We start from the raw sequence: 47,510 nt of genomic DNA on the forward strand, positions 1-47,510 counted from the left end.
CAAAAAACAATGCCAAAATCAAGGAAACGAACATTCAAGACCAAACGAGGTGTTTTAAAACGAATATATCGCAGAGATTTAATTTGAAACCAAAATCGAAAAAACGATTTTGAAAATCAACAAAGTTTTTGAAAGAGTCTAGTATTATTGAACTTGTTCGATGCAAGGCGAACATTATATATACTACAAAAATCAATGTATTAATAGAAGTTCGTAGCAATACGAACGTATTATTATACATGACAAAACATACATTATTGTATGTGAGAGCACTCGCTCTCGAATTTATGATTACATTTAATTAACAGAAAATGGTGTGTTTTAAATGGAAAGAACTTCAGAATTAGGAAAAAGTTTAAAAGAATCTGCAAAAATAAATGTAGAAAAAAATAATGGAATTAAAGAAAGATTCAGCTATGAAAAATTAGTAAAATCATTAGTAATGGTTGAAACTCCATTTTTTGAATCTGACAAAATTGTAGCAACTGTAGTATCCCAATTACACGACGGAATCAAAACCAAAGAAATTAAAAAAATTGTACACGAATGTTTAGAAGACATTGATTCCGAAATTGCAAACAAATACTTAGCAAGTACCAGATTAAAAGTACGTACTTCAAGAGATACTATTGAAGCATTCGATTTATCTAGAATCGCAAACACTTTAATTGAAGAAACTGGAGCAAGCCAAGAAACTGCATTCAAAATTGCAACCGAAACTTGGAAAGAACTCAAAAAATTAAACGTAGAATACTTGACTGCTCCAATGATCAGGGAAATCGTTAACACTAAATTAGTGGAATACGGATTAGAAGATTTAAGAAGCCGTTACACCCGTTTAGGTATTCCTGTATACAACATTACCAACTTAATTGAAAACGGTAACAGAGATAACGCAAACATGATTCACAACCCTGAAAGTATTCACAAACATGTAGCAGACGAAGCATTAAAACAATATGCACTCTTAAAAATGCTCCCTGCAAACTTAGCAGATGCACACATGTCCGGTGACATTCACATTCACGATTTAGAATTCTTCGCTGGAAGACCTTTAAACTGTATGCAACACGATATCAGAACATTCATCAAATACGGACTTAAAGTAGACGGTACCGGTGACCACACCTCCATTGCAGGTGCACCAAACCATATGGAAACTTTAATGAACCACACTGGTGAAATCATGCTTGCAGCACAACAAAACATGTCTGGAGGACAAGGAATGTCCCTCTGGAACGTATTTGTAGCACCATTCGCAAGAGGCAGAACCTACGACGAAATCAAACAATCAGTTCAAATGCTCGTTTACAACTTAAACATGGCATATGCAGCAAGAGGATCCCAAGTTCCATTTACCAGTATGGCATTAGAATTTGGTGTTCCAGACTTCTTGAAAGAAGAAACCGCATACGGACCAAAAGGACAAGTAGTTGGAACCTATGCTGACTTCGAAGAAGAAACCAGATTAATCCAAAGAGCATTCACTGAAACTTTACTCGAAGGAGATAACGAAGGAAAACCTCATTTATTCCCTAACACTATCTACACCCTCCGTAAAGAAACAATGACCAGTGAATACGAAGAAGATATCAGATTAGTTCACGAATTATCTGCAAAATACGGTTCATCCTACTTCGTAAACATGTTCCCTAAATACAGAGGAAAAATGGCAAACTACATGGGATGCAGAACCTGTTTACAAGATACTTGGACTGGTGACTGGGACCAAGACTGTTTAAGAACTGGTAACCTCGCTTACGTTACCTTAAACTTACCAAGAATCGGATACCAATCCAGAGATGAAAGCCAAGTATTCGAATACTTAGATGCTTACATGGATCTTGCAGTTGAAACATTAATGCTCAGAAGAGAACAAGGATTAAAATGTTTAAACGATTTCCACATTTTACCATTCTTAAAACAACAAGTAGCAGAAGATTCATACTACAGAATCCAAAACTCAACTTTATCCTTCGGTTTCGTTGGACTTAACGAAATGTTATCCTCATTATTCGGCGAAGGTATCGAAAATGCTGATGCAAACAAATTTGGTGTAAAATGTATTGAATACATCAATGATAGAGCAAACCAATTAAAAGATGAAACTGGACTCAGATGGTCTGTTATTCAAACCCCTGCTGAATCTACTGCTTACAGATTTGCAACTCTCGATAAAAAACAATTCGGAGACCAAGCTATTGTACAAGGTGAAGGAAATGCTAATTACTACACAAACTCTTCCCACGTACCAGTAGATACCGGTCTTTCACTTATCGAAAAAATCAAAATTGAAGAACAATACCACAGTATTACTCCTGGTGGACACATTTTCCATGCATTCATGGGAGAATCCTACTCCGATCCAGATTCATTAATGAGTTTAACTAATAAAATTGCTAGAAAATCCGATATTGGATTCTGGGCTTACAGTTCAGCATTAAGTTTCTGTCTTAAATGTAAAACTTTAATGAAAGGATTAAACAATGTTTGTCCTACCTGTGGTGAAAAAGAAGATGTAGAATGGTATGATAGAATTACCGGTTACGTACAACAAGTTGGACGTGCTAAATCTGCATCCGGAGGATGGAACCCAGGTAAACGTCAAGAATTAATTGACAGAAGAAGATTCGAAGATAACTAAATTGTTATCTTCACACACCATTTTTTTAACACCCTTAAAACCACACAATAATTCTTATTTTTCAAATTACATTAGCAAATCAATATTCCTATAAATTAAATTTTTATTAAAGTTAAATTGATAAATTTAAATATATTATTTAATAAAAATAATAATGAAAATTAATAAAATTTACTTGAATTATTAATTTTCGTAACTAACTATCAAATTTTGGAGATTTAGTTTATATGAGAATAAAGAATTTTTTAATTTTAATTACACTAGTTATGGTATTGATGTGCTGCGTAAGTGCAATAAGTGCAGCATCAAATGATACTGTAACCGATGAATTATCTGAAATAGATTCAGGAGATGAATCTCTTTCAGTAAGCAATGATAAACAAGCAGGTGGTGTGGATAAAAATTCTGCATTGACTGCTGATGAGAATAATGAAGAACCTACAATAACATCTGGGAAATACAACACACATGTTTATGTAAAAGGAACAAACGTAACAGAAGGAGAAAATGCGACAATACAGATCAAAACTACACAAGAATCAGGATTACTCGTTTCACTCCCAGTAACCATAAACATAAACGGTGAAAACATAACCAGAACCACCAACAACCAAGGTTGGACTGATATAATAATAACTTCCAGTAGTTTAACCATAGGTGAAAACAAAGTAACCGTATACTACAATGGAGACGATACACACAACGCAAATAATGCAACTGGAATAATAAATGTAAAAGAAAAAGAATTAGCAAATGTTTCTTTTGTCGCAAATCCAGTTTGGATTGGAAACAATGCAACAGTAAGCATCAATGTTCCTAACGCAACAGGAAACATAACTATTGAAATCAACGGAAAAACCTACACTGTTAACTTAACCAACAACACTGCAAACATAACCATTTCCAATGCAGACTTAATTGATGGTGAAAACACAATCACCGCCACATACAACGGTCCAGAATTCATATCTAACACCAATTCTACTGTATTATATGTATTAAACGGAATTGTAAACCAAGATAATTACATATACTACTTCGACCAAACCAACGGCGGTAAATTAGTTGAGACTATTCCAGAAGGAGCAACACTAGACTTCCAAGGATCAATAATAAACAACAATCAAAGCGTAAATATATATTTTGATGTAAGTAAACCAGTTAATATTATATCCAGTACTCATGATGCATACATTGACTTAAACACAACCGCAGGCAGTTTACTTGGTGAAAACCCTGGAAACAGATTCACCATCAGCCGTGGAGGATCATACACAAATATGACTGGAATTAGATTCCATAACACCCAACTTTGGGTTTTCAATACCACCCATGTTATTTTAGATAATATTAGTAATATAATCGAAGATCAAAGAGTAGGATCCGGTGTCGGAGCAACCTCAATCAGAGCAAACTCAACTTATGTAACCGTTAAAAACAGTTATTTCTACACAAGAAATAATGGAGGATCAAGTTCCCTTGTAATCGCTTGGGCAGACTATTGTACTTTTGACAACAACACCGTTGAAGTAGAAGGAAATGTTGGAAACATGATTTACTTAACTACATTCAATGTTGATGTCCCTGAAGGCGTTTTAGCAAATGTTCACAACAACATTACAAATAATAGAATATTCAGCCCTAATAAAAGTGCAGCCATATGTTGGGCACTTGTATTATCTGGTGCATACAATTTAGTTGAAAACAACACCATCAATTATGTAGGTACAGGCATTACAACCCAATGGGGAAATACAGAGTCTCCAAACAACATTATCCGTAACAACAATTTATACAATGGGTCATCAATGAGTCTTCTTCCTGATTCAATTGCTTATAACAACTATGTTTCAGGTACATTCTCAACTGGTGCTAGATCTGTTGTTTATAACAACACAGTTCTTAAAACCATGACTATTGGTACTGGTGCAACCGCATACAACAATACTGCTGCTTCAATGACTATCAACGATGCTGCTACTGTATACGGTAACACAATTAATGGATTAACTGTTAATAAAGCAAATAATATCATTTATGATAACACAATAAATGGTGTTGTATCCATTGCTAAAAATGGAAAAAACACTACATTTACTAACAATGTAATTAACGGAACCATAACTGTAAACTCAAATGATAATAACATTAAAGATAACACAATTACCACTACCGGAGATTATGCTATCGATTTAAAAACATCTACAGGAAACAATGTTACTGGCAACACATTGATTGCAAATACAAAATATGGTAATGTTGCAGTTAAAGTATCAAATGAAAATAACATAACAAATAATGTACCAACCGCTGACATCAATATTATTACTAACCCTGTGTGGACTGGAAATGATGCAACAGTAAGCATCAATGTCCCTAACGCAACAGGAAACATAACTATTGAAATCAACGGAAAAACCTACACTGTTAACTTAACCAACAACACTGCAAACATAACCATTTCCAATGCAGACTTAATTGATGGTGAAAACACAATCACCACTACTTACAACGGTCCAGAATTCGCACAAAACACCAAAAATGCAGAATTATATGTATTAAACGGAATTGTAAACCAAGACAATTACTTATACTACTTCGACCAAACAAACGGCGGTAAATTAGTTGATGCTGTTCCAGAAGGAGCAACACTAGACTTCCAAGGATCAATCATCAATCCAAATCAAAAAAATACTGTTCAAATGAACATCAATAAACCAGTCAACATAATATCAACAACTGGTGATGCATACATTGATTTAAATACAACAGCAGGCAGTTTACTCGGAGAAAGTCCAGGTAACAGTTTCGCTGTAACCCATGGAGGATCAAACTCAAACATTACTGGAATCAACTTCCACAACACCCAACTCTGGATTTCAAATACCACAAATGTAGTATTTGACAACATCAGTAACATTGTAGAAGACCAAAGAGTAGGATCCGGTGTCGGAGCAACATCAATTAGAGACAACTCTTCATACGTAACAATCAAAAATAGTTACTTCTACACAAGAAACAATGGAGGATCAACAACATTCACATTCGCATGGGCAAACTACTGTACATTCGACAACAACACAGTAAAAGCTGAAGGAAATGTTGGAAACCTCATCTACTTAAATATATACAATATTGCAGGAATTGAAACACCAAAAGCTCCTGTAAATAACCATAACACTGTTTCAAATAACAAAATTTATGGTAAAGAAGGTTCCTCAATATCTGTAGGATTAATGGTAGAAGGTTCATATAACTTAATTGTAAACAACACTTTATACAAATCATCAATCAGTACCTCATTCGGTGGAGTAAACCCATACAACAACACCTACATCGGAAACACAATGACCGAAGGATCAAGTATGACCACCCAACCAGGTTCAATCGTATACAATAACAACGTAACAGGAGCATTAACTTTAGGTAAAGAAAACACTGCTTACAACAACACTGTTGGTAAAGCAATGACCGTAAAAGATAATTCCCTTGCATACGAAAATACTGTTGGTGAATTAAAAGTCACAGCTAAAAATAGTATTGTGAAAAACAACCAAATCAACGGTGCAGTAAACATTGCAAAAGCAGCAACCAATACTACCTTTGCAAACAACACCGCAAAAGGAACCGTAACCGTATTATCAAATAACAACGTAATCACTGGAAACATGATTGAAACTACTGGTGACTATGCAATTGACTTAAAAACAACTGAAAATAACACAATTAAAAACAATATTTTAATTGCAAATAATAAAACCGGAAACGATGCAGTAAACGGAAATATGAGCAAAAACAATGCTGAAGGAAATGCGGATAAAAAAGCAATCATTACTTTAATCACTCCTGAAACTGTTGCTGCTGGCGAAGCATTCACAATCAAAGTGAGTGTTACAGATGACTTTGGAAACCCATTAAACGGTACAATCATTATCGAATTGAATGATGGAAACGGAATACTCTGTAAAGTTAGAAACGGTCAAGGAACAATCAACTGTGCACCAAGCGCTGCTGGTGCAACTATGACATTTACAAATACCGAACTCACCCAAATTGAAGGATTTGACAAAATTGAATTCATCTCAAATCCAGTAAATGTTGACAAATACAATACCAACATCGTTGCAGAAGGTACAACAGTAACTATTGGTGAAAATGCAACAATCAGCATTTTAACCACCAAAGAAGGACTTAAAACTTCATTACCAGTAGTTATTAGTATCAATGGCATGAATATGACCGTAACTACAAACGGATTAACCAAAGTTGTAATTAACGCAGCTAACTTAATTGTTGGAGAAAACAACGTAACCATATACTACAATGGAAACAATACACAAAAAGCAAGTAAAACTACCACAACAATCCTTGTAAACAAAGTCAAAACAACTTTAACCGCTAAAGATCTTGTTATGACCTACAATACAAACCCATCATGGATTGTAACCTTAAAAGATGCAAACGGAAATGCTCTTAAAAACACTGCAGTAAGTGTTTTAATCAATGGTAAAACCAAAATCTTAACTACAAATGACCAAGGACAAATTAAAATCGCAACAAGCGGTTTAGCACCTAAATCATACTCAGTTAAAATCAGTTTCACAGAAAACGGTACTCATTACGCTGTTGCAAAATCTGTAAAACTCACCATTAAAAAAGCAACCGTAAAAGTAACTGCAAAAGCAAAAACCTTCAAAGTTAAAGTAAAAACCAAAAAATACACCATAACTTTAAAAAATAATGTAAACAAAGTTATGAAAAACACCAAAGTTACCTTAAAAGTTAACGGCAAAACCTACACTGCTAAAACCAACAGCAAAGGTCAAGCAACCTTTAAGATAACCAAATTAACCAAAAAAGGTAAATACAACGCAGTTATCAAATATGCCGGTAGTTCATACTACAACAAATTAAGTAAAACTGTAAAAATTACTGCAAAATAGTAGATGAAAACCCATCTACTACTTTTTTTCTTTTTTTAACAAAATACGACTTGAAAACAGCAGATTCTTAAAAAAAATTATTTTTAAAAAAATTTCAAAAAACATGAAATTTTCCAAAAAATACTAAAAAAGTAAAAGTATATTAATAGCATTAAACTAAAATTATAATATTATCATGTTACTGAGTGATAATTATATTATTTTCACATTCTATGTTACTAGTATTTATGGGCTTTTAATACTAGGTAGCTGATAACATAGATTACTCAAAAATATACCCAGACAGCTGATAATGAGGTTATATTATGCAAAGATCAAGAGGATTAAAAAGTAGATCAAGAAAAAAGATGACTAAAACCCAAAGACCAGGTAGAACCAACCCTATTACCAACAGAATGCAAAGGTTCGAAGAAGGCGACTTAGTTCACATTACTATCAACCCAAGTATTCAAAAAGGACAACCTGCTCCTAGATTCCACGGTAAAACTGGAAAAGTGACTGGTCAAAAAGGTAAAGCTTACATTGTATCCTTAAAAGAAGGAAACAAAGCTAAAGAGTTAATCGTAAGACCTGACCACTTAAAATTACAAAAATGATTTCTATGATTGGAAAAGAAATTATTGAAAGTGAACCAATATCAAGTGCAGAAGTAAAAAAAGTTCTTGAAGATTTTTCAGAAGACAATGAATTGACCTACGAGCAAAACATTACTTTAAATCATCTTGCAAGATTTAAAAGATTTTCCGTTGAAGATTCAGAGGAAATCATCGAAAAACTCCAAGGCGAAATTGGCCTAAGAGATAAAGTTGCAGTACGTATCGCTGATTTAGTTCCAGAAGATTTAGCTGATTTAAGATTAATTCTCGCTAAAGAACCTAGTAAAATCGAAAAAGAAGATATGGAAAAAATTCTTGAACTCTTAGAACAATACGAAATCGAAGAATAGTTTTTAACTATTCACTTTTTTTTATTATTTTTTTATAATTTTTATTTTATATAGCTACTTTTTTTAGATATCTTTATTATAGTTAACAAATAAACTTATTAAATAGTTTATTTATAGCTAATTTTAGTTTATAAAAACAATAGTGAGTGATAAAGATGGTTGATAATAAAAAAAGAAATGGAAAAAAACCAACTAGAAAAAAAGAACAGCAAGCCGTTGTTCTTGATTATTTAAGCCGAGGCTATGTTAAGTCAGATATGTCCAAATTTGGCGGAAAACCTATTGCTCAAGCTATTGGTACAGAACAATTCACTTTACTCGAGTTAGTTCCACAACATGGCGTTGATTTAGAAATTGGCGACAATGTATACATTGGTGGAAACAGACAAGAAAGAACAAAAATTCACAGAGTTCTTGGAATATTGCCATTTGAAAGACTAACCGCAACAAGTAGAATCGAGTTAGATTATACAATCAGAGATATCGTTGAATCTAATGAAGAAAAATATGTTGAATTCTTCAACACAACAGGTGCAGTTAGTACAAGACTCCACACACTCGAACTAATTCCAGGTATCGGTAAAAAATACATGTGGGACATTATTAATGCAAGAGAAGAAAAACCATTTGAAAGTTTCAAAGACATAACTGAAAGGCTCCCAACATTGACTGATCCTGCTGGAATGATTGTAAACAGGGTTAAACAAGAATTGGACAAAAATGCAATTAAAAGAGGAAAAAGTAAATATTACATATTTACCCAAGTCCCAAGAAAACCTAGAAATCAACAATAAGTGATAAATTGAATAGTGAAAATTCCCCCTCCCTTTCCAAGATAACTAAAGACATCTTAAACGAAAACGGGATTAAGTTAAATAAGAATCTTGGTCAGAATTATTTGATTGACAAAAATAAAAGAGACCAAATCATTAACTTTGGAAACATCAATAAAGAAGATGTAATCTTAGAAATCGGAACCGGAATTGGCACATTAACAATTGAACTTGCCAAAAAAGCTAAAAAAGTAATAGCTATCGAACAGGATGAGAACATCTGCAAGATTTTAGCTAAAAGACTTAAAGACGAAAAAATAGATAACGTAGAGTTACTTAATGAAGATGCATTGAATGTTGAATTTCCAAAATTCAATAAAATCATCTCCAATCTACCTTATCAAATCTCATCACCAATTACCTTTAAATTCCTAGATTATGATTTTGATCTAGCTGTTTTAATGTACCAAAAGGAATTTGCCAATCGTATGAACGGTAAAGTCGGAACAAAAAATTATTCCAGACTTTCTGCTATGCTATATTTTAAATGTGATGTTGAAAAGTTAACTGATGTAAGCTCTGAAAGTTTTATTCCAAAACCAAAAATAGACTCAACTGTTGTAAAACTAACACCTAAAGAAAATAAGATTTCAGAGGAAGACTTTAAAATTTATTCTAAATTCACAAAAGCATTATTCCAACACAGAAACAAGAAGATTAGAAATGCTTTAATCGATTCCAGACATGTGATTACCAAACTCGATAAAAAAGAGATTAGAAAATGCATGAATGAAATTGAAGATGAAAAATTAAATCAATATCTCAAAGAGAGAGTTGTTGTAATTACCCCTGAAGAGATTCTATTTTTATCAAAAGAACTAAACTCAATTTTAAATGGATAGATTGCCATGCAGGATTTTATAATTAATATTGATGACAATGTTTATATTCCCGCGGAAGATAGTTATCTTCTTGCAGATAATTTACAAATCAGTGAAGGTCAAAGTGTTTTGGAAATTGGAACAGGATCAGGCATTGTTGCAATGTATGCTTCAAGACTTACAGATAATGTTACAGTAACAGACATCAATTTTGATGCATGTGAACTTGCACGAAAAAACTTTGAAGCAAACGGTATTGAAAATATTGAAATTTTGTTTGGAAACCTATTTGAACCCGTGAAAAATAGAAAGTTTGATGTAATTTTATTTAATACTCCATATCTACCGACCGAAGAAGGGGAAGTTTTAGATGACACCATAAATTATGCATTTGATGGTGGATTAGATGGTAGGAAAGTTATTGATATCTTTTTAAATGAAGTGAGAAATCATTTAAATGATGGTGGAATTGTGCAGATGATACAGTCTTCACTGTCAGGCAATGAAGAAACACTAGAAAAATTAGATAAATTAGGTTTTATTTCAGAAATAGCTGAAAAAGAGCATTTCTTTTTCGAAGATATAACATTAATTAATGCTTATAAAATTTAAAAAAGGAGAATTAGAATTCTCCATCATAAACAAGCTCTGCAGGACCTTCCATGAAAGCTCCAAGAGCATCATCTTTTTCATATACATTGAATTTCAAGTCACCACCAGGTAAATGAAGCAATACGTTGCTGTCAAATAATCCTAATTTGAAACCGGAAATTGCAGTTGAAGTTGCACCAGTACCACATGCGAGTGTTACACCAGCACCTCTTTCCCAAGTTCTCATTTTACCTTCGTTTTTAGAGATTACTTCAACAAAGTGTACATTGATCTTTTCAGGAAAAACTTCATGTGCTTCAATAGCTGGACCATATTTGTCAATGTCAATTGCATCAACATCATCAACAAAGATAATAGCATGAGGATTTCCAACACTGATTGCTGTAACATTGAATGTAGTGTCCAATACTTTCAATTCCCCATCAAGGAACTCTTCTTCATCAGCAGTCATTGGGACTTCAGAAGTTTTGAATGTTGATAATCCCATATCCACTTTAAATAATACAGGTTCATCGTTATCCAATGTAATTTCAATTGTTTTGATTCCTGCCCTTGTCTCAACAGTCATTTTTTCCTGTTTTAAAATACCTTTTCTGTAGACAAAATCTCCAAAGCATCTAATACCATTTCCACACATTTCAGCTTCGCTTCCATCAGGATTGAACATTCTGTAACCAATATCAGCAACTTCAGATGGTTCTACGAATAAAACACCGTCCCCACCTACTCCAAAGTTTCTGTGACATAACATTCTGCATGCTTCAGGTTTGTCTTCTTCAGAAATGACTTTTCCTTTTGATTCATCAATTATTGGAAAATCATTACCTATTCCGTGCATTTTTGAAAATTTTAATCCTTTCAAGTCTACCATATTATCAGCCTATTTTAAGTGTGCTGGAATGCTTTGTTTTGCGTATAAGTCTTCAAAGGTTTCTCTTTCACGTACAACAGAACATTTTCCATCAGTTACTAAGATTTCTGATGTTAATGGTCTTGAGTTGTAGTTGGATGACATGGTAAATCCGTATGCTCCTGCATTTAAGATACCTAAAACATCCCCTTCTTCAACTTCAGGCATTAATCTGTCACGTGCAAATAAGTCTCCGGATTCACATACGTTTCCTGCAATATCGACAGTTTGAGTGTTTTCCGCATCCATTCTGCTTGCATCAACAATGTGGTGGTATGAATCATACATTGCTGGTCTTAAGAGTGTGTGGAAACCTCCATCTACACCAATGAATTTTCTGTAGCTTTGTTTGATACTGTTTACAGTTACTAAAAGTACGCTTGCATCTCCAACTAAGTATCTTCCAGGTTCGAGATACATTGTAGGATTGCCCATATCGTATTGTTCTAATTTTTCTTTGAATAAGCCTACATTTACTTCTGCAAATTTGTCTAAGTCCACAATGTTTTCTTCAGGAGTGTAAGGAATACCTACACCTCCACCAAAGTCAACAAATTCAAAGTCAATACCTGCATCTTCGTGAACTTTTCCAGCAATATCCATGGTTGATTCAATTGCTAATTTGAATGGTTCTGGGTCTAAGATACCTGAACCGATGTGAGAGTGCATACCAACTGGATTGAATCCTAATTCTCTTGCTTTTTCATATACTTCAACAGCTTCGGATTCCATAATACCAAATTTACTCATTACCCCACCAGTAATACAGTGGTCATGATGTCCTGCACCTACCATTGGATTTACTCTAAAGGAGATTTTTACTCCTTCAGGATCAATCATTTTAGATAATCTGTTAAGTGCGGATACTGAGTCGATATTTAAAGTAACTCCTTCATCATGCACATATTTTAATTCATCATTAGTAATGTTGTTACCAGTGAATAAGATTCTGTCTCCTGAAAATCCAATCATTTTTGAGATGTGAACTTCTCCAGGGGAAACTGCATCAATACAACAACCTTCGCTTTCTAAAATTTTCATTACAGCAAGGTTAGTGTTAGCTTTACATGCATAGAATACTTTAAAATCAGAGTAATATTTTGAAAAAGCAGAATAAAATCTATTATAGTTATCTCTTATCCTATTTTCATCAATTACATATGTTGGAGTTCCGAATTCTTCTGCAATATCTACTGCATCTGCTCCACCAATATCAAGGTGGTTTTTTTCGTTAACTTTAATATTTAAATCCATAATTAAAACTCCTAAAAAAGTTACATTATGTATTTAGTTATTTCCTTTAATATATTTAAAATTAGCGAAGGAAAAACGTTTTCCGTTCAAATTAAGTAGTAAAAAATAAAAATAAATGAATAGGTGAAAAATATGAAAAGGTTTTACGGACTTACAGTTAGAGGAGTTATTAAAAACAATAATGAGGAAATCTTAATTGTCAAAAGACATCCAAAATCAAAAACCGACCCTGAAATGTGGGAACTTCCAGGCGGAAAAGTAGAGGACGGCGAATACTTTACCAAAGCATTAGTACGTGAAATTAAAGAGGAAGTTAATCTTGACTGTGAAGTAGGAGACCTTTGCGAAGCAGTACAGAACGATTACTCAAACAAACGAACAGTGCAGCTATACATGCATTTGGATAATGTAAATGGAGATGTTAAAATAAGTGAAGAGCACACAGAATTCATGTGGGCTTCAATTGATATGTTAAAATCATTGGAAATATCTACTTCATTGAAAAAAATGTTAGAAAAAAGAATTGGATTATCTGAGAGATAACCTATAAAATTTCATCTAAAGCTTTTACAAACTCATCGATATCTTCTTTGGTAATTATCAATGGTGGAACAAATCTTAAAACGTTTCCAGCAGTACAGTTAATTAAAAATCCTGCTTCTCTGAGTTTATCAACATATTCAGCACCAGGTTTGGTTAATTCCAAACCGACAATTAAACCTTTACCACGTACATCAGCAATAACATCTTTATCTAATTTTTTCAATTCATCAATGAAATATTGACCAACTTCATTAACATTATCTAAGATGTTTTTGTCATCAAATTCATCCAATACCGCATTAGCTGCTGCACATACTAATGGTCCACCACCAAATGTAGTACCGTGATCACCAGGTACAAATGCACTAGCCACTTCTTCGGTTGCTAAGATTCCACCCATTGGAACTCCTCCACCAATTCCTTTAGCCATGGTCATAATATCCGGTTTTACATCAAATAATTCATGTGCAAATAATGTTCCGCATCTACCGAAACCGGTTTGTACTTCATCCACAATAAATACAATACCGTTTTCTTTACAGATTGCTTCAATACCTTTTAAGTATTCAACATCAGGAACGTGAACTCCACCTTCACCTTGAATCGGTTCAACAATAATAGCTGCAGTGTTTTCATTTATTGCTTCTTTTATAGCTTCTAAATCATTATATGGAACATTAATGAATCCTTGTGGCATTACAGCTTTGAATGGTTCATGATACTCTTCATGACCGGTTGCTGCAAGTGTCATTATGGTTCTTCCGTGGAATGAATCTACAGTAGATATTATTTCACTTTTTCCAGTGTATTTTACCGCTAATTTGATAGCTCCTTCATTTGCTTCAGCACCACTGTTTGCATAGAAAATTCTGTCAAAACTAGTTCTGTCAACTAATTTTTTAGCATATACTAAAGCAGGTTCATTATAGTAAATACTTGAAATGTGAATGAGTTTTGCTGCTTGGTCTTGGATAGCTTTTACAAGTCTAGGATGATTGTGTCCTAAAGCATTTACAGCAATACCTGCAAACATATCCAAATATTCATTTCCGTCAATATCGGTTACTCTTACACCTTCACCATGATCAAGTACAACAGGTTGTCTAGTGAAAGTGTTTATGAAATAATCGTCTTCGATTTTAATTAATTCTTGAGTATTCATTTTATCATTCCATAAACTTTTCAATCATTAAATAATTTAAATTTCATTGATAATAAATACTTGCAAAAAATAGGCAAATAATGTTTACACCACCATTTCACCACAAATAAACAAATTTCAATAAAATAGATTATTACTAATAATTTTATAAAAAAATAGTTTAGAAGTAAACTAAACTTGAAAAAATAACAAAAACTTTTTATACAATATTGGAGTCATTATGATTACAATATTTTACAAAGGAAGTGTAGATATTAAATTTATTACATTAATTTTCAAAAACCCATTCAGAAATAAGACACGTAGTGCCCTATCAGTTATTGGAATAGCTATAGGCATTGCAACAATTGTCGCATTGGGTTTAATTACTGCAGGAATGCAAGATACCGTTCAGACTACATTCAATGAAGGTGGCGGAAATTACTGTCAGTAACACAACAACCGTTGGTGGAAATTCAGGAATGATACAACAATCAACAGTAGATGAACTACAAAACATCGGTGGAGTCATTGATGTAGCCGGAGAACTTTCATACTCCGAATCGTCAAGCAGCCAGCCATCTATGAGCCAAGGTGGCAGTGGCAATCCGAATGGTGGAGATATGACCAATTCAATACTTGGAATTGAAGCTAGCAAATTATCTCTTGCAGGAATAGACGAACTTAACGGAACTGCATTTGAAGATAATTCCAAAGAAGCAATTATCGGATTACAATATGCAATGATGAACAATTTAAGTATTGGAGACAACATTACCATCCACAATACTGAATTTGAAATTACAGGAATCTATGAAACAGGAAGCATGTTTGCTGACAGTACAATCTATGTACCTATCGATACATTACAGAACATATCCGAATGTGATGAATACACTTCTGTTTTAGTAAAAACTGCAGAAGATGCAAACGATACTATCATCAGTGATAAAATTAAAGATAAATTTTATGACCTATCAACACTAACCAGCGATGAAATATCCTCAATGATGACAAATGTAACTGGAATTCTAAATACTGCTTCACTTGCAGTTTCCGGATTAGCTATCATCGTTGGAGCTATTGGTATCATAAATACTATGGTAATGACAGTTTATGAAAGAACAAAAGAAATTGGAGTTTTAAAATCCATTGGTTGGAAACCAAGAAGAATCCTTTTAATGATTATGGGAGAAACTTTGGTCTTAACAATACCCTCACAGCTAATGATTTTGATTTTACCTTCATCAGTTTATGGGAGAAACTTTGGTCTTAACAATACTCTCAGGTATTGTTGGATCAGTATTTGGAATTTTAATTTCAGAAATTGGAGTGATGTTGCTCGATGCTGGTGACTTCTCATTAGGTTATGACCCACAAGCATTCATTTTGGCATTCGGAATTACAATATTTGTAGGACTTATTGGTGGAATTTATCCAGCATATAAAGCATCCAAACTTGGTCCTACAGAAGCATTAAGATATGAATAGGTGATAATTATGGGATTTATTGAATTAAAAGACGTTTTAAAACAATATGATGACGGTAAAGTAACTGCCTTAATCACATTAACCTTTCAATAGAAAAAGGAAGTTTCGTTTCCATGATTGGACCTTCAGGATCAGGAAAATCAACCATGTTAAATATGCTAGGGGCCCTTGATAATCCATATTCTGGTGAAATCATCATTGACGGAATTAATTTGGGTAATGAAAAAGACTTAAGTGACTTTAGAAGAGATACTTTAGGGTTTATTTTCCAGCTACATAATTTACTTCCTAACTTAAGTATTCAGGAAAATGTGGAAATACCTCTTGTTAGAACAAAGTTATCTGAAAAAGAAAAAGAAAAAAGAGCATTGACATATCGAAGCTTCGAAGCTGTTGGTCTTTTGGACAAAAAAGATAACAAACCAAATAAATTATCAGGAGGACAACGTCAAAGAGTAGCTATTGCAATAGTGAATAATCCATCAATAATTTTAGCTGATGAACCAACAGGTTCACTCGACTCAAAGACTGGAGAAATGGTACTTGATATTCTCAAAAATATGCATGAAGAATACAACGTAACATTAATTATTGTCCCACGACAATGACGTTGCAAAATTAGCTGAAAGAACCATTACAATAAAAGATGGTCAAATCATTGAAGATAAGTATAATTAATTTTATACTTATTTTACTTATTTTTTAATTAAGCATACATTTAATAACAATTAAATCATTATAATAATTATAAAAATTTGATAATTTAGGATTATCATATTATTTTTTATAAAAAATTAGGTGATAAAATGAAAGTCGCAACTATTGAAACCGATAAAGGGAACATCGAACTCGAATTATTCCCAAATGAAGCACCGGGAACTGTAGCAAACTTTGAAAAATTAATCAAAAAAGGATTCTACGATGGATTAACATTCCACAGAGTAATCCCTAACTTTGTAATTCAAGGTGGATGTCCTAAAGGAAACGGTACTGGTGGACCAGGTTACACCATCAAATGTGAAACCGAAGGAAACCCACACAGACACGGAACTGGTGCATTATCCATGGCACACGCAGGAAAAGACACTGGTGGAAGCCAATTCTTTATTACTCACAGTCCACAACCTCACTTAGACGGAGTACACACCGTATTCGGTCAAGTTATCAAAGGTCAAGATGTCGTTAACGCAATCCGCCAAGGCGACAAAATGAACAAAGTGACTGTTGAAGAAAGATAAATTCTTTCTTTTCTTTTTTTATTTTAAATTGCTTTCAGCCGAAAGTTAAATTACCCCAACATACCCATCTAGATTTTAAACTTAGATGATTTTAATTCATAATTTCTTTTTTAGATTTTATTCCAACAAGTGAAGCAAATACTGAAGTTACACATAACACCATACAAATCAAACATGTTATTTGAGAACTTGTAATTAAAAGTGGGAAGTATTTCTCAACCATCGGAACATTACCCATTACAAATGCAAATACTAATGTTAGCATTCCCATGCTCATTGTTTGACCAATTACACGCATTGTTGCAACTGACGCAGAAGCCACAGGAGTATCCTTTGGTGGAACAGACCCCATGATTGCATTTGTGTTTGGAGATGAAAATATTCCAAAACCTAAACCATGAGAAATCATTGCGACAATCAGAAACCATAATGGAGTTGAATCACCGAGCATTGAAAGCATTGCAAGTGAAATCGCACCGAAAAACATTCCAATAGCCGCCAATTTTTGTGGATTAACCTTATCAGACAATCTTCCAGATATTGGAGCCATGATTACCTGAATCAATGGAGCAACCAAAAGAATTAAACCAGCCATTTGAGAGTCATAACCCCTAATATACTGCAAATGATAATTTACAATTGTTGTAACGGCAAATGTAGCCAGATAAGCAGTCAGTGCTGCGAAATTAGCTGATGAAAATTTAGGATTCTTAAAGAACTTAACGTCAAATACAGGATACTTCTCCCTAAGTTCAAGGGCAACAAACAATCCCAAGACAATTATACCTACAACAGTTAAAATAATACCAATACTTTCGTCAAGGCGAGTGAATCCATAAATGAACAATAATATACCTAATGAATAAACAATACAACCTTTCCAGTCAATAGGGACTTCACCCATTGTAATCCATTCTTCCTTGATTTGACTAATCAACAAGACCAAAATCAAAATCAAGAATGGAACTGAAGTCAAAAAGATAGATCTCCAACCAAACTGGAAGTTTAAAAATCCACCAATAACTGGAGATGTTGATGTTGCAAGATAAACCCCTGTTACATTAATACCAATAGCTTTACCACGTTCCTGTGGACTAAATGCTGATACAACCATTGCCATTGAAGCAACATTTAAAAATGAAACACCTATACCTTGAATTAAACGACAAATCAAAAACATTTCGGAGTTTATTGAAAAAACAGCCACTATAGAACTTAGAATATAAACAGCAGATCCAAATACCATAGATTTTTTAAGCCCGAATTTACCAGACAATTGCCCGGCAGGGATTGTAAAAATAGCTACTGCTAGGAAAAACAGCATTGTAACCCAATTTTGGATAATGTTACTCATTCCAAATTCCGATGCTAAACTTGGAACTGCTACCATTACAGCAGATGATAAAAATACTGTAAAAAATGATGTCAAAGTTGCTACAATTAAAACGATTTTTTCAAGTTTCATTAATTATAGTATATTGTTAACCTATTTTAATTTAGCCATTAGGCCAGATTTTCTTGCATAATGAAACATGTACAATTGAACATAACCTGCATTGTCTCCAAATTCTTCCATTCCAAATTCTCTTACCTTAGGAACAGAAATATCCTTTTCTTCAAAATATAAATGAGAAACAATACGTTTTATCCATACATCACTTGGAAAAGCTTCTCTAAAATTAAATCCATAAAGCAATATACAATCAGCAACCTTTGGACCTACACCCGGAACTTTCAATATTGTCTCAAAAGCCTCATCATAACTCATTTTAGGAATTTCTGAAAGGTCAATTTCAAGTGTAAAAAGTTCAGATGCTTTCCTCATATATGGTGCCCTATATCCAACACCACAGGATTTTAGATTGTTTTTACAGTTGCAAATTTCATCAACATTTGTTAGTTCAAATTCCTCTTCATCATCCAAAAACAAGTTTTGAAAATTAGAGATCTCAGGAAAAGTATAAAATCCATTATAATTGGTTCCCCATTTCTGCTTTATATCAGAAATAGACTTGGTCCATCTTTTAATGGAATTATTTGCAGAGCAAATTGATGAAATAACACATTCAAATGGATTTGGTGCCAAAAATAATCTTAAACCATCACAAAACTTAGACATTTCCGCCAGTTCTGCATGATTATCCAAATATTTATAAAATTTACCCAAATCAAAATCTAAATCAAAAATATAGTTTAGGCGAGATATCGCATCTTTATCAGATACATCTCCCTCAAAATTAAAGTTTAAAAAATCTCCTGACTGTTTAACATCAAATACAACAGGTTTATTATTTACCATTACAACTTCCCTATATGAATCATCAATTTTCATCCAAGGAGGCTGTGATGTTTGGCCTGAAATTTGTGTTAATTCCAAATCAATTGGAGATTCAATTATCATAAGCGAACAGCCACATTATTTTCTTTTAAGTATTCTTTTACTTCACCAATGGAATATTGGTTAAAGTGGAATATACTTGCTGCAAGAGCTGCACTAACATCAGTCTTTTCGAATACATCTAAAATGTCTTTTGGCTCTCCAACACCACCACTAGCAATAACCGGAATATCAACAGCATCATTGATAGCTTTGTTTAACTCAATATCATAACCGTTTTGAGTTCCATCCCCATCCATACTGGTTAAAAGGATTTCTCCAGCACCTAAGTCTTGACATTTTTGCGCCCATTGGATTGCATCGATTCCAGTAAATTCACGTCCACCATATATACTTGAATCAAACCAGCAGAATCCTTTGTCAGTTTCAACAACGACTTTATCTGGTGCATCATCCGGATGGTCGACATATCTTCTTTTTGCATCAATTCCAATGACAACTGCCTGTGATCCAACAACTTTTGAAGCTTCAGTCAAGAGTTCTGGATTTTTGATTGCAGCAGTATTTGTTGAACACTTATCAGCGCCTGCTCTGAGCATTTTAATGTAATCTTCGACTTTTCTTATTCCTCCACCTACACAAATTGGCATGAATACATTTTCAGTCAACCTGTCAATAACATCTGCCATTGTAGCACGTCTTTCATGTGAAGCAGTGATATCTAAAACTACAATTTCATCTGCACCCTCTTCATAGTATCTTGTTGCAAGATCTACTGGGTTTCCAGCATATTTAATTTCTTTAAATTCAACACCTTTGACAACTCTACCTTCAGGTACTTGCAAATCACAATCTAGACAAGGAATAATTCTTTTAGTTAACATAGTATCAATATAAAATAAAAAAAAGTTGTATTGTTTTTTAAAAAACAATAAATCTAAGCTGAGTATCTTAATACGAAACATAAAATAGCTACGATTACAGTAGCAACGATGATATGCTCAGGAGAAAGTTTTGGTCCGAGACTTTCTTCATCAAAATATCTTACTAAACCTGCACCTGTTTGAGGCATAGAAATTTTATTATCTTTTTTTGCCATAATAATCCCCTATAAAATTAATTAATAATAAATAATATTAATAATTATTTTTTTCATAGTATATAAAGTTTAGATTTTTTCTTTTTTAATTACTTTAATGTCACTGATTCTGGTGTCAGGATATTGGCCATTTTCATCTTTTTCAACAGCTTTAACCATGTCCCATACAGTAAGCAAAGCTACACTTACACCAGTGATAGCTTCCATTTCCACACCTGTTTTTCCTAATGTGTTAACTGCACATGTAGCTATGATTTCATCTTCTTTAACTTCGAAATCAAGTTCTATACCAGTCAATGCTAAAGGATGGCAAAGTGGAATTATTGAAGAAGTGTTTTTAACAGCTTGAATTCCTGCAATTTGAGCAGTTGTTAAAACATTACCTTTTTTGATTTCTTCATTTTGAATTAAATCAACAGTATGTTTATCCAAAAATATACTACCCTGTGCAATAGCTCTTCTTTTTTGATCTGGTTTTCCACCAACTTCAACCATATGTACTCCTGTTTCTGTCAAATGTGTAAATTCTTCTGCCATATTATCTACTTCTCACTTACTTCTATTACATCCAATTGTTCACAAATAGCTTTAACGCCTAAAATCTCACTTACGTTAGGATGACTTCTACCTTCATCCCCTGAGATTAATTCTTTAATATACAATCCGCCTTCAGTTTTAATGCACATACTGAAATGTTTATCATCAATTATCTCATAAGACAATTCTTTAACATGCTTAATACGTACTTTATCAGCACGTCTCCTTAATACTCTTAATGGAGTTTGCTGATGAATTTCATCCAGTTTCAATAATTCTTCAAGTTTTGATTCGTCAAATGCATCATCACATTTGACAATCGCATTATAAACTTTATAAGTATCTGGAGAGGATTGTTTAATTTCTGCTTTTCTACTTCTTTTGCATAAATGTAAATTATGATATGAAGTTTTTCCTTCATTCATCTTATTTACATCTTCTTCAACTTGAGCCAAATCAATTTTTCTTAATCTTGGTTCTTTGATTTCCAATACAAAAGGTCTTCCAGAACCTAACATCAATACATCAATGTCTTCACGACCTGCACCATGGAATTTAGCTTCTTTACCCTTAGTTAATTCTAACACATGCTCGGAAATTAGTTCTTCAACTGATTCTGGGTATTGCTTTCCTGTGAAGTTGCATTCTTCACAACCTCTTCCTTTACATTTAGTGCATGGCCATTTGGTCTGTGGAATTCCTCTTTTAAGTTTATTGTATTTTCCTTCAATATATAACGGATTAATTTGAATTCTAACCTTAGGATCATCAATTAAATCAATATTGAATACAATATCCTGACTTTCAAATTCAGCTTCCTTATCATATATTTCCCAAAGTCCAAGACCAATCAATCTATTAATTTCTTTTTTGATTGTTTCTACAGGCAAATTAAATTTATCTGATAACTCCTGATCACGTTCTTGAATATCCTTAGGAAGTTTTGAACCTACTAAAAATGTATCAAATTCTATTCCTAATTGATTAATTTTATCATCAATTTTTTTATACAACTCTTCATCAAGTTTATTGAAGATATTATTACATATTACGCAATCAACATCATCCAAATCAATATCTAACTCAGCGCAAACTTTATCTGCCCTTTCAATGTTATTTGTCCCTTCAATTGTTTTGGATAATTTACGACCGAGACAACTTTTACAGATTTTTCCATCTGTTTCCTCTAAAATTTGTTTTGCTAATTCGTACATATTATCTATTCATGAATTGTCCCATCATACGGTTCATAGCGCCGTGACCTAAACGACCACCACGTTTTCCAATTCCCTTCATTGTCTTTTTGGTGTTGTTGTAATATTTTAGAAGTTCTTTTACTTCACTTTCTTCAACACCAGAACCTCTTGCGATTCTTTGAATACGGGATTGTTTGATTATTTTAGGGTTTAACATTTCTTCTTCAGTCATTGAAGACATCATAATTTTGTAAGAATCAATTTTATCTTCAGTCATTTTAGATGCTTCTTTTGATATCTTGTTTCCCATACCCGGAATCATGTTTAGAACTTGTTGCATAGGACCCATTTTATTCATCATTTCAAACTGGTTTTTCATATCCATTAATGTGAATTTACCTGTGAGCATATTGTTCATGGTTTTTTCTGCAATATCCTCATCAATGTTTTCCTCAGCTTTTTCAATAAGAGATTTTATATCCCCCATACCAAGTAATCTTGAAATGAATCTTTCTGGATCAAACAATTCAAAGTCATCGATTCTCTCACCAGTACCGATGAATTTGATTGGAGCACCAGTTTCTGCAACCGCAGACATTGCACCCCCACCTTTTGCTGACCCATCCAATTTTGTAATAATTATTGAGCCAATATCAGTAGCTGTTGAGAAAGCTTTTGCCTGTTCACCTGCTTGCTGACCAATTGTTCCATCAATAACAAGAATAGCTTCATTTGGATTGATAATTTCATCCAATTCGTTCATTTCAGCAATTAAATCTTCTTCTTGTTTATGTCTACCAGCAGTATCGAAAATAATAACTTTTCTGTTTTTAAACTCTTGCAAACCTTTCCTTGCAAGATCCAAAGCATCTTTATTATCCGGATCACCATATAACGGAACATCCATTTCTTCTGTTAACTGTTTTAATTGAACGTAAGCAGCAGGCCTCCATGTGTCGGTACAAACCACAGCAGGGTTAAAACCTTTTTTCTGTAAGAATCTACATAATTTTCCAATGGTTGTTGTTTTACCACTACCTTGAAGACCTAAGAATAGAATTTTGTAAGGCCTTTCATTAATGTCCAAACCAACAGTTTCACTGCCCAGGAGATTTACCATTTCCTCATAAATAATTGTTATAACATGTTCTCTTGGAGTAATTCCTTTCGGAGGCTTCTCTTCAAGAGACCTATTTTCAATTTTTTTTGATAAATATAGGACCAATTTAATATTAACGTCAGATTGAATTAAAGCACGTTGAATGTCTTTTACAACTTCTTTAATAGTTTTTTTATCAATAACAGACATTCCTACTAATTTTTTCATTGTATTAGTAAGATTTTCTCCTAAATTTCCAAGCATATTAATCACTTATAATAATTCTAATTAGCAAACTTATATAATTATATTAATTTATATTTATATTTAATAAAGTTTTAATAATTTGTGATATCATGTTAGAAGAAGTAAAAAAATCTTTAGAAGCATCACCAATCGTTAAGAAAGGTGACTACAACTACTTTATAAATCCTATAAGTGACGGTGTTCCAGCAATGGACCCAAAAATGCTTAGAGAATTATCATTAGCAGTTTATAAACATGCTGATTTAAATGTTGACAAAATTGTAGCTGTTGAAGCGATGGGAATTCATTTAGCTACTGCATTATCTCTTGCAACCGATATCCCATTCGTTGTAATCCGTAAAAGAGAATACGGACTTGAAGGAGAAACTGAAGTTTACCAAAAAACTGGATATGGATCATCAAACCTTTATGTGAATGATTTGCATGCAGGTGAGAAAATTTTACTCATTGACGATGTAGTAAGTACCGGTGGAACTATAATAGCATTATTGAACACTTTAAAAGATTTAGGTTTAGAAATTAAATCCACAGTTGCTGTTATTGAAAAGGGCGAAGGTAAAAATATAGTTAAAAAAGAAACTGGCGTTGATGTATTATCTATTGTTAAATTAGATGTAATTGACGGGAAAGTAGTTATCGAAAAAACAATTGAAGATTAAAATGTCAATGTACAATATGGATTTAGACAAAGTAATCCGTAAAATAACTTCAATAGATGCACAAACTGTTGGTCTCCAGTTTCCGGAAGGCCTAAAGATGCAGGCTGTTAAAATAGCCAGACAAATCGAAGAGGAAACTGAAGCGACAGTCATCATCTCCGGTGATCCTTGTTTTGGAGCATGTGATGTAAGTGACTATAAGATGAAAGGTTCAGTCGATTTGATAGTTCATTACGGCCACACCCCGCTCCCATTAAAATATGAAGTTCCAACATTATTCATTGAAGCTTTTTCTAATATTGATATTAAAAAAGATCTTGAAAAATCACTAGAATATCTAAAAGATTATTACAGAATAGGGCTTGTAACAACAACACAGCACTTGCATCTTTTAAATGAAACCAGAGATTTCCTAGAGGATAATGGAAAGGAAGTCATCTTAGGTTCCTCACCTTCAACAAGGAAAGGGCAAGTTTTAGGATGTAACTTTTCATCAATCAAAGATTTGGATGCGGAAGTAATTTTATTCATTGGAAATGGAAATTTCCATGCATTAGGAATTAAATTATTCTCAAATACCCCTGTTCTTGCATTAGACCCATACAATGGAGAAATTAGAAGTATGGATGAATTTGCAGATAGGATTCTAAGAATAAGATTTGCAAGAATCACTAAAGCACGTAGTGCTAAAAAATGGGGAATTTTAGTATCTACAAAAGAAGGCCAATACAGGATGACATTAGCAAAAGAGATTAAAAAAATCATTGAAGATGCAAAAATGGAAGCATATATTATCTTAGTAGACAATGTCTCACCCGAAGTATTACTTCCATACTTGGAATTGGATGCTTTTGTTGTAAGTGCCTGTCCAAGAATTGCTGTTGATGATTCCCAAATGTATAAAAAACCATTATTAACCCCGCAGGAATTGGAAATAGTTTTAGATAAGCGAGAATGGGAAAATTATCAACTGGATGAAATTTTATTCCATGAACGTTATAAATAATTTTAAATATTAATATGAATAAAATTATTATATTAAAGAAAGTTTTATAAACTCTTTATTTTGGTGATTTTAATATGAAAATAGAAGAAGATAAAATTGTAATGCCTGGAGATAAATTAGGAATAGTTGAACAATATCTTCCAGGAGATGGTACTTATGATGATGACGGAGACATCAAATCATCAGTACTTGGAAATGTTAAAATTAATCAAAAAATGAAGGTAATTTCCGTTGTGTCAGATGCAAAACCTGCTCTTTTAAAAGTTGGAGATGTAATCTACGGTCAAATAACTGATCTCAAACCGCAAAGAGCAAATGTTAAAATAGAATGTATTAAAGATAATGCAAGACCATTAGCATTACCTTATATGGGTGCTATACACATCTCACAAGCTAAAAAAGATTATTTAGAGAAATTATCTGATGCTTTTAGAATAGGGGATATTATTCAAGCAAAAGTTGTTAAAATTACTGGAGACAATGTCGATTTAGGCACAACAGATGATGATTGTGGTGTATTAAAAGCTATGTGTACTCGTTGTAGAGATTACATGCACACTACACAAAAAACTGATGAACTTCAATGTAATACTTGTAACAGGAAAGAAAAACGTAAAGTTTCTAAAAACTACATTAATGATTAATTAGGTTGATAAAATGATGGAAAATTTTGAAATTATTGAAGATAAAACTTTAGAATTAACTTTCAGAGTAAATGATGAAAGTCACGGAGTTTGTAACGCATTAAGACACATTTTAATGCAAAATCCTGACGTTGAATATGCAGTTTACAATATTGATCACCCTCTTACTGGAAAACCAGAAATGACCATTAAAACAAAAAGAGGAAAAAGACCAAGAAACGCATTACAAAAAGCAGCAGAAGAACTCCAAAAAGAAAGTTCTGAATTCAAAAAACTTATTGATGAAGCTTTATAATAAGCTTCCATATTTTACTTTTTTAAGTGGTTTAATGACTGAATACAAAAAACCATCTTTAACAACTGATATTTTTATTTTTGATGATAATTTTAATTTTATTTTAATTAAAAGAAAAAACAATCCTTTTAAAGATTATTGGGCGTTACCAGGTGGATTTGTTGACTATGGCGAAACTGTAGAATCTGCTGCTGTAAGAGAAGCAAAGGAAGAGACCAGCATTGATGTTGAACTTAAAGATTTAGTCAATGTTTACTCTGATCCCAACAGAGATTCAAGAGGTCATACCATAACTATCGCATACACTGCAAAAGGCAATTTCAATGATAGAAAAGCTGATGATGATGCAATTGACATAGGCATTTTTTCAGCCGAAAAACTAGATGAAATCAATATTGCTTTTGACCATGATAAAATAATAAAAGACTGCTTAAAAAAAGCTAAAAATGTAAAATAATGCTATATATTTAAATAAGTTAAAAAAAAAATTATTGTATAATATACTTATTAAATTTAATAGAGGGAGAGTTAAATGGAATTTTGTCCTGAATGTGGAGCAATGATGTTTCCAAACGGTAGCGATTTAAAATGCAACAGTTGTGGTTATGTTAAAGAAGACTCCGATAATACAAATTACACAGTTTCAAAGAAAATTGAAGCTAAAGAAACTGTTACAAACTTAGGTGAAGATGTAGAAGTTGGCCCAAGAACAGAAGAAATCTGTCCTGAATGCGGTCACAATATTGCAACCTACAAATTATTACAAACTCGTAGTGCTGATGAAGCTCCTACTCGTATTTTTACATGCACAAAATGTAAACATACTTGGAGAGCTTACGACTGAGGGCTTTTTATGAAAGATTCTAACGAAAAAGAACATAGAATTTCTAATTTAAAAGACTTAATCGACAATGTAAAAGAAGATAATACTGTTGATTCACAAGAAGATAATGAATTAATAAACTATCTTAGTGAAGACAATGTTGATTTAGATGAATTAGAAATTGATGATGAATTCATTTACCATCCAGATGAAGATAAAGACTATGTTGTAAATTTAGAAGAAAGCCCAATTGATGAAGATTTTATTATTAAAACTCCAAAAGAAGAAGACATAGACGAACCTATCGATGATATCGAAGAACCAGAAGATATTATCCATGATGTAAGTGAAAACTTCGATCACTTTGTTAATGCTAAAATTGGAAGAACACCTATTTTAGCTATAATTAGCTCAGTTTTAGGAGTTATATTCATAATCATTTCAGCTATAATCTTTGAATCACGTAGTGACAGAGTAATAGATAACGTAGTTTCTGGTGAAACAAACTTTATTTCTGTCATAGTTCTTGGATTAGGACTCTTATTGTTAATTTATGGAATATATAAGATATTTAATATTAAGAATCCTTTGACTGGAATAACAGACAGCATTAATTCTATTGATGCTAAAGAAAAAGTAAAAGGTCAATCTGCTAAAAAGGAAGAAAAAACTGAAAAAGTTATTCCTAAAAGCAACATCCCATTAGATAAAGACTCCTATAAAATAGGCGAATTCAAAATGGGCGACATTAAAAATAAATTTAAAAAATCAACTACTTCTACTAAAACACCAACTCCAATCACCGAAGATATTGATGATATCCCACCTGCTCGAGAAAAAGAGGAAAGTAAAAAAGGATTAACAATTGAGGAAATCGAAGATATCGAATATAAACAAGCAAAACTTGATAATGAAACCATTGATGATATTTTTGCTGAAGTAGAAGATATTGATGAAATACCAATTATTTCTATTGATTCTGAAAAAGAACAATAGATATAATATTTTTTTATTGGGCCTATAGTCTAGTCAGGAATGACGCAGGACTTCGGATCCTGAGGTCGGGGGTTCAAATCCCTCTAGGTCCGCTATTTTTTAACTCTAACAACAGCTTCTTTGAAGAAATCTGGAATTAAAGATCTATACATTGGACTTTTAAATAACATGTTAATATCACTATCAATAATATAAGTGTAACATGAATCATCTTCAGCCCTCATACCACGACCATACGCTTGCATTAAAGTCATTACAGTCTTATATGCATACCATTTCTTATCCTTTTTCATTCTCATATTAACCTGCTTATCCCCAAGATATGGGAATGGCATTTTATAGATAACTTGGAATCTACATTTGTCATAAGGCAAATCAACACCTTCACTCATTGATGGTGAAACCAAAACCAAAGGATTTTCATCTTTTTCAAAGAAATCCAATATTTGTTCCCTGTTTCTAGAAGTGTGTGAGATTAATCTTGAATTATACAAGTTATTTGTAATATATTGTTGACATTTATAACTGTGAGTGTGGATTAAACCTTTATCCCCTTCATGTTTCTTTAAAATCTCTTGCAAAATAGGAATTGTATTTGGAGCTGTTTTTTTAATCCTATTCGCAGACATTTTACCCGCCAAATTAAGGATAATGGGTCTTTTTTCTTTAGTAAATGGACTATCAACCTTGATATGATAAACTTCATTTGGATTTAATCCTAACCACTTTGAAAACATTTTATGAGACAATATTGTTGCACTCATGAAAATAACAACATCACCATATTTCAATAAGTTGTTTTTAGCATAATGATGAACCCTTAACGGTTTGAATGTGACACCAGACTCCTCAGTGTCAATTACCCAGTTGTTAGGCTCATTTTCCAAGTTGTTTCTAAGAGTTTTTAATCTACCTATTGTTGATCTAATTCTGTCAGCTTTACTTTTACTTACATCTTTTAAATCAATATCTTCATAAGAGTCTCTAATAGCATCGATTTCCATTACCCAATCTTCAAGTTCCCCATCTTTCAAAGTTTGAGGAGAGATTTGCTTATTTATATCCTTCTCAAGTGTTCTATTATACAATGTAACTTCCATTGTAGACATTAATTTACTTTCAATATTATGAGCCTCGTCTAAAATAAGCAAAGAACGAGTTCCAAAGTGTTTAACATAATTAAGTTCAACAATTGCATAATCATAGTTCATTAATGTTATTGGTGAATTTACTGCATTAGCTTTTTGATTCCAATAATGACAGTGTCCACTTGATTGATAAAATACTGTTCCACCGGAAGAATCTTCAAAAGCCAATTCAGCATCCAATGTAGGATTTTTAGCAACCCCATATGGACAGAAAAATTTACTTGAAGTAGGGGATGTCTTACATGCACCCATATCACAGGTTGATTCCAGATTATCATGTAAACAAGCAAAATTATTCCTACCTTTAACTAATGGAAAATCAAATTCATTAGAATATTGTGCTTGCAATTGCTTAGTCATAGTCAAAATATAAGCGGATTCATACATTTTAGCAAGTGTAGTGGCTATTGCTGATTTACCAGTACCTGTTCCCGCTTCCAATATAATATATTTATAACCTTTTTTAATTGCATCATTAATATCCTGAATAATCTCAAATTGACCAGTTCTAGGCTCATTAAATGGAAAATTTTCAATAATCTCATCCTCTATATTAGGATATAATTCTTTCAAATAAGCCGCAGTTCCTTCATCTTGTCTGTGGTCTTCTACTGAATACACATCAGGAATTTCATCATCAAGAATTGAGGATGTTCTTGGTTTTGGTTTAGAAAAACTGAATAGGTTTGTTGGACCTTTAGATTCGTTTTTAGAGTATTTACCACAAGTACAATTACTTTTTAACATTCCGCAGTTTGGGCAAAAAATTGAATTTGACATTAAAGATATATTAGGTAAAGATAATATAAATAAATTATAGAAAGAGCATTTGGAAAATAATACTTAAACTGAACGATTATTAATTAAAGTGATTTTATGGCTAAAAAAGGAAAATTGATTGGAATTGGTGTTGGACCGGGAGATACTGAATTATTAACATTAAAAGCTGCAAAAGTATTGAAAACAGTCCCTGTTGTTTTTTCACCAAAATCCTCAAAAGAAAAAGAAAGTATCGCATTATCAATTGTAAGACCTGTTCTTGAAGAAAGAGACGATTACAAAAAAGTCATGATTGTGGAACCTATCTTCCCTATGATTGAAGATAAAAAAGAACTCGAAAGAATATGGGACAGTGCATCTGAACTCGTTGCTCAATACTTAAACACCGGAAGAGATGTTGCATTCATTACCCTTGGAGACACATCCATATTCAGTACATACTCATACTTACAAAGAAGATTAATTGATGAATTCGAAGTTGAAACAATTCCAGGAATTACTTCATTTACCGCATGTGCTGCGGCTAGAAATGAAGCTTTAGTTGAACAAAATGATATCTTGACAATTGTTCCAAAAATAGATAAAAGAATTGAACAAGTTTTAGACTACAGTGATTCAATTGTTCTTATGAAAGCTTCAAGAAACACAACAAAACTTGAATTAAAAATAAAAAACGATAAAAGAGAAAAAGAAATTTACTCAGTACAAAACTGTACTCGTGAAAATGAAAAAATAATTGAAGGATTTTCTCACGAAAAGCCTTATCTTACAACATCCATTATAAAATTTAAAGATGATTAGTAAGTTTTTGCGCTTTGAGGTTCAACCTCAAAGACACATTTCCCATCACCCATTGTAAAACATTGTGTTTCAATAACACTAACAGGCAATTTAAAGAATTCTGTGAATAAACCTTCCAGAATACCTGTATCCAAGAAACAAGCTGGTTTTCCTGTTTTTGGAAGCAATTCACATTCAAAACAATCATAGGCAGTTATCTTAATTATCTGGCCTATTTCATAAGTTAATCTACCTAAACCTTTTTTCTGCCAGAATTCAGCTAAATTACCCATAAATATATCTAAATCTTCATCGTATAATTTATAAAAGATTGATTTACCTATTTGATTACCTGTTGATTTTAAAATAGGATCAATATTAATTCCTTCCTGAATAAGCATTGCTTTTAAAGTATGGAACAATAATGTTGAAAACTGTCCATCACCTTCAACAATATTTTTTATCAAGTAATTAGCATGTGTCTCTTCAAGTTCTTTTGGTTCAGAAATATTTACAGAACCAAGGAATTTAGAATTTAAATAGAATATTTTTTTTCTATTGTCAACAGGGTGCATTCTATATGATATAATTCCATTTTCTCTTAAATTTTTCAAATGCACTGAAACTGTAGATTTTGATTTACCAGTATTAGTAACTATTTCATCAAACTCCATGTCTCTATCTCTGAGCATTTCTAAAATAGTGAGTTTTACTGGACTTTTAACTACATTGACACGCAAGTCGGTTAAATCTGAAAATATTTGTATTGGTTTTTGTTCGCTCATTAATCTCCCCCATGTGTATAATTATATATAGTTACTATTAGTTAATAAATATACCCATTTGATAAAATTTAATCAAAACTATAAAAAAATGTACTAAAATTAGACAAAAATTAGAAACAAAATAAAAATAAATCTCGAACTGTTCGCAATACTTAGAATAGTTTGGGTTAACTATAAATAATATGGGTTTCAAAGTATAATTAACATCCGTAATGAAATTATGGATATACTACTTAAATAGGAGATTTATAAAAATGAAAGCTAATGCTCAAAAAATAGCAGAAGGAGTATACTGGATCGGTGTACTCGACTGGGACTTAAGAACTTACCACGGATACACTTTAGACGGAACCACTTACAATGCATACATCGTATTTGGTGAAGATGAAGTAGCAATTATCGATAACGCATATCCTGGAAAAACCAAAGAAATGATGGCACGTATCGACGACGCTTTCGCACAAGAAGGAAGAGATGTCAAAGTTGACTACATCATTCAAAACCACGTTGAAAAAGACCACTCCGGAGTTTTAGTAGACTTACACAAAAGATTCCCAGAAGCACCTATTTACTGTACCGAAATTGCAGTTAAAGGACTTTTAAAACACTACCCTGCACTTGAAGGTGCAGAATTCATCACCGTAGGAACCGGTGACTCTTTAGATGTCGGTGGAAGAACCTTAGCATTCTTAGATGCATTCTTATTACACTGGCCGGACAGTATGTTCACCTTACTCGCTGATGAAACTGGAATTTTATTCCCTAACGATGCATTTGGTCAACACTTATGTTTCACCAAAAGATTCTCTGATGACATTCCAGAAAACGTATTAATGGATGCAGCACAAAAATTCTACGCAAACTTAATCACTCCACTTTCCAAATTAGTACTCAAAAAATTAAACGAAGTTGTTGAATTAGGTTTACTCGATTCCATTAAAATGATTGCACCATCCCACGGTCAAATCTGGACTGACCCAATGCAAGTTATCGGAGCTTACCAAAACTGGGCTACCGGTGTATGTGAAGATAAAATCACTATTGTTTACGACACTATGCATTACTCTACCCAACAAATGGCTCACGAAATTGCAGAAGGTGCTATCTCTGAAGGATACGATGTAGAAATCTTCTTCTTACACGAAGATGAAAGATCTGAAATCGTAAAAAGTATTTTAACCAGTAAAGGAGTAGCTATCGGTGATCCTACCATCAACGATGTACCATACCCAAGTATTGGGGACATCATGTACTACTTAAAAGGACTCTTATTTAACAGAACTGGTATTGAAAGAAAAGCTGTTACCTTCGGTTCCATGGGTGGAAGAGGAGGAGCTCCTGCAAAACTCGCTGAAGAATTAGGTAACTGCGGATTCGATGTTGTAGACACCCAAGAAATCTACTTTGTACCAACTGCTGAAGAAGACACCGCAAGCTTTGACTTAGGTGTAAAATTAGCTAAAGCATGTAAAGAATTATAAGGTGATTTTTAATGGTTAAATACGAACACAAAATTGGAATTACCAAAGGAACCCCTGTAGAAAAATTTGTTGCAGGAAACTTTGAAGGAGAAACCAACGAAGTAGGTATCTACTTAGCAATGTCCAGACAAGCTTCCAGAGAAGGTTACGGAGAATTAGCTGAAGTATTCAAAAGATTAGCATGGGAAGAAGCTGAACACGCTGCAAGATTCTGTGAAATGAACGGAATCATCAAAGACACCCTCAAAGAAAACATCGAATGGATGATGGGTGGAGAAAAAATGGCTAACGCAGAAAAAAGAGAAGCTTCCGAAAAAGCTCAAGAAGCAGGTATCGAAACTGCTGCTGATTTCTTCAGAGAAAGTTCCAAAGACGAAGGTCGTCACTACAAAATCTTAGAAGGAATCTTAGCTAGATATTTCTAAACACGAAAGAATTTTATAATTCTTTCCCTTTTTATTTTTTTTAAAAAAAATATCGAGTTAATAGAGATTACCTCTCTTAAACTCATTCTAATCATATTATTAATCTTGTTTTATAAAAAATTAGCAATTATTGTAAATATAACAATCATTGCCATTACTGCTGATAAAGCATTGACAAACTGTTTTATTAATTTTTCCTGGAATTTATATGTCAACAATATCTCAAGCATGTGTCCACCGTCCAATGGTTTGAGTGTAGATTAAACAGTCCAATTCCAAGGTTTAAGATGAAGACCCAATTAAATAATTCAATAAGCTCAAATAAAACCCATGGTATTGGTCCTAAACTATCATTTAATAGTACGTAATGTTTAGATGCTTGAATTCCAAAGAAACCTACAGAATCGTTATTTGGATTTTCACTCAACACTACAGAATAACTGCACTGATCTGTTTGAACCGTTACATTATCTCCAGGTTTGAAAGATTTTACAATATTGACATAAGACTCTGAATCATTAATTTTTTGATTATCAATAGATTCCAAAATCATTCCATCTTTTAATATTCCATCTGAAGGAGAATCGGAAACAACTCTGTCAATAGCAATTCCATCCTCTGCAAAATAGTGTGGAATTCCTACAGATATTAAAGACACTAAAACAAGTGCAACAATAGCCAAAGTAATATTTGCAACAGAACCTGCCGCATACTCTTAATCTTGATGATTTTTTAGAACTTTTCAAACTTTCCTCATCAGGCTCAACAAATGCCCCCGGAAGAATGAAAAACAATAAAAGGCCAATTGACTTAATTGGAATCTTTTCACAGACAGATTGAATACCATGAGAAAATTCATGTATTATGACAACTGTTGCAAGTGCAATCAAACCAGAAATAAATGGAACATAAATTGAAGATCCCGGCATATCCACACCAGGAATCAAAATTGACACAGAAGGTGTATCAAAAACTGACGGTATAGTCGATATGATTGACCATGTAACAAAAATCATAGCTCCAAATGCTACAACAATACCAACATTCATGTACCATTTCCAGAATGTTGGTGAAAAATTAGAAATTTTGGATATCAGTCAACGGAGCCTTTGAGTTTTCCACATTATAATTGGAAAGTTCAACCCAACTCCATGATTTGATAATTTCTCATAAATATTGCGACCAATATCCAGATGATAACAAAAGCTATCAAATAATAAATACCATTCATTAAATGCACCTTTGGCTTACCAAAGTAATGAATCGAAGAAGACTACGTCAACTATATCTTCCTTTTGGTATCCTTCATCATTTTCGTCAATGATGATATAGCTGTTCGCCTCAACCATTGACCTAATAATACCAGAACCTCTATTCAACACATGTTTTGCATGTTCATCATCTGCAACTGCACGTATGAAATCAGTTCTTCCAAGTTGAGAAGGTATTTTAAGTTCAGATACTCTTTTTTGAATATGAAAATCAAATGACCTGCCTTGCATTTCAAATAAGTATTTTCTTGCAACCATATCAAATTGACTCATTGATGCAACAGGTTGTCCTGAAAGTGTAAACACCATTTTATCATTAACAATACCTGCACCAACAGGTTTTCCAGGTCTTACAGCAACACCATGGAATAATATTTCTCCAAGATCTTCAACTGCATCTAAAACGACATCACCTTTACTGATTGCTGTTCCACCAGTGGTGATAATTACATCATACTCTTTAGAAGCTTCCAAAATAGCTTCCCTTACTTCATCAAAAGTATCTCCAGCATGAGTAATTTCTGCAATAGCACCAGAATCCTCAACCATTGCTTTTGTAGTGAACTGATTTGAATTGATAATTTTAGCTTTATCAATTTCCTCTTTGGTAGGTTCAACTAACTCATTACCTGTGATAATAATTTTAACTCTAGGTTTTTTGAATACTTTTACTGTATCATAGCCTGCTGAAGCAATTAATCCCATTTCCTGATATCTGATGAATGTATTTTTGCTTAATACTTTCTGACCTTTTTCAATATCTTCGGATTTTGGACTTATATTTTCACCAGGAGTTACTTGGGAATAGATTGTTAAATCATCCCCTTCAGTAGTTGTGTACTCCTTCATTAAAACAGCATTAGCTCCATTAGGAATTGGAGCTCCAGTTGCTATGACAATAGCTTCGTTTTCCCCAACAGTTTTATCTGAAAAATCCCCCGCACCGATTGCATCAACTACTTTAAATTCTTTAGGAGCAGATTGGGATGCTCCAAAAGTATTTTCTGCAATTACTGCGAAACCATCCATTGCAGATTTGTCGAATGGAGGTGAATCATGAAATGCCATGATGTCTTCTGCGAGAACTCTTTTATGAGCCTCTTGTATAGAGATTTCTTCAGTTTCTGTGTATTTTTGATTATCAGCAACTAATTTAATAGCATTTTTTAAAGATTCCAATTTAGATAAAAACATGTTTAAACTCCCCCAGAGTTATCTAAGCCATGAACTGTTCAATGACACCATGATATGCATCATCTAAATCTTCAAATTTGAATTCATGACTATTGATGAATAAGGAAGTACCTTCGACTTCACCAATTACTTTTGCTTCAACGTCGATTTGTGATAATATATCATCAACTGCATCAGCTTTTACAGTCAATATGTATCTAGCATGACTTTCAGAGAACATTAATTGGATTTTATCTAATTCATCATCTTTCAATTCCACTTTAGCTCCGAGTCCTGATTTAATAACCATTTCGGATAAAGCTACTACAAGTCCACCAGCAGATACATCGTGAACTGCAGTAATGTTTTTGTCTTTATCGTTACTTATTAAATCTAAAACAGTTTTACCGTTAGCAAACTCTTCATCAATTCTGATTTTTGGAGCAATTCCTTTTTCGATGTTGTGAATAGCTCTGTGATATTCAGAACCAGCCAATTCATCATAGGTTTTACCTATTAAGATGATTTTATCGCCTTCGTTTTTGAAGTCTAAGGTTCTGATGTTTTCAATGTCTTCCACACCAATTACACCCACAGCAGGAGTTGGATTGATTTTAATTCCTTCAGTTTCATTATAGAAACTTACATTTCCACTGATAACTGGTGCATCGAATTTTTCAGCTACTGCACTCATTCCTTCAATAGCTGTTTTGAATTGCCATAAGATTTCTGGAGTTTCAGGATTTCCAAAGTTAAGACAGTCTACAACAGCATACGGAGTCGCACCCATTGAAATTACGTTTCTGATAGCTTCAGCAACACATCCTGCTGCTCCATCAAATGGAGACAATTTAGTGTGAATTGTGTTTGAATCAGTAGTAAGTGCAATTGCAGTGTTTTCATCAATTCTTAATACTGCAGCATCGTCACCAGGTTTTACAACAGTTCTGACTTGAACTTCATGGTCATATTGTTTGTAAACCCACTCTTTTGAAGCAATGTTAGGGCTGGACAATAATGCTGGAACTGATTTAAAGATTGGAGGATCTTTAACATCAATTTCTTCTGTATCTGCAGGAATTTCTGCAATCGGTCTGTCAATTGAAGGTGGGTCTGCTAAAAGGATAGTTGGTAAGTTAGCAATTTCATCTCCATCATCGGAAATGACCATGTTGTTTCCTTCAATTACTTCCCCAATGACAGATGAGGAAATTTCGTGTTTGTCACAGATTTGGCATGCAAGTTCCACATCATCAGGATTGATAACAAATACCATTCTTTCTTGTGATTCGGAAAGCATGATTTCATATGGAGTCATTCCAGTTTCTCTGAGTGGGATTGCACGTAAATCTACTAATGCACCGTTGCTTGAGGAGTCAACAAGTTCAGAGATACAACAGGTAAGACCTCCACCACCTAAATCTTTTACACCACTAACATTGATTTTTTCCAAGATTTCTAATGATGCTTCCAATACCCTTTTTTTGGTAAATGGATCAGCCACTTGTACTGCAGGTCTGTCTTCGGTTTCTGAGTCGGAAGTTAATTCTTCTGATGCAAAGGTTACTCCGTGAATACCGTCACGACCAGTAGTTCCACCCATTAAAAGGAATACATCACCAATGTTAGGTGCTTGTGCACGAACAATTTTATCTTTTTCAACGAGTCCAACACACATTACATTTACAAGTGGGTTTGTTCTGAAAGATTCATCAAATTCGATTTCACCTGCAACGGTTGGGATACCGACACGGTTTCCATAGTCGGAGATTCCTTTAACAACGTGTTCAAACAAGTATCTGGACTTTTCATCTTCCAATGGTCCAAATCTAAGTGAATCTAAAAGTGCAATAGGCATTGCGCCCATAGATATGATATCTCTTAAAATTCCACCAATTCCAGTACCTGCTCCTCCGTAAGGTTCAATAGCTGATGGGTGGTTGTGAGATTCCATCCCTACAGCTAATGCATATTTATCAGTGATAGATACAAGTCCTGCATCGTCTCCCGGTCCTAAGATAATGTTTTTTCCTTCATTTGGGAAAGCTCTTAAGAATGGTCTACTACTTTTGTAAGAACAATGTTCTGAGAACATTACATCAAGCATACCTTCTTCTAACTCATTCATTTCCCTGCCAAGGATTCCTTCAATATATTCAATTTCAGAATCAGCTAAAGTCATGTTAACACCTTAATTTTTAATTGAAATAATTACTTTTTCTCCTTCGATATCCCATTCTTTGGTATAATCTTTAGAATCTTTACTACATTCTTCACTAGTGCATATGATTAAACTTTTAGCTCTAACTTCGTGAGAAATAACTTCTGATTGTGGTACGATTAATTCTTTAAACTCTTCTGAAGTTTCAACATCAACGTTGATGTTTGCTTCAACATCCAAATCTAAATCTTTTCTCATATCTTGAATTCTTCTGATTAATTCACGAGCCATAGCTTCCTGTTTAATTTCTAAAGTGACATTGGTATTTACAAATACATTTCCACCTTCAAATTCTGATGAAACAAAATCGTCCGGAAGTTCTGAGTCAAACAATACATCATCTTGTGATAATTCGTGACCTTCTACTGTAATGCTTCCATTTGCTTCAAGGTCTGCTTTGATTTGATTACCGTCACCTTCTTTTAATGCTTTCATTACTTTACCCATGTCTCCTTTAAGTCTTGGACCTAAGGTTTTGAGGTTAGGTTTAGCATTGAAGGATAATTTTTCAAATTCACTAGCACAAAGTACATCTTTTGTATTTGATTGATCTTTAATAATGTCAGTTAACTCTTCAATAGCTTTTAAGGCATCTTCATCTTGTGATACAACTGTGATGTCTGAAACAGGCCATCTGAGTTTGTATTGTGCAATATCACGAGCTCTAATAGATGCATCAATTACATTACGGACAACATCCATTTTTGCTTCGAGTTCTTCATCAATTGCATCTTCATCGTATCCCCAGTCATTCATGTGAATACTTTCAAGTGCATCCGGATTTACTCCTTTTACAAGGTTTTCATAGATTTCTTCAGATACATGAGGAGCAATCGGACATAATACAGAGATTAATTTCACAAGTGCAGTGTATAAACTGTAATAAGCACCCAATTTATCTGGGTCATCGCTTTCAACCCAAGTCCTTCCACGAATAAGTCTTACATACCAACGGCTTAAATCTTCTAAAATGAAGTTGTTGATTTTTCTTGTTGCTTTGTGGAAGAATAATTTATCCAAATCTTCAGCTACTTCTTTAACTAAGGTATTTGCTTTGGAGATAATCCATTTATCTTCTGCTCTTAAGATCATGTCATCTTCAGTGAGTCCTACCGGATTGAAGTTATCTAATGACATGTAAGTAGTTGAGAAAACATAAACGTTCCATAATATGTTGAACATTTTATTGATGTTTAAAAGTTCATCCCATACAAATTTGAGGTCATCCCATGGTTTTGAAGCCCATAATAAGTAGAATCTTAAAACATCTGCTCCGTATTTTTCAATTACTTCTTCTGGAGCTACTACGTTACCTAATGATTTTGACATTTTGTTTCCATGTTCATCTAATACAAATCCGTGCATTAAAACTTTTTGATAAGGAATTCTACCCATAGAAATTACTCCAGTACCTAATTGTGAGTAGAACCATCCTCTGGTTTGGTCGTGTCCTTCAGTAATAAAGTCATATGGATACCATTCTTCGAATTTTTCTTTTTCTTCAGGATAGTATAATGAAGCCCAACCAGCTACTCCGGAGTCAATCCATACATCTAATACATCAGGGATTCTTTTGATAGCTTTTCCACATTTGTCACATTTTACTTCAACTTCATCTACGTATGGTCTGTGGATAAGTTCAGCATCGGAAACATTGATTTCATTTAAGGATTCTTCTTTTAATTCACTGAGAGAACCAATAACTTTTAATTCGCCACAGTCAGGACATTCCCAAATAGGAATTGGAATACCCCAGTATCTTTGTCTTGAAATTGTCCAGTCACGTGCATTGTCTACCCAATCATGGAACCTTCCTTCTCCAGCCCATTTAGGTACCCATTCAACACGGTCAATTTCATCTAACATCTTTTGTTTAATGTCAGTTACTTTTAAGAACCATTGTTTGGTAGCACGGTAGATGATAGGAGTTTTACATCTCCAACATACACCATATCTGTGTTCAATAGTTTCTGATCTGTACATTAGGCCTTTGTCTTCTAAATCTTTGATGATTTGAGTATTTTCATCTTTTGTAAATTTAGTATCGTATTTTCCTGCTTCTTCGGTAAAGCATCCGTCTTCACCAACTGGACAGAAAATAGGAATGTTATTAGCTTGACCTACTTCAAAATCGTCAGGACCGTGACCTGGTGCAGTATGTACTAATCCAGTACCTTCTCCAAGTTCTACATGATCACCAGCTAAAACAGTGTGAACAGCATCAAGTTCATCGAATTCAGCATGAATTGGAACTTCATCAGCCAAGATGTAATCATAGCTCATTCCAATTAAGTCTTCACCTTTAACTGTTTTGATGACTTCATACATTAGTTCTTTTTCTTCAATGATTTTGTCTTCTTCGCCTTCTTTTTCAGCAGGGATTTTGGTTTTGTGGATTTTAACTTGTTTACCTAATACGGATTCCATTAGGTTTTCAGCTAAAATGTAGGTTTCGCCATCTTTTGAAACATAAACATAATCAAATTCAGGATTTGCACAAATAGCCATGTTTGCCGGTAAAGTCCATGGAGTAGTTGTCCATACTAAGAAATAAGTATTTTCTTCACCCCTTACAGGGAATTTAATGAAGATAGATGGGTCAACTTTTTCTTCATATTCAATTTCAGCAGCAGCAAGTGCAGTTCCACAATGAGGACACCAACTGATTACTCTTTGGTCGTTTACAAGTAAATCTTGTTCATTTGCTCTTTTAAGAGTCCACCATGAAGATTCCATATATTGAGGATCAAGGGTCATGTATGGGTCATCCCAATCCATCCAAACACCCAATTGGTCGAATTCCTGTTCCATAGCTATTTTGTTTTCAATTGCAAATTCTCTACATTTGTCTACAAAAGCAGCAATTCCAATGGTTTCTTCAATTTCTTGTTTACTTTGGATTCCCATCAAATGTTCTACTTTATTTTCAATAGGAAGTCCGTGCATATCCCATCCAGCTTGTCTTCTTAAGCTAAATCCATTCATAGATTTGAATCTAAGGTAGGAATCTTTAATAACTTTGTTCCAAGCTGTACCTAAGTGGATTTTACCACTACAGTAAGGTGGTCCATCTAAAAATGAGTACTTAGGACCTTTTTCTCTAAGTTCATTAACTTTTTTGAAAGTTTCTTCTTCTTTCCAGAATTTTTGAACTTTCTTTTCTATTTTATCATGATCGTATGATTTATCTGCCTCTTGTATTGGCATTGTAACTCCTCAAAAATAATAATTTATAATATATATCTTTTTGTTTTAGCTTATAAATAAAGGTTATTACAATTTTCAAATTTTTTAAAAAACAAGAGCATTTCTAGGTAAATTAAATAGAAAAATGTCAAAATTGATATAAAATAATAATCAAAATAATATTATGGGATTTTATAGAAAATACAATACAATTATTAAAACAATAGATAACTTTGTAAAACTATACAAAGTAGCTAAAAAAGATTCTAAAAAATCTAAAGATGATAAAAAATGATAATACAATATTTAAGCGATTTTAACTGTCCCTATTCTTACATTGGATTGAATCGTGTGCAAACTGCATGTGATGAACTTAATTTAGATGTTGAATGGGAAATGAAATCTTTCGAACTCGAACCAAAATTAACTGACAGCCCAATAAATGCAATCGAGAGATATGCAATTAGAAATGGACTATCAATCAAAGATGCAGAAAGAGAAATCAATGAAATAGAGCAAATCGCCCGTAATGAAGGATTGAATATGAATTACAGGAATATGCAACTTGCAAGTTCGAAAGATGCTCACAGGCTTGTCAAATATGCAGAACGTAATTATCCTAATTCAACTCACAAGCTTATTTTAAAAATATTTGAATCTAATTTTATTAAAAATGAAAATATTTCAGACCACAGAGTTTTGATAAAAATTGCAGCATCCTGCGAAATGGATGAAGAAGAAATATCTGAATTTCTCAAAAGAGATTCCTTGAGAATTGAAGTGGATCTTGACATAGATGAAGCCATTTCAAGTGGAATAAACACAACACCCTATTATTTCATTAATTACAATGATGAAAGATTAATTGTTCCAGGAGTTTTCGAAAAAGAATCTTTTAAAATTGCATTTGAAGACTTAATTAGTGGTGAAATGAAAAATAAAACATTTCTTTAAAATAAATATTGATTTAAACTCGTTAAAAGATTAAATATATCAATCAAATTAAAATTAATTGATGAAATATAAAAATATAAAAATAATACTTGCAAACACTTTTTACAAACGCTTTAAAGGATTGATGTTAAAAAAAGATTTCAAAGATGGACTGCTTTTTACAAATCTTACGGATTCTAGCATCCACACTCTTTTTATGAGATTTGAAATTGACATATATTTTTTAGATGAAAACAGAACTATTTTTGAAAAAACAAGTTTAAAACCTTGGAAATTCTATAAACCTAAAAAACAAGCAAAATTTATTTTAGAAACAAAAAAAGATAAGTTAAAATTAGAAATAGGAGATAACTTAGATTTTATCTAAGATCTCTTCCGGATTTTCAAATATTTGAATATTATCAATACTTTCTAATTTACGAGTATTTTCGATATCAATATCTCTCATATAGATTGTTATGATTTTGCCTTCAGAAATTGCATCATACGGACATGTGTTTCTACACAAACCACAACCAATACATTTTGTTAAATCAATTTCCTCATGTGGAATAATAGCGCCCTGTTCACAAGCAAGGGCAGCAACACAATCATCACAGCTTTGACATTTGGACAATTCCATTTTGGATGGAAGAACTGTGTCAATTGGGCCGGGATGAATATCTACAGGAACCATATACACCGGAACAGCACCTTTACCTGATTGAGCAACTGCATTAGTTACTAAAGTATCTGCTATTCCATAAACGATTTTTGAAACTGTATTTGCTGTAGCTGGTGAAACAATTAATAAGTCATACTTTCCAAGGGAAAGACGACCAGTAATTGGATATGAAAATTTTTGATTGGAATCAGTTGCAAGTTCACGGTATTTTCCACCGGTTAAGCGTTCAACTCTTTCATAAAGTCCATACATCTTAAGAACTTCTTCTGCAGCTCCAGATAAAAATATGGTAACTTCATGATCTTTTGCAAGTTTTTCAGCTACTTGTACTGATTCTCTAAGTAAATGACCAGCTCCAGTAAAAGCAAATCCTATTCTCATTTTAATCTATAATAATCTGTGATATTGGTAAGCTTCTCTGTCAGAGAATGCATAATCAAGTTTAGTGTATTGATTCATGAATTCAGCTACTTCATCAGCAATGTTTTCTTTATCAACTGCAACACGTTTGATGAATTCTGCAACTTCATCCATTTCTTTTTCTTTTAATCCTCTTCTGGTAATTTCTTGAGTACCTATTCTGATACCGGATGGGTCATCAGAGTTATCTCTGTTATCTCCAGGTAAGAGGTTTTTGTTTAAGATAACATTGTTGTCAGCTAAATCATGTGCGATATCTGATGCTGATCTGATGTTAGTTAAGTTTACTGCAATTTGGTGGGATTGAGTAAATCCTTGTTCTTCACATAATACATCGAATCCTCTTTCATACATTGCTTGACCTAATGCTTGAGCGTTTTTGATGATTTGTTTTGCGTAAGCTTCACCGAATTTTAACATTTCAGCAGTTGCAATACCTAAACCGAGTAAGTGGTGTAAGTGGTGGTTACTTACTACACCAGGGAATACAGCATTGTCAATGATTTCTGCATTTTCTTCGTGTGAGAGAATAATTCCTCCTTGTGGACCAGGGAATGTTTTATGGGTACTTCCCATCATTAAGTCTGCTCCTTCTTTAAGAGGTTGTTGGAATTGTCCTCCAGCAATTAAACCTAATACGTGAGCTCCATCGTACATGATTTTTGCACCAACTTCATCGGCTGCTTCACGTGCTTCTTTAACTGGGTGAGGGAATAAGAATAAACTTCCTCCGAATAAGACGATTTCTGGTTTTTCTTCGAGGATTTTTTTGTTCATTGCATCGATGTCAATGTTCATGATATCTTTGTCTAATGGGTGGAATACTGTTTTTAATCCACGGATACCTGCTGCACTTACATCTGCGTGAGAAATGTGGCCTCCAGAAGGTACTTCCAATGCCATTACTTTTTCACCAGGTTTAGCAAATCCAAAGAATGCTGCTAAGTTTGCAGTTACACCAGATACTGGTTGAACATTAGCATAGTCACAGTCATATACTTTACATGAAAGTTTTTTGGTTTTGTCTTCGATTAAATCTACGTATTGGCATCCTTCGTAGAATCTTTCGAAAGCTTGTCCTTCTGCGTATCTGTGAGCAAAATCAGTAGCTAATGCTTCAGTTACTTCTACACTGGTAACGTTTTCAGAAGCAATGAGGTTAACACTGTTTCTCATATATTCAGTATGTTCTTTTGCAATTTTTTCAAAATTTAAAATTTCGTCATGATAATTAGTCATTTACTACACCTAATATCCAAATTAAATATTTATGAATTAATTTTTATTCATCTTATAATATAAGATTTTTGAAAAATAGAACAAATATAAAAAAATTATTAATATAAAAAATTTTTAAAAATAAGCAATAAAAAAAGAAAAAAAACTTAACCTCAATGAGGTCTAGTTTTTAATATATTTTCTCAAGTCATCGACCTTATCAGTTTCTTCCCAAGGACGACCTTCTTCAACACCAAAATGACCGTATTTAGCAGTTGGTTTATAAATAGTGTCTCTTAAACGTAAGGTTTCAATGATTCCGTCAGGAGTTAACTTGAAATTTTCACGTACGATTTCTTCAAAGGTAAGATCACCAATATCTGCTGCAGTTCCAAATGTATCTACCATTACTGAAGTTGGTTCTGCAACTCCAATTGCATATGATAATTGGATTTCACATTTTTCCGCAAGTCCACTTGCTACAATATTTTTAGCAATATATCTTGCCATGTAACATGCACTTCTATCTACTTTAGTGCAGTCCTTACCTGAAAATGCTCCTCCACCATGGCGAGCATATCCTCCATAAGTGTCAACAATGATTTTACGACCGGTTAATCCCGCATCTCCGTGAGGACCGCCAATTTCGAATTTTCCGGTTGGATTGATGTGTTCTTTAGTATTTTCGGTCATCAATTCTTGAGGAATAACTTTCTTAAAGAGTTTTTCACGAATATCTTCTTTTAATTGTTCTTGGTTTTCAGACATTGATTCATCGTGTTGGGTTGACAATACCACAGCATCAAGTGAAACTACATTTCCGTCTTTATCATAATTTACTGATACTTGAGCTTTACCGTCAGGCCTTAAATAAGGAATTTCGCCACTCTCTCTAAGTCTGGTCAATTCATTGGTTAATTTACGAGCAAGATCAATTGGGAACGGCATTAATGATTCTGTTTCATTGGTTGCAAAACCAAACATCATACCTTGGTCACCTGCACCAGTTTCTTCATCCCCACGGTCTACTCCTTGATTGATATCTGCAGATTGTTCATGAAGTCTGTTTTCAATCTCACAATTATGACCATCAAATTTTAAATCAGGATTATCGTAACCAATCTCATTAATGGTATCTCTTATGATTTGTTTAATTTCAGCATCTGATAAATGACCTGCAGATGTTATTTCCCCAAATACCATACAAAAATCAGTAGTTACACAAGTTTCACATGCAACATGTGAATTTTTATCCTGAGCCATATATGCATCCAATATAGCATCAGAAATAATGTCTGCAACTTTATCAGGGTGTCCCTGAGTTACTGATTCTGATGTAAATGTTCTAAATATTTCATTCATTGTATCACCAATATTTCCTGATAATTCCCATTATAATAAATTAAATTTTTGCGAATGTATCAAAATTTAAACTAATCTATATTAAATTTATCTTAAATCATATATAAGTCTTTTAGATTAAGATTAATGACCCTTTCAAAAACTTTGTTGATTTTCAAAATCGTTTTTTCGATTTTGGTTCCAAATTAAATCTCTGCGATATATTCGTTTTAAAACACCTCGTTTGGTCTTGAATGTTCGTTTCCTTGATTTTGGCATTGTTTTTTTGGAAAGCATTTTCAATTTTGTTACTTGTCTTTTCAATTTTCTTATCTTTTAAGTGATAAATGAAGCTTTTATATCTTTGGAAAATGAATTTTCTAATTATTTTATAAATAACTGGATAAAAATCATCTTTTACGATAAATTAAAGATTGTACTTCATTTTTGAATTCATCAATGTCATTTAAATCGAATAAATCTTTGATCATTTTCAGTTGTTTATGACGTTCTTGATATTCTTCGTCTGAAATGCGATTTTTGTCTTTAAAATTTTTTAATTTTTTGTTTAAACTTTTTTTTAGTATGAAAAATACATAATTGATGTTTAAAACCTAATTTTGGGATAATTGATGTATATTTTTTATCTAAATCTGTTGTGATTGCAATTTTATTTTTATTTGCTGTGGATTCTCTTAAAAACTTTTCAACAGTTGTTTCATCTTTAGTATCGTAAATTGCATCGGCTACAATGCAATTTGATACGGAATCAAGCAATGTGTGACGATATTTCCATTCTTCGTTGATTTTTAGCCATTTTACATCAAAGACATAATAACCTGAGCAACGCCCTAAATCAAATTCTAATAATGTTTTCATTAACAAAAAGCCAATTTTCAATTGTTTGATGTGAAAACTGTGATTCCAAAGAATTTTTTTAAATGATTTACAAACATTTTTTAAGCTTCCCAAATAATCTGAAATTAAATGTTCTGATTCACTTTTTAATTCATTCGTAAAATTGCTATTTTTATCAACAAGACTTGTTAAATCTGTTTGAAAGGTTTTATCACAACGTTTGCAAATATAACGCTGAACCTTAACTTTTGTTTTACCAATTTCTTTAAATACCAATGTTCTTTTTGTAAAACCATATTTAACAACATGACGAGTTCCACATTGTGGGCATCTAGCCAAACTCATTTTAAAATAAGGAACATCCTTTTTAAAACTTAAATCAAAAGATTTCGGAGCCTTTTGACAGGATTTAAAAATTTTCACAAAACGAGGGTCGGAAAGCACTAATCCATCATTGGAATCGCAAAATA

At 33.1% G+C, this 47,510-nt stretch carries 44 protein-coding genes, 1 tRNA gene and 2 pseudogenes; 26 read left to right on the top strand and 21 right to left on the bottom strand.

Features of this window, described 5'->3' with window-relative positions; all coding sequences use genetic code 11:
• Positions 1 to 325 precede the first annotated feature (325 nt).
• The 7 genes from nrdD (at position 326) to MR875_00035 (ending at position 10,799) form a co-directional block, all read left to right on the top strand.
• Complete coding sequence (gene nrdD, locus MR875_00005) at positions 326 to 2,644, top strand: anaerobic ribonucleoside-triphosphate reductase (GenBank protein ID MCI6993238.1); 2,319 nt, start codon at positions 326 to 328, stop codon at positions 2,642 to 2,644.
• 227 nt (positions 2,645 to 2,871) lie between these two features.
• Entirely contained in the window at positions 2,872 to 7,587 is a 4,716-nt protein-coding gene (locus MR875_00010; GenBank protein ID MCI6993239.1) for a hypothetical protein, read from the top strand.
• 305 nt (positions 7,588 to 7,892) lie between these two features.
• Positions 7,893 to 8,183, top strand: coding sequence for a 50S ribosomal protein L21e (locus MR875_00015; GenBank protein MCI6993240.1), 291 nt, complete (start codon positions 7,893 to 7,895; stop codon positions 8,181 to 8,183).
• 5 nt (positions 8,184 to 8,188) lie between these two features.
• Positions 8,189 to 8,533, top strand: a complete 345-nt coding sequence (locus MR875_00020) for an RNA polymerase Rpb4 family protein (protein ID MCI6993241.1) — start codon at positions 8,189 to 8,191, stop codon at positions 8,531 to 8,533.
• Between the two features lie 155 nt (positions 8,534 to 8,688).
• Positions 8,689 to 9,327, top strand: coding sequence for a DUF655 domain-containing protein (locus MR875_00025; protein MCI6993242.1), 639 nt, complete (start codon positions 8,689 to 8,691; stop codon positions 9,325 to 9,327).
• An 8-nt stretch (positions 9,328 to 9,335) separates the two neighbouring features.
• Positions 9,336 to 10,208 carry a 16S ribosomal RNA methyltransferase A gene (locus tag MR875_00030; GenBank protein MCI6993243.1) on the top strand — a complete coding sequence of 291 codons (873 nt, stop codon included), beginning with the start codon at positions 9,336 to 9,338 and terminating at the stop codon, positions 10,206 to 10,208.
• Between the two features lie 6 nt (positions 10,209 to 10,214).
• Complete coding sequence (locus tag MR875_00035) at positions 10,215 to 10,799, top strand: class I SAM-dependent methyltransferase (protein ID MCI6993244.1); 585 nt, start codon at positions 10,215 to 10,217, stop codon at positions 10,797 to 10,799.
• Between the two features lie 10 nt (positions 10,800 to 10,809).
• Here MR875_00035 and dapF read toward each other — a convergent pair whose 3' ends face one another.
• Both dapF and lysA read right to left on the bottom strand, forming a co-directional pair.
• Positions 10,810 to 11,670 (bottom strand): diaminopimelate epimerase, encoded by an 861-nt coding sequence (gene dapF / locus MR875_00040; GenBank protein ID MCI6993245.1) that lies wholly within the window; start codon positions 11,668 to 11,670, stop codon positions 10,810 to 10,812.
• Positions 11,671 to 11,679: 9 nt separating this feature from the next.
• Positions 11,680 to 12,963 carry a diaminopimelate decarboxylase gene (gene lysA, locus MR875_00045; protein MCI6993246.1) on the bottom strand — a complete coding sequence of 428 codons (1,284 nt, stop codon included), beginning with the start codon at positions 12,961 to 12,963 and terminating at the stop codon, positions 11,680 to 11,682.
• Positions 12,964 to 13,095: 132 nt separating this feature from the next.
• Between lysA and MR875_00050 the strand changes: the two genes are divergently transcribed.
• A complete protein-coding gene (locus tag MR875_00050; GenBank protein ID MCI6993247.1) occupies positions 13,096 to 13,506 on the top strand; it encodes an NUDIX domain-containing protein in 411 nt (136 codons plus the stop codon).
• Position 13,507: 1 nt separating this feature from the next.
• Here the strand turns inward: MR875_00050 and MR875_00055 are convergent, their stop codons facing one another.
• Positions 13,508 to 14,668, bottom strand: coding sequence for an acetylornithine transaminase (locus tag MR875_00055; GenBank protein MCI6993248.1), 1,161 nt, complete (start codon positions 14,666 to 14,668; stop codon positions 13,508 to 13,510).
• Between the two features lie 220 nt (positions 14,669 to 14,888).
• Here MR875_00055 and MR875_00060 point away from each other — a divergent pair, with 220 nt between their 5' ends.
• From MR875_00060 to MR875_00080, 5 genes and pseudogenes are all read left to right on the top strand, one after another.
• A complete protein-coding gene (locus MR875_00060; GenBank protein MCI6993249.1) occupies positions 14,889 to 15,101 on the top strand; it encodes an ABC transporter permease in 213 nt (70 codons plus the stop codon).
• Positions 15,073 to 16,002, top strand: a complete 930-nt coding sequence (locus tag MR875_00065; protein MCI6993250.1) for an FtsX-like permease family protein — start codon at positions 15,073 to 15,075, stop codon at positions 16,000 to 16,002. The genes MR875_00060 and MR875_00065 overlap by 29 nt, the downstream gene beginning before the upstream one ends.
• Positions 15,896 to 16,138: pseudogene (locus MR875_00070) on the top strand (ABC transporter permease). The gene MR875_00065 and the pseudogene MR875_00070 overlap by 107 nt, the downstream one beginning before the upstream one ends.
• A gap of 9 nt (positions 16,139 to 16,147) precedes the next feature.
• Positions 16,148 to 16,816 (top strand): annotated as a pseudogene (locus tag MR875_00075) (ABC transporter ATP-binding protein).
• A 128-nt stretch (positions 16,817 to 16,944) separates the two neighbouring features.
• A complete protein-coding gene (locus MR875_00080) occupies positions 16,945 to 17,376 on the top strand; it encodes a peptidylprolyl isomerase (protein MCI6993251.1) in 432 nt (143 codons plus the stop codon).
• A gap of 91 nt (positions 17,377 to 17,467) precedes the next feature.
• Here the strand turns inward: MR875_00080 and MR875_00085 are convergent, their stop codons facing one another.
• From MR875_00085 to MR875_00115, 7 genes are all read right to left on the bottom strand, one after another.
• Entirely contained in the window at positions 17,468 to 18,841 is a 1,374-nt protein-coding gene (locus MR875_00085; protein MCI6993252.1) for an MFS transporter, read from the bottom strand.
• Between the two features lie 21 nt (positions 18,842 to 18,862).
• Positions 18,863 to 19,777 (bottom strand): 3-methyladenine DNA glycosylase, encoded by a 915-nt coding sequence (locus MR875_00090; protein ID MCI6993253.1) that lies wholly within the window; start codon positions 19,775 to 19,777, stop codon positions 18,863 to 18,865.
• Complete coding sequence (hisF, locus tag MR875_00095; protein MCI6993254.1) at positions 19,774 to 20,598, bottom strand: imidazole glycerol phosphate synthase subunit HisF; 825 nt, start codon at positions 20,596 to 20,598, stop codon at positions 19,774 to 19,776. The genes MR875_00090 and hisF overlap by 4 nt, the downstream gene beginning before the upstream one ends.
• A gap of 53 nt (positions 20,599 to 20,651) precedes the next feature.
• On the bottom strand, positions 20,652 to 20,813 hold the full coding sequence (locus MR875_00100; GenBank protein MCI6993255.1) for a preprotein translocase subunit Sec61beta: 162 nt from the start codon (positions 20,811 to 20,813) through the stop codon (positions 20,652 to 20,654).
• 69 nt (positions 20,814 to 20,882) lie between these two features.
• Positions 20,883 to 21,350, bottom strand: a complete 468-nt coding sequence (moaC, locus tag MR875_00105; protein MCI6993256.1) for a cyclic pyranopterin monophosphate synthase MoaC — start codon at positions 21,348 to 21,350, stop codon at positions 20,883 to 20,885.
• A gap of 5 nt (positions 21,351 to 21,355) precedes the next feature.
• The gene (locus tag MR875_00110) at positions 21,356 to 22,573 is read right to left on the bottom strand and encodes a tRNA pseudouridine(54/55) synthase Pus10 (GenBank protein MCI6993257.1); all 1,218 of its coding nucleotides are present in this window, start codon (positions 22,571 to 22,573) and stop codon (positions 21,356 to 21,358) included.
• A complete protein-coding gene (locus tag MR875_00115; protein MCI6993258.1) occupies positions 22,566 to 23,915 on the bottom strand; it encodes a signal recognition particle protein Srp54 in 1,350 nt (449 codons plus the stop codon). The genes MR875_00110 and MR875_00115 overlap by 8 nt, the downstream gene beginning before the upstream one ends.
• Positions 23,916 to 24,001: 86 nt before the next feature.
• Between MR875_00115 and hpt the strand changes: the two genes are divergently transcribed.
• The 8 genes from hpt to MR875_00155 all read left to right on the top strand — a co-directional run bounded on the left by hpt (position 24,002) and on the right by MR875_00155 (position 28,427).
• Positions 24,002 to 24,571 (top strand): hypoxanthine/guanine phosphoribosyltransferase, encoded by a 570-nt coding sequence (hpt, locus tag MR875_00120; protein MCI6993259.1) that lies wholly within the window; start codon positions 24,002 to 24,004, stop codon positions 24,569 to 24,571.
• Position 24,572: 1 nt separating this feature from the next.
• Positions 24,573 to 25,577 carry a diphthamide biosynthesis enzyme Dph2 gene (gene dph2 / locus MR875_00125; protein ID MCI6993260.1) on the top strand — a complete coding sequence of 335 codons (1,005 nt, stop codon included), beginning with the start codon at positions 24,573 to 24,575 and terminating at the stop codon, positions 25,575 to 25,577.
• A gap of 74 nt (positions 25,578 to 25,651) precedes the next feature.
• Positions 25,652 to 26,221: an exosome complex RNA-binding protein Csl4 gene (locus MR875_00130; protein ID MCI6993261.1), complete on the top strand. Its 570-nt coding sequence runs from the start codon at positions 25,652 to 25,654 to the stop codon at positions 26,219 to 26,221.
• A 13-nt stretch (positions 26,222 to 26,234) separates the two neighbouring features.
• Positions 26,235 to 26,516 carry a DNA-directed RNA polymerase subunit L gene (locus tag MR875_00135; protein MCI6993262.1) on the top strand — a complete coding sequence of 94 codons (282 nt, stop codon included), beginning with the start codon at positions 26,235 to 26,237 and terminating at the stop codon, positions 26,514 to 26,516.
• Positions 26,517 to 26,550: 34 nt separating this feature from the next.
• Entirely contained in the window at positions 26,551 to 26,973 is a 423-nt protein-coding gene (locus tag MR875_00140) for an NUDIX hydrolase (GenBank protein ID MCI6993263.1), read from the top strand.
• 75 nt (positions 26,974 to 27,048) lie between these two features.
• Positions 27,049 to 27,360 carry a transcription factor S gene (locus MR875_00145; protein ID MCI6993264.1) on the top strand — a complete coding sequence of 104 codons (312 nt, stop codon included), beginning with the start codon at positions 27,049 to 27,051 and terminating at the stop codon, positions 27,358 to 27,360.
• Positions 27,361 to 27,369: 9 nt separating this feature from the next.
• A complete protein-coding gene (locus MR875_00150; GenBank protein MCI6993265.1) occupies positions 27,370 to 28,335 on the top strand; it encodes a topoisomerase IV in 966 nt (321 codons plus the stop codon).
• 18 nt (positions 28,336 to 28,353) lie between these two features.
• Positions 28,354 to 28,427: transfer RNA gene (locus MR875_00155), tRNA-Arg, on the top strand.
• Here MR875_00155 and MR875_00160 read toward each other — a convergent pair.
• Complete coding sequence (locus tag MR875_00160) at positions 28,428 to 30,263, bottom strand: ATP-dependent DNA helicase (GenBank protein ID MCI6993266.1); 1,836 nt, start codon at positions 30,261 to 30,263, stop codon at positions 28,428 to 28,430.
• A gap of 96 nt (positions 30,264 to 30,359) precedes the next feature.
• On the opposite strand from MR875_00160, the gene cobI reads away from it, so the two are divergent.
• A complete protein-coding gene (gene cobI, locus MR875_00165; protein ID MCI6993267.1) occupies positions 30,360 to 31,064 on the top strand; it encodes a precorrin-2 C(20)-methyltransferase in 705 nt (234 codons plus the stop codon).
• Here the strand turns inward: cobI and MR875_00170 are convergent.
• Entirely contained in the window at positions 31,061 to 31,828 is a 768-nt protein-coding gene (locus tag MR875_00170; GenBank protein ID MCI6993268.1) for an ArsR family transcriptional regulator, read from the bottom strand. The genes cobI and MR875_00170 overlap by 4 nt on opposite strands.
• Before the next feature lie 254 nt (positions 31,829 to 32,082).
• Between MR875_00170 and MR875_00175 the strand changes: the two genes are divergently transcribed.
• Both MR875_00175 and MR875_00180 read left to right on the top strand, forming a co-directional pair.
• Complete coding sequence (locus tag MR875_00175; GenBank protein MCI6993269.1) at positions 32,083 to 33,309, top strand: FprA family A-type flavoprotein; 1,227 nt, start codon at positions 32,083 to 32,085, stop codon at positions 33,307 to 33,309.
• Between the two features lie 11 nt (positions 33,310 to 33,320).
• The gene (locus MR875_00180) at positions 33,321 to 33,734 is read left to right on the top strand and encodes a rubrerythrin family protein (protein MCI6993270.1); all 414 of its coding nucleotides are present in this window, start codon (positions 33,321 to 33,323) and stop codon (positions 33,732 to 33,734) included.
• 211 nt (positions 33,735 to 33,945) lie between these two features.
• Here the strand turns inward: MR875_00180 and MR875_00185 are convergent, their stop codons facing one another.
• The 5 genes from MR875_00185 to ileS form a co-directional block, all read right to left on the bottom strand.
• Positions 33,946 to 34,416, bottom strand: coding sequence for a hypothetical protein (locus tag MR875_00185; protein MCI6993271.1), 471 nt, complete (start codon positions 34,414 to 34,416; stop codon positions 33,946 to 33,948).
• Positions 34,334 to 34,783 carry a hypothetical protein gene (locus MR875_00190; protein ID MCI6993272.1) on the bottom strand — a complete coding sequence of 150 codons (450 nt, stop codon included), beginning with the start codon at positions 34,781 to 34,783 and terminating at the stop codon, positions 34,334 to 34,336. The genes MR875_00185 and MR875_00190 overlap by 83 nt, the downstream gene beginning before the upstream one ends.
• A gap of 198 nt (positions 34,784 to 34,981) precedes the next feature.
• Entirely contained in the window at positions 34,982 to 36,199 is a 1,218-nt protein-coding gene (locus MR875_00195; protein MCI6993273.1) for a molybdopterin molybdotransferase MoeA, read from the bottom strand.
• Positions 36,200 to 36,221: 22 nt separating this feature from the next.
• A complete protein-coding gene (gene purL, locus MR875_00200; protein ID MCI6993274.1) occupies positions 36,222 to 38,360 on the bottom strand; it encodes a phosphoribosylformylglycinamidine synthase subunit PurL in 2,139 nt (712 codons plus the stop codon).
• Positions 38,361 to 38,369: 9 nt separating this feature from the next.
• On the bottom strand, positions 38,370 to 41,606 hold the full coding sequence (ileS, locus tag MR875_00205; protein ID MCI6993275.1) for an isoleucine--tRNA ligase: 3,237 nt from the start codon (positions 41,604 to 41,606) through the stop codon (positions 38,370 to 38,372).
• 270 nt (positions 41,607 to 41,876) lie between these two features.
• Between ileS and MR875_00210 the strand changes: the two genes are divergently transcribed.
• Together MR875_00210 and MR875_00215 are read left to right on the top strand one after the other, a co-directional pair.
• Positions 41,877 to 42,539, top strand: a complete 663-nt coding sequence (locus MR875_00210; GenBank protein MCI6993276.1) for a DsbA family protein — start codon at positions 41,877 to 41,879, stop codon at positions 42,537 to 42,539.
• A 61-nt stretch (positions 42,540 to 42,600) separates the two neighbouring features.
• Positions 42,601 to 42,906, top strand: coding sequence for a DUF192 domain-containing protein (locus MR875_00215; GenBank protein MCI6993277.1), 306 nt, complete (start codon positions 42,601 to 42,603; stop codon positions 42,904 to 42,906).
• On the opposite strand, the gene MR875_00220 is transcribed toward MR875_00215, so the two are convergent.
• The 4 genes from MR875_00220 to MR875_00235 form a co-directional block, all read right to left on the bottom strand.
• The gene (locus MR875_00220; GenBank protein MCI6993278.1) at positions 42,892 to 43,584 is read right to left on the bottom strand and encodes a dihydromethanopterin reductase (acceptor); all 693 of its coding nucleotides are present in this window, start codon (positions 43,582 to 43,584) and stop codon (positions 42,892 to 42,894) included. The genes MR875_00215 and MR875_00220 overlap by 15 nt on opposite strands.
• 6 nt (positions 43,585 to 43,590) lie before the next feature.
• Positions 43,591 to 44,862: a serine hydroxymethyltransferase gene (locus tag MR875_00225; protein ID MCI6993279.1), complete on the bottom strand. Its 1,272-nt coding sequence runs from the start codon at positions 44,860 to 44,862 to the stop codon at positions 43,591 to 43,593.
• A 162-nt stretch (positions 44,863 to 45,024) separates the two neighbouring features.
• Positions 45,025 to 46,203, bottom strand: coding sequence for a methionine adenosyltransferase (gene metK, locus MR875_00230; protein MCI6993280.1), 1,179 nt, complete (start codon positions 46,201 to 46,203; stop codon positions 45,025 to 45,027).
• A 525-nt stretch (positions 46,204 to 46,728) separates the two neighbouring features.
• The coding region (locus tag MR875_00235; GenBank protein ID MCI6993281.1) for a hypothetical protein at positions 46,729 to 47,510 on the bottom strand (782 nt) is incomplete at its 5' end.

This window comes from Methanobrevibacter sp. (assembly GCA_022775905.1).
In the GTDB taxonomy this organism is placed as follows: Archaea; Methanobacteriota; Methanobacteria; order Methanobacteriales; family Methanobacteriaceae; genus Methanocatella.

Excerpts from the sequence above, each read along its gene's own strand:
- purL (MCI6993274.1), bottom strand. The coding sequence starts at position 38,360 with ATGACTTTAGCTGATTCTGAAATTGAATATATTGAAGGAATCCTTGGC.
- MR875_00080 (MCI6993251.1), top strand. The coding sequence starts at position 16,945 with ATGAAAGTCGCAACTATTGAAACCGATAAAGGGAACATCGAACTCGAA.
- MR875_00015 (MCI6993240.1), top strand. The coding sequence starts at position 7,893 with ATGCAAAGATCAAGAGGATTAAAAAGTAGATCAAGAAAAAAGATGACT.
- nrdD (MCI6993238.1), top strand. The coding sequence starts at position 326 with ATGGAAAGAACTTCAGAATTAGGAAAAAGTTTAAAAGAATCTGCAAAA.
- dapF (MCI6993245.1), bottom strand. The coding sequence starts at position 11,670 with ATGGTAGACTTGAAAGGATTAAAATTTTCAAAAATGCACGGAATAGGT.
- MR875_00195 (MCI6993273.1), bottom strand. The coding sequence starts at position 36,199 with ATGTTTTTATCTAAATTGGAATCTTTAAAAAATGCTATTAAATTAGTT.
- MR875_00135 (MCI6993262.1), top strand. The coding sequence starts at position 26,235 with ATGATGGAAAATTTTGAAATTATTGAAGATAAAACTTTAGAATTAACT.
- MR875_00035 (MCI6993244.1), top strand. The coding sequence starts at position 10,215 with ATGCAGGATTTTATAATTAATATTGATGACAATGTTTATATTCCCGCG.
- dph2 (MCI6993260.1), top strand. The coding sequence starts at position 24,573 with ATGTCAATGTACAATATGGATTTAGACAAAGTAATCCGTAAAATAACT.
- MR875_00065 (MCI6993250.1), top strand. The coding sequence starts at position 15,073 with ATGAAGGTGGCGGAAATTACTGTCAGTAACACAACAACCGTTGGTGGA.
- MR875_00025 (MCI6993242.1), top strand. The coding sequence starts at position 8,689 with ATGGTTGATAATAAAAAAAGAAATGGAAAAAAACCAACTAGAAAAAAA.
- moaC (MCI6993256.1), bottom strand. The coding sequence starts at position 21,350 with ATGGCAGAAGAATTTACACATTTGACAGAAACAGGAGTACATATGGTT.
- MR875_00215 (MCI6993277.1), top strand. The coding sequence starts at position 42,601 with ATGAAATATAAAAATATAAAAATAATACTTGCAAACACTTTTTACAAA.
- MR875_00190 (MCI6993272.1), bottom strand. The coding sequence starts at position 34,783 with ATGAATGTTGGTATTGTTGTAGCATTTGGAGCTATGATTTTTGTTACA.
- MR875_00130 (MCI6993261.1), top strand. The coding sequence starts at position 25,652 with ATGAAAATAGAAGAAGATAAAATTGTAATGCCTGGAGATAAATTAGGA.
- MR875_00050 (MCI6993247.1), top strand. The coding sequence starts at position 13,096 with ATGAAAAGGTTTTACGGACTTACAGTTAGAGGAGTTATTAAAAACAAT.
- MR875_00150 (MCI6993265.1), top strand. The coding sequence starts at position 27,370 with ATGAAAGATTCTAACGAAAAAGAACATAGAATTTCTAATTTAAAAGAC.
- MR875_00010 (MCI6993239.1), top strand. The coding sequence starts at position 2,872 with ATGAGAATAAAGAATTTTTTAATTTTAATTACACTAGTTATGGTATTG.
- MR875_00160 (MCI6993266.1), bottom strand. The coding sequence starts at position 30,263 with ATGTCAAATTCAATTTTTTGCCCAAACTGCGGAATGTTAAAAAGTAAT.
- MR875_00060 (MCI6993249.1), top strand. The coding sequence starts at position 14,889 with ATGATTACAATATTTTACAAAGGAAGTGTAGATATTAAATTTATTACA.
- MR875_00180 (MCI6993270.1), top strand. The coding sequence starts at position 33,321 with ATGGTTAAATACGAACACAAAATTGGAATTACCAAAGGAACCCCTGTA.
- MR875_00090 (MCI6993253.1), bottom strand. The coding sequence starts at position 19,777 with ATGATAATTGAATCTCCAATTGATTTGGAATTAACACAAATTTCAGGC.
- MR875_00100 (MCI6993255.1), bottom strand. The coding sequence starts at position 20,813 with ATGGCAAAAAAAGATAATAAAATTTCTATGCCTCAAACAGGTGCAGGT.
- lysA (MCI6993246.1), bottom strand. The coding sequence starts at position 12,963 with ATGGATTTAAATATTAAAGTTAACGAAAAAAACCACCTTGATATTGGT.
- metK (MCI6993280.1), bottom strand. The coding sequence starts at position 46,203 with ATGAATGAAATATTTAGAACATTTACATCAGAATCAGTAACTCAGGGA.
- MR875_00055 (MCI6993248.1), bottom strand. The coding sequence starts at position 14,668 with ATGAATACTCAAGAATTAATTAAAATCGAAGACGATTATTTCATAAAC.
- MR875_00140 (MCI6993263.1), top strand. The coding sequence starts at position 26,551 with ATGACTGAATACAAAAAACCATCTTTAACAACTGATATTTTTATTTTT.
- MR875_00220 (MCI6993278.1), bottom strand. The coding sequence starts at position 43,584 with ATGAGAATAGGATTTGCTTTTACTGGAGCTGGTCATTTACTTAGAGAA.
- MR875_00225 (MCI6993279.1), bottom strand. The coding sequence starts at position 44,862 with ATGACTAATTATCATGACGAAATTTTAAATTTTGAAAAAATTGCAAAA.
- MR875_00020 (MCI6993241.1), top strand. The coding sequence starts at position 8,189 with ATGATTGGAAAAGAAATTATTGAAAGTGAACCAATATCAAGTGCAGAA.
- MR875_00175 (MCI6993269.1), top strand. The coding sequence starts at position 32,083 with ATGAAAGCTAATGCTCAAAAAATAGCAGAAGGAGTATACTGGATCGGT.
- MR875_00145 (MCI6993264.1), top strand. The coding sequence starts at position 27,049 with ATGGAATTTTGTCCTGAATGTGGAGCAATGATGTTTCCAAACGGTAGC.
- ileS (MCI6993275.1), bottom strand. The coding sequence starts at position 41,606 with ATGCCAATACAAGAGGCAGATAAATCATACGATCATGATAAAATAGAA.
- hpt (MCI6993259.1), top strand. The coding sequence starts at position 24,002 with ATGTTAGAAGAAGTAAAAAAATCTTTAGAAGCATCACCAATCGTTAAG.
- cobI (MCI6993267.1), top strand. The coding sequence starts at position 30,360 with ATGGCTAAAAAAGGAAAATTGATTGGAATTGGTGTTGGACCGGGAGAT.
- MR875_00210 (MCI6993276.1), top strand. The coding sequence starts at position 41,877 with ATGATAATACAATATTTAAGCGATTTTAACTGTCCCTATTCTTACATT.
- MR875_00085 (MCI6993252.1), bottom strand. The coding sequence starts at position 18,841 with ATGAAACTTGAAAAAATCGTTTTAATTGTAGCAACTTTGACATCATTT.
- MR875_00170 (MCI6993268.1), bottom strand. The coding sequence starts at position 31,828 with ATGAGCGAACAAAAACCAATACAAATATTTTCAGATTTAACCGACTTG.
- hisF (MCI6993254.1), bottom strand. The coding sequence starts at position 20,598 with ATGTTAACTAAAAGAATTATTCCTTGTCTAGATTGTGATTTGCAAGTA.